Origin of the sequence: Streptosporangium sp. NPDC049644, from assembly GCF_040675205.1 — a bacterium.
Classification (GTDB): domain Bacteria; phylum Actinomycetota; class Actinomycetes; order Streptosporangiales; family Streptosporangiaceae; genus Streptosporangium; species Streptosporangium fukuiense.
On sequence record NZ_JBFAOJ010000022.1, the window covers coordinates 1 to 57,671 of the forward strand.

The following is a 57,671-nucleotide window of genomic DNA, read 5'->3' on the forward strand; positions in this document are numbered from 1 at the left end:
TCCCCCGTCCGATACATCCGCCCACCACAACCACCGAACGGACACGCCACGAACCGCTCCGCCGTCAACCCGGCCCGCCCCAGATACCCCCGCGCCAGCTGCGCCCCGGCCAGGTACAGCTCCCCCTCCACCCCGGCCGGAACCGGCCGCAGCCACGAATCCAGCACATGGAGGCGGGTGTTCCAGACGGGGTGACCGATCGGCACGGAGGTGGTCTCGGTGCCGGGACGGTGCTCCCAGAAGGTGACGTCGACCGCGGCCTCGGTCGGGCCGTAGAGGTTGTGCACCGGCACCCCCAGCCGGGCCGCCGCCTCGTCGGCGAGCGCGGGCGGCAGTGCCTCACCGCTGCAGATGAGAAATCGAAGAGCCGCCCCCGTTCCGGACGTCTCCGGCGAACCAGAAGGGGGAACCGCCTCCAGGAAGGCGGCCAGCATGGAGGGGACGAAGTGCAGGACCGTGATGCGTTCGGAGTCGATGAGCCCGGCGAGGTAGGACGGGTCCCGGTGCCCGTCCGGCCTGGCGACGACCAGGGCGGCGCCGGTCTGAAGCGGCCAGAAGAACTCCCAGACCGACACGTCGAATCCGGCCGGCGTCTTCTGCAGAACGCGGTCCGCCGGACCCAGCCGATATTCGGACTGGGCCCAGAGCAGGCGGTTGACGATCGCACCGTGGGTGACCACGACCCCCTTGGGCCGCCCCGTCGAACCGGAGGTGTAGATCACGTACGCCGGACTCTCCGGCACGAGCGGCAGGCCGAGATCGGAAGCCGGATACCCGGAGGCGTCGGCACGGCCCAGCCAGTCACCGTCGATCACCAGAACCGGCCGGGAGTCGTCCAGCATCGACGCGATCCGCGCCGCCGGAAGCCCCGGATCGACCGGCAGGTAGGCGGCGCCCGCCTTGATCACGGCGTACATGGCGACCAGCAGGTCCGGTGACCTGGGCAGCATCAGCGCCACCACTCGTTCGGCTCCCACCCCGTGCTCGGCCACCAGCAGACGGGCCAGCCGGTTGGCTCGCGCGTTGAACGCCGCGTAGCTCAGCTCGTCCCCCTCGAACACCAGCGCCGTCGCGTCCGGCGTCCGCGCGACCTGGGCCTCGAACAGCGCGGCCAGCGTGGTACGGGGCACGTCCGCGGCCGTGTCGTCCCAGTGGTCCGGCACGGGCTCGCCCGAGGAGAGCCCGTCGAGACGGCCGACGGCGGTGTCCGGCTCGGCGACCAGTTCGCCCAGCAGCCCCAGGAAGCGGTCGAGCAGAGCCGCGGCCCCCGCCTCGGTGAACACGTCGGGCCGGTACTGCAGCCGGAACCGGAGCACGTCCCCCGGCACGACCAGCAGCGTGATCGGATAGTGCGTCGCGTCGGCCACGTCCGCCGAGGTCAGGTCGAGGTCGCCGATCGCCGTACGGGAGTCGACGGGGTAGTTCTCCATCACCAGCAGCGCGTCGAACAGTGGGCCGCGCCGGATCTCGGCAAGGCCGACGTGGTGGTGCGGCAGCAGTTCCGCCTGCTCGTCGCGGAGCCTGCGCAGCAGGTCACCCACGGTTTCCGCAGGGTCGAGCCGGACCCGGACCGGCAGGGTGTTGATGAACAGGCCGACCATGCGCTCGACCCCGGGCAACTCGGGCGGGCGGCCGGAGACCGTACCGCCGAAGACGACGTCCCGGCGGCCGGTCAGCCGGCCGAGCAGCAGGCCGAAGGCGGCCTGCATGACGGTGCTGAGCGTGCTGGAGCGCGTGCGGGCGAGAGCGGTGAGCGCCCTGGTCCGGCCGTCGTCGAGCTCGGCGGTGACCCTGGCGGGCGCGACCGGCTCGGCCGGGGCGTGCGGGGCGACGAGGGTGGGCTCGTCGAAACCGTCCAGCGCGTGCTCCCAGGCCCGCCGCGTGGACTCGCCGTCCTGACCGGCCAGCCAGGCCAGGTAGTTCTCGTACGGCGGCGCGGGGGCGGGCTCCTCGCCCGAGTACAGCGCGAACAGCTCGGCTGCCAGCAGCGGTGTCGACCAGCCGTCCAGCAGGATGTGATGGTTGGTGAGGATCAGCCGGTGCCTGCCGGGTCCGAGCCGTACCAGCGCGAAACGGAGCAGCGGCGGCCGGGACAGGTCGAACCGCCGGGCCCGCTCCTCGGCGGCCACCGTCTCGGCGTCGATCCCCGCCACCTCCCGCCACGGCACCTCCACCCGCCGGTGCACCAGCTGCACCGGATCGCCACGCAGCTCGAAGGAGACACGGAGGTTGGGGTGTCCGCGGACCAGGCGTTCCGCGGCGGCCCTGAGCCGTGGCGCATCGAGGGGGCCGCTCAGGTCCAGGGTCAGCTGGGCGGTGTAGACGTCCACCTCCAGCAGGGAGTGGAAGAACAGGCCGTGCTGGAGCGGGGCGAGCGGCCAGACGTCCTGGAGGCCGGGGCCGAGCTCGTCGAGGTCGTCCTGGGTGAGGGGTACCGCGACGTCGGAGGGGGTGAGGCCGCCTCCGACATGCCGGGAGATACCGGTCAGAGCCTCCGACCAGGCGGTGGCCAGCTCGGCGATCCGGTTGTCGGCGTGGCGGGTGGGATCCCAGGTCCAGGTGACGCGGAGGACGTCGCCGAGGGCGATCGCGTCGATCTGAATGCCGTGCCTGAGCGGGGCGGCGGCGTCCTGGCCGCCGGACAGCCCGCCGGCCACGGGCTCCCAGTCCAGCCCGGAGGAGGTGATCCGGCCTAGATAGTTGAAACCGATCTCCGGCTGGGGCAGTGCGGCGAGTGCGGGTGCGGTGTCGGGGTTGAGGTGGCGCAGCAGGCCATAGCCCAGCGGGTCGGGAAGAGCGCGGAGCTGCTCCTTCACCCGCTTGACCGCCTGGCCCGCGGCCTGGCCGCCGTTCTTGAGATCGGCCCAGTCGACGGGGCCCGCGTCGATCCTGACGGGGTGCACGGCGGTGAACCAGCCCACGGTCGCGGACAGGTCCACGCCAGGGAGGATCTGCTGCCTGCCGTGCCCTTCCAGGTCGACGAGCACGGAACGCCGCCCGCTCCACCTCGCGACCGCCGCCGCGAGCCCGGCGAGCAGCACGTCGTCGGCGTTCCCGTGGAAGGCACCCGGCACGCTGCCCAGCAGCGGCCCCGCCACATCGGCGGGGAGCTCCACGACCGTCTCCCGCCGCTCCCCCCAGGTCCCCCGCTCGCGTACCGGCGCGGCGGGGGAGAGAGCCTCCCGGGATAGGGCCCGCGCCGGTGAGGTCGGCGGAGACGGCGTGAGGAGCGCGGTCCAGGCGGGGAGGTCGGCCACCCGGGCCGGGTTCACGGCCTCGGCCTGGAGCAGGCGCGCCCAGGTGCGGAAGGAGGTGGTGGGCTCGGGCAGGCGTACCTCGGTGCCCGCTCTCCCGGCGCTCCAGGCCGCGAGGAGGTCGGGCAGCAGGATCCGCCAGGACACCCCGTCGACGGCCAGGTGGTGGATGACCAGCAGAAGCCGTCCGGACCGCTCGCGGCCCGCGTCGAACCACACGACCCGCACCATCCGTCCGGTGACGGGATCGAGCTCACCCCGGACCCGCTCGGCGTACCCGGCCACCGTCTCGTCCGCCTCGTCCGGAACGTTCGAGACCTCCACCCGGCGCACGCAGTCCGCTGCCAGGACCGCTCCAGCCGGGGCGATCTCCAGCTCCCACGCCCCGGCACCCGTCGAAGGCGTGGACGTCCGGAGCCGCAGCGCGTCGTGGTGGTCCAGCACGATCTGGACGGCGGCCGTCAGCTCGTCGAGGCCGAGATCCGGGGGTACCCGGAGCACCACGCTCTGGCTGAATCCTTCGATCGGCCCTTCGCCCTCGGCGAGCCAGGCGACGATCGGGGTGAGGTCGACGGCTCCCGTGCCGTCACCCGCCGGGCCGTTCGGATCCGTGCCGTCCGCGGGCTCCGCCGCGGCGTGGGCGACGAGGGCGAGGGCCTCGGGGGTCTGGTGCTGGAAGACCTGCTTCGGGGTGAGCGCGAGCCCGGCCTCCCGTGCTCGGGAGACGAACCGGATGGCGAGGATGCTGTCGCCGCCCAGGTCGAAGAACCCGTCGTCGGCCCCGGCCCTGGGCAGGCCGAGGACCTCGGCGAACAGCCCGGCCAGCAGGCGTTCGCGGTCGGTCGCCGGCTCCCGGCCCGAGGTCTCCCCCGCTGGTTCCGGCAGGGCACGCCGGTCGAGCTTGCCGTTGGTGGTCAGCGGCATCTCGTCCAGCGTCACGATCGCGGCGGGCACCATGTATTCGGGCAGGGAGCGCCGCAGGTGCCCGCGCAGTTCCTCCGCGCCCGCGTCGCCGACCACGTACCCGACCAGCCGCAGGTCTCCTCCCGGCTCGGGCCCCCGGTCCCGGCGGGCCAGCACGGCCGCCTGCTCGACGCCGGGATGCGCGGCCAGTACCGCCTCGATCTCGCCCAGCTCGATCCGGAAACCCCGCACCTTCACCTGCTGGTCGGCGCGGTCGACGTAGTGGAGTTGCCCGTCGGCCCCCCAGCGGACCAGGTCGCCGGTGCGGTACATCCGCCCGCCGGGCACAAAGGGGTCGGCGACGAACCGCTCGGCGGTCAACCCCGGCCGGTCCAGGTATCCGCGTGCCAGGCTGGGCCCCGAGACGTACAGCTCCCCGGTGGATCCCGGCGGGACCGGGCGCAGTCCGGCGTCCAGCACGTGCAGGCGGGCGTCGTAGACCGGGCGGCCGATCGGGGTCTCGCCGGGGAGGGTCAGCGGGTCGCTGCAGGTGACGACGACCGTGGTCTCCGTCGGCCCGTAAACGTTGATCATCCGGCGCCCGGCGGACCAGCGGCGGACCAGCTCGGGGCGGCACGCCTCGCCGCCCACCAGCAGGGTCCGCAGCCCGGGGAGTGGTCTGACCGGGACCGTCGCCAGCGCTGCGGGGGTGATGAACGCGTGCGTGACGCGTGCCTCGGCGAGGAACCGGCCGAGCGGCTCACCGCCGTACACCCCGGCGGGCACCGGCACGAGCGCCGCACCCGCCGACAGGGCCATCAGCCATTCGAGCACCGCCCCGTCGAACCCGATCGAGGCGAACTGCAGGACCCGGCTGTCCTCGGTCACCGCGTATCTGTCGATCTCGGTGCGCGCGTACGCGGGCAGGCCCGCGTGGGTGACCACCACCCCCTTGGGGCGGCCGGTGGATCCGGAGGTGTAGACGACGTAGGCCGGGTGTTCCGGCAGCAGCCCGGTCACCGGGTCGGTGGCGGGCAGGCCGTCGCCGGTCCAGGTGTCCATCTGGACGACCTCGATGCCGGGCGGCGCGTGGAACCCGGCGTCGGCGCGGGTCACCACGGCCGAGGGGGCGGCGTCGGCGAGCATCGTCGCCAGGCGCTCCGGCGGATGGCCGGGATCGAGGGGGAGGTAGGCGGCGCCGGACTTGAGGATGCCGAGGAACGCGACGGTCATGTCGAGGGAGCGGGGCACCGACAGGCCCACATAGCGGTCGGGTCCGGCGCCGAGGGCGATGAGGTGGTGGGCCAGCCGGTTGGCCCGCGCGTTCAGCTCGGCATAGGTGATCTCGGTGTCCCCCGCGACGACGGCGACGGCACCGGGAGCGCGCCGCACCCGGTCCTCGAACAGGGAGACGGCCGTACCCGGCGGCACCTCGCGCGGTGCGGCGCCCCAGTCGGCCAGGAGCGTGTGCTCGGCCTCGTCGAGGAGTTCCACGGCGCCGACGCGAATGCCGGGGCCCGCCTGGGCGACGCGGGTGAGGAAGCGCAGGAAACGGCCGTGGTGGTCGGCCAGCAGGGCCTCGCCGTACAGGTCGGGGTGGCCGTCGAAGTCGATGCGGACCCCGCGCCCGTCGGAGCCGTCGTAGAGGTTGATCGACAGGTCCTCGACCGGCCCGGTGCAGAGCGGGTGCGCGACGGCGGGGTGACCGGCGAACTTCAGGTCGTAGTCGAACCGCATGATGTTGACCACCGGGCCGAACAGCCGGTCGCCCACCGTGCCGCGAAGTTCGCGGCGCAGGTCCTCGTACCGGTAGCGCTGGTGCACCAGCAGCCGTCCGACCTCCCGGGTGACCTGGGCGGACAGCTCGCCGAAGGTCGTCTGCGGGGAGACCGTCAGGCGGAGCGGGAGCACGTTGGAGAGCATCCCCGGCGTTCGCCGGGCGGCGGGCGTGGTCCTGGCGGTGACGGCCAGCCCGAGGACCACCTCGGGGGCTCCGGTGAGGCGCCCCACGAAGGCCGCGATCGCCGCGATCATGAACCCGGAGACGGCCGTGCCGTGGGAGAGCGCGGCCTCGGTGAGCGCGGCGGCGTCGTGCTCACCGAGCGTGGCGCTCCGCCGGTTGAACCGCGAGGTGGCGATGGTGCCGGGAGAGAGCGCGGGGACCGCGCTCAGATCGGCGAGTCTGCCGTGCCAGTGGCGGCGGTCGGCCTGGAAGTGGTCGGAGGCGCGGTAGGCGGCGTCCTCCTCCAGCAAGGTGGCCAGCGACTGGAAACCACCGGGGCCGGGATCGCGGCCGTCGACCAGTGCGGTGTAGACCTCGGCGAGACGCTGGGCGATCATCGGCCCGCTGTAGCCGTCCATGACCACGTGGTGGCAGCGCAGGTACCACAGGTGGCGGCCGGGCGCGATCCGGATCAGGGCGGTTGCCACGAGCGCGTCCTCGCGGAACGGCGAGCGCAGGTCCTCCCGCATCCACTCCAGAGCGGCCCGCTCCGCGCCGAGTCCCCCGTCGCCCGGCTCTCCCCCGGCGAGGTCGAGGAACGGGCACGGCACCTCGCGCTCCTCGACGATCTGACCGACCCGGCCCGCCTCCTCGGTCTCGCCGCCGATGATCCGTACGTGAACGGCGTCGACCTCCCCGGCCGCGAGTCGCACGGCCGTGGCGAAGACCTCCGGATCGACCGGGCCGCAGATCTCTATGTACTGGGCAATGTAGAGCGGTTCGCCAGGGATAATCCGCTGGGCGTCCCATATTCCACTCTGCGCTGCAGACAATGGCAGGAGGGAATTCTTGCTGAACACCGTCGCCACGCTTTCCATCTGGGCCGGAAAATGCCTGACGGGCGCTTATTAGCACCTCGAAGGGACAGAAACGCATTGTGTGCGCCGATCCATCCCCACGTTTATTACCGGCAAGTAAATCACAGGTGTGATCTGCCTCGCAATAACGCCTTTTATCATTTGCCGCTAAACTCGCCTCCTACTTTTTCGCTCTTTCTCAAGGCGACCTTGCCGGATCCGAGCACCACGCGGGGGCGCACGAGCCGCCGGGGCCTGAGCATGACCCGTGGTCTGACCGCCACCGGGAGCCGGTAGGGGCGCGGTCCGCGCCGCCACCAGCGGGTGCCCCTGGACAGGCGGCTCGGCCACCAGACGGCGTCGCCGACGTCCAGGGTGAGCGCGGTCACCAGTACGGAACGGACGATCATCGTGTCGAGCAGCACCCCCACGGCCACCGCGAAGGCGATCTGGACCGTCTGCGTCAGCGGAAGCACCACCAGCACCGCGAAGGTGCCGGCGAGCACGACCCCCGCCGAGGTGATCACACCGCCGGTCGCGCCCAGGCCGAGGATCGCGCTGTGCGCCGTGCTGTAGCGGTGCGCCTCCTCCCGGACCCGGTGCATGAGGAAGATGTTGTAGTCGACACCCAGCGCCACCAGCAGGACGAAGACCAGCAGGACGAACCCCTGGTCCACCCCGGCGAAACCGAAGAGGTGCGCGAACGCCAGCGAGCTGATTCCCAGCGTGGCCAGGAACGACAGCACCACGGTGGCCAGCAGCAGCATGGGCGCGATGAGCGAGCGCAGCAGCACCGCGAGCACCGCGAAGACCACGAGCAGCACCAGCGGGATGATCACCACCCGATCCCGCTGCGCGCCGCGCTCCAGGTCGGCGATGAGCGCCACGTTGCCACCCACGTTGACGTCCGGGGCGGCGACCGCCCGCAGCCGGTCGCGCAGGGCGAGCACCTCGTGCTGCTCGGCCTCCTCCCCGTCGCCCCCGCGTACCGTCACGTTGAGCAGGATGTCGCCGTTGCCCGCGGCGCCCAGCGAGATCGCGGTGACCTCCGGTCGCTGCGCGGTGTCCACGATCACGTCCCTGACGTACTGCTCGGTGGTGACCACCTGGACCGGGTCGGCCTCGCCCGAGGGGAAGTGCCGCTCGGCGGCCTCCTGCCCGACCACCGAGTCCGGCCTGGAGAGGAAGACGTCGGCGTTGCCCAGCCCGCCCGCCCGGTAGGAGGCCAGCCCGGACGCGCACAGGCAGAGCCCGAGGACCGTGACGACCCACACCAGACGGGGGTTCGCATGGATCCTCCTGCCCAGGGCGCCCCATCTGCCGTGGTCGGCGGGGTGTTCCTCGGCGTCCGGGTCGTGGTGCGGGACGAGCGGCCAGAAGACCCAGCGCCCGAAGACGACCATGACCGCGGGCAGCAGGGTCATCATGGCGAGCATCGCGCTGGTCACCCCGACCGCGGAGACCGGCCCGAGGCCCCTGGTGGAGTTGAGCTCGGCCACCACCAGGCAGAGCAGCGCGGCGACCACCGTCGCCGCGCTCGCCACCACCGCCGGCCCGGCCCTGCGCAGCGCGACCGCCATCGCCTCGTGCCGGTCGGCGTGCCTGCGCAACTCCTCGCGGTAGCGGGCGATGACCAGCAGCGCGTAGTCGGTGCCCGCGCCGATCACCAGGACCATGAGCAGCGAGACCGCCACGCTGCTGACCGTGATCGCGCCTGCGGCGGCGAGCAGGTAGTTCACCCCCATCGCGACGGCCAGCCCGACCAGCACCGTTCCCAGTGGGAAGAGCCAGAGGACCACGCTGCGGTAGGTGATCAGGAGCACCACCACGGCCACGCCCATCGCGGCCAGCAGCAGGTCGCTGTCCACCGTCGAGAACACGGCCAGCGCGTCGGCCTGGAATCCGACCATGCCGGTGATGTACGCGGCCAGTCCCGCGGGGCGGCCCTCGTCCACCACCCGGCGGATCCGGTCGACGATCTCGGCGGTCTCCCTGCCGCCCTGGTCCCTGACGATCACCACGACCTGGACCGCCTCGCCGTCCCCGGACCGCTGCGTGGCGATCAACTTGATCGTCTTGGTCAGCCTGGGCGCCCGGAACTTCTGCTCGACCCTCCGCAGTTGCTCGGGCAGCCGTCCTCGGGCGTCCCGGTACGGCGCGAGTTCCCTGTCGAACTCCGCACGCCCGAAGGTCCTGCCGCCGGTGGGGGTGGGCATCTCGGCCACCACCCCGGGGACCCCGGCCAGTGCCTTGACGTCCCTGGCGATCTCGGCGTCGTCGGCCTCGCCGAGACCGCCCGGCCGCTCGTAGACGATCGTCGCCGGGGAGAGGTTCTCCCCCTGCATGCCGAGGATGCGCCTGACCGCCTGCGCGGAGTCCGCGCTGGCGGGGAGGTACCCGGCGACGTCGTCCTGCTGCACCGACTCCAGCCGCCCGGCGAGGGAGGCGGCCACGACGACGACGCCCAGCCAGACGAGCAGCACCACCCACTTCGTGCGCCGCCCGCACAGCAGCCCGGCCAGCGACGCCCCGTTCATCGGCCCGTGCTCAGCCGTCCCAGCAGGTGGTCGGCCATGGCCGCGACCGTCGGGTGTTCCCAGGCCATGGTCGGCTCGATCTCCAGCCCGTACTCGGCCTCGATGTCCCCGCAGAGGCTGAGCGAGTAGACGGAGTCCATGCCGTACTGGGCGACCGGCACCAGCGGGTCGATCTCCTCCGGCGGGCGCATGACGTAGGAGGCCACCCGCGCCCTCAGCCAGCCGCGGATGATGTCCAGGTCTGCGGCGATCCCAGCGTCGGCGGACATGCTCACACTCCTTCTGATCGGACGCGCGCGGCGACGGCCGCCGTGAGCTCGGCGTGGACAACGGGCAGCGATCCGTTCAGCAGCAGGTCACGGGTGCGCGAGCGCTGGATCTTGCCGCTGGTGGTCTTGCCCACTCCGCCGCGCCTGACCAGCACGACGCTCATCGACGGCAGCCCGAAGGACCTGGCGAGCTCACCCTGCACACCACGGGCCAGCTCTTCCGCGGGGGCGTCGAGGCCCCGTTCGCGAATCTCCTGGACGAGCACCACGTGCTCACCCCCGGCACGTACGCCGAAGGCCGCCCCGGCCCCCAGCGACGGGTGCGCCTGCCGGGCTGCCTCCTCCAGGTCCTGGGGATAGAGGTTGCGCCCGTTGACGATGACGACGTCCTTGATGCGGCCGGTGACGTACAGCTCGCCGTCCAGCAGGAAGCCCAGGTCCCCGGTCCGCAGGAACGGCCCCTCGCCCGCGGCGGTGCGCCCGCGGAAGGCGTCGCGGGTCGCCTCCTCGCGCTGCCAGTACCCCCGCGCGACGCTCTCCCCCCGTACCCAGAGCTCTCCGACCCGCCCGTGCGGCAGTTCGGTTCCGGTGCCGGGATCGACGACGTGCACGGACATGCTGATCGGCCGCCCGCAGCCGACCAGTTCCACGCCTTCTCCCGGGTTGTCCATCGGAACCGCCTCGTGCCGCTCCAGCGCCGCGACGTCGAACCCGCGGACCGTCGGCCCGTGCCCCAGCGGGGTGGCGGTGATCACCAGGGTCGCCTCGGCCATACCGTACGCCGGGGCCCACGCCTTCTCACTGAAGCCCGCGGCTCCGAAGCGGCGCACCATCGCGCGCAGCGTGCCGGTACGCACCGGCTCGGCCCCGTTGAGCGCGAAGCGCAGGCTGGACAGGTCGAGCCCGGCAACCTGGGCGTCGGTGACCCGGGCCGCGCACCACTCGTAGGCGAAGTTCGGCGCGACGGTGTATCCGGCCCGGTATCGGCTGATCATCTCCAGCCAGAGCGCGGGGCGCATGACGAAGGCGATCGGCGAGGCGAAGTAGAGGTCGCCGCCCGCGTAGATCGGCTGGAGCAGCATGCCGACCAGGCCCATGTCGTGGTAGTGCGGCAGCCAGCCCACCCCGACGCCCACCTTGGGCGAGCCGATCGCCCGCCAGATCTCCCCCTCGTTGTGGAGCAGGTTGGCGTGGGTGATCATGACGCCTCTGGGCTCGCTGGTGGAACCGGAGGTGTACTGCATGTAGGCGAGGGTGTCGGGCCCCATCCGGGGCATCGTCCAGTCCCCGGGGTCGGGAAGGTCGAGAGCGTCGGTGGCCACGCACTCGACGGTGCCGTCCAGGCCGACATCGCGCAGCCAGGCGTCGAGCATGTCCAGATTGGCCGAGTCGGTGAGCACCAGCCGCACGTCGGCGTCCTTGATGATCCCCTCGGCGCGTTCCAGCGCACGGGGATCGGTCTGCGGCAGCGGCGAGGGCACCGCGACCACCCGGGAGTACAGGCACCCCAGGAACGCCGCCAGGAACTCCAGACCGGCCGGGTGGAGCAGCAGCACCGTCTGGTCCGTCATCCGCCGCCCCGTCAGATGGGCGCCGATCGACCTGGCCCGTGCGTCGAGCTCGGCGAAGGTCAGACGGTCCTGCTCGACGAGCTCGCCCCTGCGGTCCTCCACGAAGGTGTAGGACCGTTCGTGCCCGTGCCGGTCCACCTGCGCGCGCACCCACTGCACAAAGGACATCTGGTCATCTCCCATGATGGCAAGAGACCCCAACATAGGAGGAAAGATCAGCCGGTCCCAGGCCTGGGCCGCACAAGCTCTCACCCGGTTTTACGCCGAAAGTTAGTACTTTCCCCCTCCCCGTTTCCGCCCCACGAGCCCGTGTACAGAGGCACGCGCGGGGGCATGGACGGAGCTGAATCTTGCCGAGTTAGGCGTACCTTGCTTAATATATGAGCAGATGTTCAGGTGTTGACAGAATGGATCTTACGATGGGTCACGGGCATGGCCACGGGCACCGCGCCGACGCCGACCGCCGCTACCTCGCGGCGGCGCTCGCCCTGCTGCTCGCCTTCATGGCGGCCGAGGTCGTCATCGGCATCGCCGCCAACTCCATCGCGCTGATCTCCGACGCCGGGCACATGCTCACCGACGCCGGCGCCATCGCGCTCGCGCTGGTGGCGATGAGGATGGCGGCCCGCCCGGCCCGCGGCGCCTACACCTTCGGCTGGAAGCGGGCCGAGATCCTCTCCGCAGCCGTCAACGGGCTGACGTTCGTGGCGCTCGTCGCCTACTTCGTCTACGAGAGCGTGCGGCGGCTCATCGAACCGCCCGAGGTCGCCGGAGCCCTGGTTTTCGGCACCGCCCTGGCCGGGATCGCGGTCAACGCCGTCGCCGCGTGGCTCATCGCCAGGGCCGACCGGAGCAGCCTCAACGTGGAGGGCGCGTTCCAGCACATCCTCAACGACCTGTACGCGTTCGTGGCCACCGCGATCGCCGGCGCGGTCGTCTGGCTCACCGGCTGGGGCCGGGCCGACGCGATCGCCGCCCTGGTCGTCGCGGCCCTGATGGCCAAGGCGGCCTACGGCCTGCTGCGCGACGCCGGACGCATCCTGTTCGAGGCCGCGCCCGACGGGGTGAACCCGACCGAGGTGAGCGCCGCGATCATCGCCCACGCGAGCGTGACGGGTGTCGAGGACCTGCACGTGTGGACGGTGACCAGCGGCTTCCCCGCACTCTCCGCGCACGTGACCGTCATGCCCGGCGGCGACTGCCACCGGGTCCGCCGCGAGCTGGCCGAGCTGCTGCACCAGCGCTTCCACATCGACCACACCACACTGCAGGTCGACCACGTCCCCGGCACGGCATGCCACATGATCACCGGCTGAGGCAGGCCTCGAAGACCGCGGTGAGCCGGGCGATCACCGCCTCACGGTCGGGGACGTCGCTCGGCTCGGGGCCGTAGAGCTGGCGCATCGTACCGTTCCCGGTGATGAGCGCGGTGGCGATCCTCGCCCGGAAGGCCGCGTCGGGACCGGAGAGCCTTGCCGACAGGGGCTCCAGGATCGCCGAGCTGACCCGGTCCCGGATGAGATCGTGGATCTCCGGGCAGTTGGACGACCGGATGAGCGCGGCCATCACCGGACTCGTCTGGTCTGAGCGGAGCCGCTCGGCGATGTACTCGGCCAGGCGCCGGGGGAGCTCCTCCTCGGGGAAGTCCAGGACGCCGGGGAAGCGTCCCTGCATCGCGAGCACCTCGGCGAACAGCTCTCGCTTGCTGCCGAAGTAACGGTTGATCAGCGCTATGTTGGCATCCGCCTCGGCGGCGATCAGCCGCATCGTCACCTGGTCGTAGCCAAGGTCGGCGAACAGCCGGCGGGCGGCGTCGAGGATGCGCCGCCTGGTGCCCTCCCTGTCGCGCTGCCGTGTCTCATCCACCTACGCGATCCTTCCAGATTTGACGAGTAAACAAGCGTCTACTAACTTAATGTGTACTCTACATGCATTGGGGGACGGTTCATGCCGACCGAACAACAGATCCGGGCCGAGGCCGCACCGGGTTTCACCCACAAACAGGTGCTGGAGATCCTGGCCGGACTGATGCTCGCCATGCTGACGTCGATGATCTCGACGTCCGTGGTGGGAACCGCGTTGCCGACGATCGTCGGCACGCTCGGCGGCCAGGACCAGCTCGCATGGGTGGCCAGCGCGACCCTGCTGACCATGACCGCCTCCACTCCGATCTGGGGCAAGGTCTCCGACCTCTACGGCCGCAAGCTCATGTTCCAGGTCGCCCTGGTCGTCTTCGCGGTGTCCTCCGTAGCAGCCGGGTTCTCCCAGGACATGGGCCAGCTCATCGCCGCCAGAGCGGTGCAGGGCATCGGTGCCGGCGGGCTCGCCGCGCTCCCGCAGATCATCCTCGGCGACGTGGTGGAGCCCCGCGAGCGCGGCCGCTACTCCGGCTACATCGGCGCGGTCTTCGGCGTCTCGACGGTGGCCGGCCCGCTGCTCGGCGGGTTCATCGTGGACAACATGTCCTGGCGCTGGACGTTCTGGATCTGCGTGCCGCTGGCCGTGGTCGCGTTCGTCGTCATCCAGAAGGTGCTGAAGCTGCCCTTCACCCGCCGCGACACCAAGGTCGACTGGTGGGGCGCGACCTTCATCACCGGCGGCACCACCGCGCTGATGCTGCTGCTCTCCCTCGGCGGCAAGGAGTTCGGCTGGAACTCCGGGTGGACCTACGGCCTGGGCGCGCTCAGCCTGGTGATGTTCGGCCTGGCCGTCGTCGCCGAGCGTAGGGCGGCCGACCCGATCCTGCCCCCGCACCTGTTCCGCAACCGCACCTTCGTACTCACCTCCGTCGCCTCCCTGCTGGTCGGCGCGGCGATGTTCGGCGCGCTGATGTTCCTGCCCCAGTACCTGCAGATCGTCAAGGGCATGAGCCCCACCGGCTCCGGCCTGATGACCCTTCCCCTGGTGCTCGCCCTGCTCGTCTCCTCGATCGCGGTCGGCAGGTTCGTCAGCAGGACCGGCCGGTGGAAGATCTTCCCCGTGGTGGGCATGCTGCTGGTCGGACTCGGCCTGTTCCTCCTGTCGCGCCTGCACGTCGACAGCTCGCTGCTGCTCGTCGGCGTCGACAACGCGGTGCTCGGCGTCGGGCTCGGCGCCACCATGCAGATCCTGATCCTGGCCGCACAGAACGCGGTGTCCAGGGCGGACCTCGCCTCGACGACCTCCGGCGTGTCGTTCTTCCGCTCCCTGGGCAGCGCGGTGGGTGTCGCCGCCTTCGGCGCGATCCTGGCCAACCGCCTCACCGCGGAGCTGATCTCCCTGGCGAAGGCCGCGAAGCTGCCGCTGAACGGTGGCGCGACCCCCAACCTCGGCTCCCCCGAGGTCATCCACCAGCTCCCCGCACCGGTCCTGGAGATCATCCTGGAGGCCTTCACCCGGGCGATGAGCGCGGTCTTCCTGGTCGGCGTCCCGATCGCCGTCCTCGCCGCGGTGACCGCCCTGATGATCAAGGAGATCCCGCTGCGCTCGGCCCGGTCCGCCGCCCCGGCCACCGCCGCCGATCCGGCCGCCCCGCCGGTCACCGTCGGCGGGTAGCGAACCTCCCCGCACACCGCCCGGGGCCGGCCCACTCTCCGCCGGCCCCGGGCTCCGGTGCGCGGGAGGGCAGGATGCGATCCCGCCGCCGCCCGGGAGTGACGGCGGTCAGAGCGTCCACTTCTGGTTGGCCCAGCCGTTGCAGTTCCACAGCTGCACCTTGGTGCCGTTCGAGCCGATGGTGCCCAGGTCCGCGTCCAGGCAGCGCCCGTTGTACATGCTGTAGATCGTGTGGCTCGTCGCGTCGTAGATCCACTTCTGGTTGGCCCAGCCGTTGCAGTCCCAGAGCTGCACCTTGGTGCCGTTCGCGTTGACGGTCCCCAGGTCCGCGTCCAGACAGCGGCCGTTCTCCCTGCTGTGGATCGTGTGGCTGGACACGTCATAGCTCCACGACTGGTTGTCCCAGCCGTTGCATCCCCATAGCTGCACCTTGGTGCCGTTCGGGCCGATGGTGCCCAGATCGGCGTCCAGGCAGCGCCAGTTCTGGTGGCTGCGGATGGGCCCCCAGGCGGCGGACACCGAACTCGAGGCGGTCACCGCGCCGGGGACGAACCCCGCACAACCGAGCGCGACCGCCGCCGCCGACGCCAGCACCCTGAATCTCCGTCGCATCGTCGATGCTCTCCTTCCTGCCGGTCACGGGAATGGAGAGCGACGTGCACCATCGGAAGACCCCCGCCCCCGATGACCACTCTCCGCAGCAGAACGTACACGCAGGGAGATCGGTTTCAGGGCGGCGACACGGCGGTCGGCGTTTCGCGGGACGCGGCCACCCGGTGGCCTCCCCCCGGGGGAGGCCACCGGGGAACTCACCCGGAGGCCGTCGCGCGCTCGGCCGCGGTGATCGCGTTGCGGAACAGCATCGCGACGGTGGTGGGCCCGACCCCGCCGACCCTGGGGGTGATGGCCCCGGCCACCTGGGCGCAGGACTCGTCGACGTCGGGCAGCAGGCGCCTGCCCTCGTAGCGCACGCCGCCGCCGATGACCACGGCACCGGGCTTGACGTGCTCGGGCTGGATGATGCCCGGCACACCCGCGGCGGCGACGAGGACGTCGGCGCGGCGCGTGTAGCGGGGCCAGTCGCTCACCCCGGTGTGCACGACGGTGACGGCGGCGTTCGCCGTCGGGCGCTTCTGCGCGAGAAGGATCGACAGGGGCCGCCCGAGCGTGGCCCCGCGCCCGAGGATGACCACCTCCCGACCGGCGACCGGGATGTCGTAGTAGGCCAGCAGCGCCTCGATCCCCGCGGGCGTGCACGGCAGCGGGCCGGGGAGCTCCAGCGCCAGCCGCCCGATGTTGAGCGGGTGCATGCCGTCGACGTCCTTGTCGGGATCCATGACCTGCAGGGCCCGGTCGTAGTCGAGGTGTTTGGGGACGGGATGCTGCACGAGCAGCCCGTGCACCGCCGGGTCGTCGTTGAACGCGGTGATGACCGCGTGCAGGTCCGCCTGGGTGGCGCTCGCGGGCAGGTGCTCGTGCGGCGAGGCGAAACCGAGCTCGGCGGCCTGCCGCTGCTTGATCCGGATGTATCCGGCGCTGGCGTCGTCGTCTCCGACGAGGACCGTCGCCAGGCTCGGGGTGACGCCCCCGCGGGTCAGCGCGGCCGCCCGCGCGGCCACGTCGTCGAGGATGCTCTGCGCGACCGGGCCGCCGGGAAGCAGCCGGGCGGACGGCGCGCTCCCGGACTCCGAGCCGTCTGAGCCGTTTCGAACGGGCTGGGACATACGTGTCCTCTCGGCGTGGGCGCCCAGGCGGTCGACTCCCACGACGAGCTCCCCGATGGTTGATGCCATCCCCTTGCCGCCAGTCGCGTCATCCCCCAGGATGCCCGATCGGCACCCTGAAGGTCGAACCGCCCCCACCCGTCAGGAGGGGGTGCCGAGCCGGGCCAGGCGGCTCACCGCCTCGTCGATGACCTCGTCCCGCTTGCAGAAGGCGAAGCGGACGAAGTGGCTGCCACGCTCGGGGCGGGCGTAGAAGACCTGGGTGGGGACGGCGACCACGCCCGCCAGTGACGGCAGCTCCCGGGCCAGGGCGAGGCCGTCGGTGAAGCCGAGCGGGCGGATGTCGGTCTGCACGAAGTAGGTGCCCGCGGGGCGGTAGACCTCGAAGCCCGCCGCGGCCAGCCCCGCCGCCAGCCGGTCGCGCTTGGACTCCAGGTCGGCCCGGAGCCGGGAGACCCAGTCCAGCTCGTGGCGGAGGCCGTGGGCGACGGCGAGCTGCCAGGGCGCGGCGGCGGTGAAGGTGAGGAACTGCTTGACGGTCTGCACGGCCCTGACCAGCTCGGCCGGCCCGCAGATCCAGCCGGTCTTCCAGCCGGTGACCGAGAAGGTCTTGCCCGCCGAGGAGATCATCACGGTCCGCTCGCGCATGCCCGGCAGGGTGGCCAGCGGGACGTGCTCGACGCCGTCGAAGGTCAGGTGCTCGTAGACCTCGTCGGTGACGGCGACCAGATCGCGCTCCTGGCAGAGCAGGGCGATCTCCTCCAGCTCGGCCCGGGTGAGGACCGTGCCGGTGGGATTGTGCGGAGAGTTGACCAGGATGACGCGGGTGCGCGGTCCGGCCGCGGCGCGCAGCTCGGCGGGGTCGAAGGTGAAGCGGCCCCCGACGGGGCGCAGGGTGACCGGGCGGAGCACCGCTCCGGCGAGGGCGACGGAGGCCGCGTAGGAGTCGTAGTACGGTTCGAACGCGATCACCTCGTCCCCCGGCTCGCAGAGCGCCAGGATCGCCGCCGCGACGGCCTCGGTGGCGCCGACGGTGACGAGGATCTCGCCGTCGGGATCATAGGAGAGGCCGTAGTGATCCTTGCGGTGCTCGCAGACGGCCTGGCGCAGCTCGGGCACACCCGGCCCCGGCGGGTACTGGTTGGCGCCCTCGCGGATCGCCGACACCGCACGCTCCAGCATCGCCGCGGGCCCGTCGGTGTCGGGAAAGCCCTGCCCCAGATTGATCGAACCCGTCCGCAGGGCCAGCGCCGACATCTCGGCGAAGATGGTCGTGCCGAACTCGCGCATCCGTGTCACCAGAGGATCGTCCACGCGCCCCAGCGTAATCGGCGCCCCGGATCACTCGTCCACGACCGATCGCGTCGCCCCGCATGCCGCCGAGGTCGCCGGTGCGCGAGACCACACCGGCCACCCGTCCGCGCCGCAGCTGTTACGGTCTTTCGTGGCGCGAGGAGGGGGCTTGGCGGTGCTGGTCGTCCATGGGGCCTGGGTCGGTGACAGGCTGGCGCTGTGGGGGGAGGACCCGGGTGCTTCCGCGGGGATCGCCTCCCGGGCGAGGGCCAAGGCCCGTCCGCATCCGTTCGCGGCCCCGGCGGCGGGCATGGCGGACGGGGTGTCGCTCTGGGGAGAGACCCCGGCGGCGTCCGTGGGCGAGGCCGTCGCCGACGAGCTCGTCCTGCTGCTGCCCGGCTCCGCACGGAGCCCGCTGCCCTCCGCCGAGTCCGGGATCGAGATCGGCGCGCGGCAGCCGAGGATCGGCTCCTGGCGGGTGCCCGCCCTGCTGATCGAGCCCGGCGCGGCACTGAGCCTGCTCGACGCCGTGGACGAGATGACCCGTCTCCCGGCGGGAGCGTACGAACCCGACGAGCTCCCCGACGGAGCGGACCGGGCGCCGATCCCGGGCGCGTCCCTGCGCTACCTCGCCGTCGTCGCGGCGTACGCCCGCGACCTGATCCGCCGGGGCCGGGTGCTGCCACAGCTCGTCGCCGAGGACGCGGGCCACGCGGCCCGGTGGCGTCCCGTGCTGACCGGCCCCTACGCGACCCGCTTCCGTGAGCTGGCCGCCGCGATGCCGCCCGTCTGCCGGGCCGTCGCCGAGGAGCGCCCCTCGGCCCACGTGCTGATCGAGGCCGTGGCCTGCCTGGCCGACGCCGCGGTGCGGCGGGCGATCCCCGACCGCCTGCTCGGCGGGCACCGGCCGGGACCGCGCGCTCCTCTCCCGGACCGCTGGATGGTCGCCCTCACCGGTGCGGACGCCGCGCTTCCCGGGCTGACCCGGGCCTCGGCGGAGAAGCTGGCCGAGCCGCTCCGGGAGTGGTTCGACTCCGCGCACCGGCTCGACGGGCCGGTCAGGGTGTGCTTCCGGCTGACCGAGCCCGAGGGCGGTCCCGAGCCCGAGCCCGCCCGCGACCTCGTCGCGGAGTACGGCGGCCGTCCGGCGCCGCCGCCGGACGGCTCCCGCTGGCGGCTGGAGTTCGCCCTCCAGTCGTCGGACGACCCGAGCCTCTACCTCCCCGCACCGCTCATCTGGGCCGGCGAGACCGCCCCCGGCCTGCCGGGACGCCCCGACGAGGCGCTGCTCGCCGGGCTCGGCCGGGCGGCACGTCTTTACCCCAGGGTGGGAGACGCGCTGCGCGGCCGCCGCCCCGCCGAGCTGGTCCTCGACACGGCGGGCGCGTTCGCCTTCCTCCGCCAGGCCGCCCCGCTCCTGCAGGCCGCCGGGTTCGGCGTGCAACTGCCCGCCTGGGCCGGCACCACGAGGCTCGGCCTCAAGCTCACCGCCCGCTCGCAGCCGACCGGTCCCGGCGCGGCGGCCGACCGGGATTTCGGGCTGCGGCAGCTGGTGGACTTCCGGATGGACCTGGCGATCGGCGACGAGACGATCAGCGAGGAGGAACTGGCCGAGCTGGCCAGGCTCAAGGTGCCGCTGGTCCGGGTGCGGGGCCGCTGGGTCGAGCTGGACGACCGGCAGCTCACCGCCGCGCTCAGAGCCGTCGAGCGGCGCCGGTCGGGTGAGATGACCGTCGGCGAGGTGATCCAGGAGGTCATCCACGGCGGCGACGACGAGTTGCCGGTCGTCACGGTGGACGCCGACGGCCTCCTCGGCGACCTGCTGTCCGGCGAGGCCGACCGCCGCCTCGTGCCGATCACGACTCCGGCCGACTTCCAGGGTGTGCTCAGGCCGTACCAGGAGCGCGGGCTGTCCTGGCTCAGCTTCATGTCCGAGATCGGGCTCGGCGGCATCCTCGCCGACGACATGGGCCTGGGAAAGACCGCGCAGACCCTCTCCCTGCTGCTCAACGAGCGCGCGACGGGTGTGCGGCCGGGGCCGACCCTGCTGGTCTGCCCGATGTCGCTGCTCAGCAACTGGCAGAAGGAGGCCGCCAGGTTCGCCCCCTCGCTGGAGGTCTACCTGCACCACGGCACCGCCCGGCTGCGCGGGGCGGAACTCGCCCTGCGGCTGGAGCGGGCGGACCTGGTCCTCACCACGTACGGCACCGCCCTGCGGGACCGTGAGACGCTGGCCGGCCTCTCCTGGGCCAGGGTCGTCTGCGACGAGGCGCAGGCCATCAAGAACAGCGCCGCCAGGCAGGCACAGGCCGTACGGGCGCTGCCGGCCAGGAGCAGGTTCGCGCTGACCGGCACGCCGGTCGAGAACCACCTGGCCGAGCTCTGGTCCCTGATGGAGTTCTGCAACCCCGGCCTGCTCGGTTCGGCCAGGGCGTTCCGGGAGCGCTACCAGGAGCCGATCGAGCGGAACGGCGACGCCACCGCGACCGCCGCGCTCCGGCGTGCCACCGGGCCGTTCGTACTCCGGCGCCTCAAGACCGACAAGACCATCATCTCCGACCTGCCGGACAAGATGGAGATGAAGGTCTGGTGCACCCTGACCCCCGAACAGGCCACCCTCTACCAGGCGGTGGTCACCGACATGATGGACAGGATCGCCGGCAGCGAGGGCATCGAGCGGCGCGGCAACGTGCTCGCGACCATGCTGAAGCTCAAGCAGGTCTGCAACCACCCGGCGCACCTGCTCAAGGACAACTCGCGGCTGTCCGGCCGGTCGGGGAAGCTGGCCCGGCTGGAGGAACTGGCGGAGGAGATCGTCGGCGAGGGTGACAAGGCTCTGGTCTTCACCCAGTACGCCGAGTTCGGCACGCTGCTCCAGCCGTACCTCTCGGCGCATCTGGACCGTCCGGTGCTCTGGCTGCACGGCGGGCTGCCGAAGAGACAGCGGGACGCGCTGGTGGAGCGGTTCCAGGACGACGACGAGCCGATGCTCTTCCTGCTCTCGCTCAAGGCGGCGGGCACCGGGCTCAACCTGACCGCGGCCAACCATGTCATCCATGTGGACCGGTGGTGGAATCCCGCCGTGGAGAACCAGGCGACCGACCGGGCGTTCCGAATCGGCCAGACCAGGAACGTGCAGGTCAGGAAGTTCATCTGCGTCGGCACCCTGGAGGAGAGGATCGACGAGATGATCGAGCGCAAGCAGGCGCTCGCCGAGAGCGTCGTCGGCACCGGCGAGGACTGGATCACCGGCCTGTCCACCGACCGGCTGCACGAGCTGTTCCGCCTCGGGCCGGAGGCCGTCTCATGAGTGAGCGAACCAGCGGACATGGCCTTGAGCGGCGAACCGACGGAGGCCGCCGCACAGGCGAGCGGATCGACGGATACGACCTTCCCCGGCGGCGAACCCACGGGCATTTTCCGATACGGGTCCACCAGGAGGCGTCATGAGCAGGAGCGGCTGGTTCGAGCCGTCCGTGCCGATCCGGGTCGAGGGCGGCATCCGGGTCCGCAGCAAGCGGGGCTCGATCGGCGAGCGGTGGTGGTCGCGCCGGTTCATCGACGTCCTCGAAGGCGTCTGCGACCCGGGCAGGCTCGGCCGGGGCCGCTCGTACGCCCGCTCCGGCCAGGTCCTCGACACGGAACTCGGGCCGGGGCTGGTCACGGCCCGGGTCCAGGGGTCTCGGCGCACCCCGTACCTGGTCGAGATCCGGATCACCTCCTACCGGGCGGACCAGTGGCGTGAGCTCACCGACGCGCTGGCCGCCCAGGCCCTCTACCGGGCCAAGCTGCTCGCCGGTGAGACGCCGCCGGAGATCGAGGACGTCTTCCGCGCCTGCCGCCTGCCGCTCTTCCCCGGCGCCGACGGCCTGGACATGACCTGCTCGTGTCCCGACCGGGGCTTCCCCTGCAAACATCTGTCCGCCGTGCTGTACGTGCTGGCCGAGAGGTTCGACGACGACCCGTTCCTGGTGCTGGCCTGGCGGGGCATCGCCAGGGACGCCCTGCTCGACGCCCTCCGCGAGGCGGGCGGCACCGCGACCGGCTCCGGCGAGCGCGGACCCGGGCTGTTCGACGTGGACGACGCGCCGTTCGCCGACCGGCTGGCCTCCTTCTACGAGCCGAGCGTCTCCGCGGCCCGGCTCCGCGACCGTACCGGTCTCCCCGCTCCTCCGCCCGACCTGCTGCTGCGCACCCTCGACCCGCCACAGGTCAAGGCCCGGCACATCCCGATCCTGGACCTCCTCCGCCCCGCCTACCGGACCTTCGCCGACGGCGACGACAGCTGACCCGGCGCCGGTCACCGGTCGCCCCACCGCTGACGGGCGGGAGAATTCTGCGGCACTTTCCCGAGGCGGGACGGAGGCCGGGCGCGCCCGGCCGGTGGGGCGTCGCCGATCGGCGACGGTGGTGAACCCGCCTCAACCGGTTACCGCGAAGCTCCGCAGCACCTCGGCGATCTCGTCGACCTCGGTGAGCTTGCCGGACGCGACGGCGATGACGAAGTCGTAGGCCTCGTCCTCGTCGGCGGGTTCGATCATGACGCCGTTCTTGGCACAGAAGACATACATCGTGAGCCAAGCCGCCCGCTTGTTTCCATCGACGAATGGATGGCTGGAAATGACCGAATGCAACAACGCCGCAGCCTTGGTGAATAAATCTGGATAGGCGTCCTGTCCGAACACCGATGTCCGAGGACGGAACAGTGCCGCCTCCAGAAGACCCAGGTCACGCACCTGGATCGGCGCGCCGACAGCCTTTCGTGCGATCCGGAGCCCCTGCTCCAAGGTGATGAATAGCGTCACTCGCCAAGCCTTCTCAGGAGATCGGCAAAACGCTCGGCCCCTCTCGCAGCGAGATCATCGGTGAGATCGTCATCGGCGACTCTGGCGAGATAGTCGTCGATGGCGTGCAATGCGACTTGCTGCATGCTCCGCCCCTCCCTCTCCGCGCGTCGCCGGAGAGCCTCGGTCTGTTCGTCAGAGAGTCGCAATGTCATAGCCATGCCTCCCACTGTACGGCGAACCTGGTATCACCGCGATACCATAACCGAGAGGATAAGAGTCGTTACCCAGAGTGGCAAATCGTTTTACCGGACGGCCCCCGGCAAGGACCTCGCCTCCCCGGCCCAGCCGGTCAGCGGGCCGGGGTCATCCGGAAAGAGCCGCACCTCCGGAGGACCCCGAGATGATGTCCCGGTACCAGCGGTAGCTGGCCTTGGGGGTGCGGGCCTGGGTGGCGTAGTCGACGTGCACCAGGCCGAAACGGGCGGCGTAGCCCCTGGCCCATTCGAAGTTGTCGAGCAGCGACCAGCAGAAGTAGCCGCGCACGTCCACTCCCTCGGCGATGGCGGCCCCGGTGGCGGCCAGGTGCTCGCGCAGGTAGGCGATGCGACCGGTGTCGTCGAGGTCGCCGTAGTCGCCGTAGCCGTTCTCGGTGACGAAGACCGGCGGCAGTCCGCTGAAGCGGGCGGCGAGCCCGGTGAGGGTGTCCCACAGGCCACGCGGCTCGATCCGCCAGCCGAGCCCGCTGGTCCCCGGCCCGTCCGGCATGACCGTGCGCACGCCGATGTCGTAGGCGGAGCGGAGCGCCGGATCGGGCTGGACGTACGGGGCCGCGGCCGCGTGAATCGGGTAGTAGTAGTTCACCCCGAGGAAGTCCAGCGGCGCCGAGATGAGCTCCAGATCACCGTCACGGCGGAAGGAGAAGTCGCTGATCTCCCCGTAGACCTCGGCCATGTCCGCCGGGTAGGCGCCGCCCAGCAACGGCTCGGTGAACTGCCGGTTGACCATCAGGTCCATCCGGCGGGCCGCCGCGGCGTCCTCGGCCGACGGGCTCGCGGGCACGCCGGGCGACATGTTGAGCGTGACGCCGACCTGCTCACCGGGCCTGGCGTTCTCCCGCAGTCGGGCGCATGCCAGGCCGTGCCCGACGAGCAGGTGGTGCGCCGAGGCCAGGGCTCCGTGCCCCTCATGGGCACCGGGCGCGTGGCGGCCCTCGGCGTACCCGGTGATCGAGGAGCAGTATGGCTCGTTCAGCGTGGTCCAGTACGGCACCCCGTCCAGGGCCTCGTGCACCGTGGCGGCGTAGTCGGCGAAACGCTCGGCGGTGTCGCGCACCCGCCACCCGCCGCGTTCCTCCAGCGCCTGGGGCAGGTCCCAGTGGTAGAGCGTGACGAACGGCGTGATGTCCCGCTCGCGAAGCCCGTCGATCAGGCGGCGGTAGAAGTCGAGACCGCGCCGCTCGACGCGGCCGCCCCCGTCGGGGAACACCCTCGGCCAGGCCACCGAGAGTCGGTAGGCGCCAACGCCGAGGCCGGCGAGGAGCTCCACGTCCTCGGGCCAGCGACGGTAGTGGTCACAGGCGGGGTCGCCCGACTCCCCCGCCGCCACCGCCCCCGGGACACGGCAGAAGACGTCCCAGATCGACGGGCCCCGGCCGTCGGCGTCGACGGCCCCCTCGATCTGGTACGCGGAGGTGGCCACTCCCCAGACGAAACCGGCGGGGAAGGCCCCGGCTCCGGGGACGCGCTCTTCGGTCGTCGTCATCCCTTGATCGCCCCTGACATGATGCCTCCGATGATCTGCCGGCCGAGGAGCGCGAACACGACCACCATGGGGATGGTCGCGATCACGGCACCGGTCAGCACTAGTGCGAAGTCGGTCGTGTAGCCGCTGGCCAGGCTGGAGAGCGCGACCTGGACCGTCGGGTTCTCCGGGGTCAGCACCACCAGTGGCCAGAAGAAGTCGTTCCAGGCCTGCATGAAGGTGAACAGCCCCAGTACCGCCGCGGCGGGCCGGGCGGCGGGCAGCACCACGTGCCAGAACAGCCGGATCGTGGTGCAGCCGTCCATCCGACCGGCCTCCAGCAGCTCGTCGGGCACCGCGCCGGAGAGGTACTGCGTCATGAAGAACACGCCGAACGCCGTCACCAGGCCGGGGACGATCACCGCCTCGATTCGCCCGGTCCAGCCCAGCTCGCCCATGAGGATGTAGAGCGGGATGATGCCGAGCTGGTGCGGGACCGTCGTGGTGGCGATCGCCGCCACCAGTAGGCCGCCGCGTCCCCGGAAGCGGAGCTTGGCGAAGGCGAACCCCGCCAGCGTGGAGAAGAGGACCACCGAGACGGTGACGGTGCCCGACACCAGGAAGGAGTTGAACAGGGCCTGCCCGAAGGCCGTGGTGTCGAAGACCCTGGCGATGTTGTCGAACAGGTGGCCGCCCGGCACCAGCACGGGGGGCACCTTGGCGATCGCGTCGTTGCTCTGCGAGGCCACGACGAGCGACCAGTAGACCGGGAACAGCGAGCCGAGCAGGAACGCGACGAGCGCCGCGTAGGTCCAGAACCCCGCCGAGCGCGGCGGCCTGGCACGGCGCGGTCCGGGCGGGCGCGGGGCGTCCGCCCGGGGCGGGGAGGGAGAGGTGATGGTCGCCATGGGTCAGCCGCTCTTGATCCGTCGGGTGATGGAGAAGTTGACGAGCGCCATGACCACGATGATCAGGCAGAGCGTCCAGGCGACCGCCGAGGCGTAGCCGAACTCGTAGAGGCCGAAGCCCTGCTCGTAGAGGTAGAGCCCGACCGTCTGGAACTGCCGGTCGGAACCGCCCGTCGGGTTGCCGGTCCCTGCCTGGAAGAGCAGCGGCTCGGCGATGATCTGGAAACCGCCGATGGTGGAGACGACGCCGGTGAAGATGATCGTCGGCCGGAGCATCGGGATGGTGATCCGCCAGAACTGGGTCCACTGGCCGGCCCCGTCGATGGTGGCGGCCTCGTAGAGGTGGTTGGGAACCGCCTGCATGGCCGCCAGGTAGATGAGGGCGTTGTACCCGGTCCACCGCCAGATGACGATCAGCGAGATCGCGATGTGCGAGCTGAGCGTTCCGGCCTGCCAGTCGACGGGGCTGAACCCGAACAGGCCCAGCGCCCAGTTGACCGCGCCGAAGTCACGGCCGAAGAGCTGGGCGAAGATGATGGTGACCGCGACGATCGAGGTGACGTTGGGGAGCAGCACTCCCATCCGGAAGAACGTCCTGGCGCGCAGGCTGCGGTTGAGCATGTGCGCGACGACCAGGGCCACCAGCAACTGCGGGATCGTCGACAGTAGCCAGATGCTGACCGTGTTGAACAGCGCGTTCCAGAAGTACCCGTCCTGGATCAGCGCGACGTAGTTCTCCGCCCCCACCCACTGCCTGGTCGACTCCAGCAGGTTCCAGTCCGTCATCGAGACGTAGGCGGTGTAGAGCAGCGGGAAGGCACCGAACACGCCGAACAGCAGGAAGAAGGGCGCGATGTAGAGGTACGGCGAGCCCTTGACATCGAGCGTGTAGGCGAGGCGGCGCCGTGGCCGCCCGGCGACGGGGGAAGGCCGTGGCCGCGTGGCGGCGGAGGTCATCGGTGGTCTCGTTCCAGTCGCAGGGACTCGGGGGTCTCGTCACGGGCGGGCGGCCCTGGCGGCCTCCCCTACTCGAGGGGAGAGCCGCTCCGGGGGAAGGCGTGCGCCCTGGGAGGGAAGCGCCGGCGAGCCCTGACCGCCCGCCGGCGTCCCGGCTCATTTGTTGATGCGCTCGACATCGGTGAGCATCTGCTGCCAGGCCTGGTCGCCGTTCTGCTTGCCCTCCTCGACGCGGTTGATCGCGTCCCGGATGGCGGTCTGGATGTCGCCGGCGCGCGGGCCCTGGTACTGCGGCTTCAGGTTGAGTGCCGCGGTGGTGAAGATCTTGCCGATCGGAGCGTCGTTGAAGAACTCGTGCTTCAGCCCGGTGACCTCAGGCTTCTCGTAGGTCTCCACCGTGGACGGCAGGATGCCGTGCTTGCCGAACACCTTGATCTGCTGCTCGGGCGCGGTGAGCCAGGCGATCAGCTCGACGGCCTCCTTGGCGTGCTCGCCCTGGGCCGGGACGGTCAGGTAGGAGCCGCCCCAGTTTCCGCCGCCGCCGGGGATCGCGGCCACGTCCCACTTGCCGGCGAACTCCTTGGCCTGGTCCTGGATCTTGGCGAGCATCCAGGCGGGGCAGGCGATCGTGGCGAACTGGCTCTTGGCGAATCCGGTGTTCCACGCCGGGGAGCTGCCGACGAGCTTGGCCGACTGGCCGTCGGCCACGGCCCGCAGCACCTGGTCGTAGGCCTCGCGCACCTCGGGATTGCTCGCGACCACGACGTTGTCGGAGGTGTCGTAGTAACCGACGGCGGCCTGGCCGACGATCGCGTTGAAGATCTGCGCGGCCCCGTCGAAGAACGCGGCGCCCTCCGGCTTGGTCGCGGTGTACTTCTTGCCCGCCTCCAAGTACGAGGCCCAGTCGGGCCAGAGCTTGGAGACCTCGTCACGGTCGGTGGGCAGGCCGGCCTTCTCGAACAGATCGCGACGGTAGCACATGGCCAGGCCGCCGACGTCGGTGCCGTAGCCGATCTGCGCGCCGGTCTTGGCGACGGACGCCTCCCACTTCCACGGCAGCCAGCGGGCCTTGAGCTGCTCGGCGCCGTGCTGGTTGAGGTCGACGAAGTGCTGGGGTTGCTCGCGGAACCGGGCGATGAAGCCGGTGTCGATCCCCTCGATGTCGGCTGCGCCCTGCCCGGTGGCCAGGTGCGCGGCGAGATTGCGGTGGTGGTCGTTATAGGCGGAGGTACGCTCCACGATCTTGATGTTCGGGTGGGCGGCCTCGTATTCGGTATAGAGCTCCTTGAAACCCATGTTGCCGAAGAGGTTGAGGGTCAACGTGATCTTCTCGTCGCCCGAGGCGGCCGTGGAGGGGTCACCTTGCTGGGAAGCGCAGCCGGCGGCGAGCACTCCGGCGGCCGCGATCGCCGCGATGACGCGCAACTTTTCCGAGAACACAGGGATTCCTTCTTCCTGACAGGAGCGGGGAAGGTCCCAGAGATGCGAGGCGTACGCGACCGCGGGCAACGAGCGGTGACCAGATTTCACATAACGTGAAACCTCTCTGTCAAGTCACGGAAACATAACTCGAAACGATTTCCAGCGACGACCTGGAAATCGGAACGATCCGGGGATTACGAATTCGGGAAAGGGTTGACGGGGTCGGGGTCGGGGGTTACCTTCCCCTGTAACCGGTTACATGAAACCGGTTACAGAGGTGCGATACCGTACGGTCGTGGCAACGATCAGAGACCTGGCCCGCCAGTGCGGCGTGTCGGTGGCGACAGTCTCCCGCGTGTTCAACAACCCCGAGGTGGTGACCCAGGAAACCCGTGACAACATCCTGCGCGTCGCCGCGCGCATCGGCTACCTGCCGAACGAGTCCGCGCGGACCCTCGCCACGAAGAAGTCGTACATGGTCGGCCTCATCTGGGACACCGACCATCGGCGCCCCGGCTGGCGCCACCCCTTTCTCCAGGAAATACTCATCGGCCTGAAAACCGCGCTGAGCGCGCGGGGATATCACCTTCTGATGCTCGCCACGAGCGACGAGGAGGACGGCCATCTCCGCGCCGCGAGAAGACACAATCTCGACGGCGTGGTGTTCATCGACAACGGCACCCGAGACCCCGCCCTCATCCGGCTCGCGGAGTCCGACGTGCCCTGTATCTCACTGGACCGCCCGGCCACCGGCCCCCGGACGACGTACGTCATCTCCGACAACGCGGGGGGCGCGCGCCTCGCGGTGAACCATCTGCACGAGCAGGGCAGGCGGGCCATCGCGACGATCGCCGGTCCCGGCCGCACCCGCCCCGGCACCGAGCGGCTCACCGGATACCGTGACGCGCTCGCCGCGCTCGGCCTGCCCGCGCGCGAGGAGTACGTCGTCGAGGGCGACTTCTACCTGGCGGGGGGGTACTCGGCGATGCGGCGCCTGCTCGCGCTCGACGAGTGCCCCGACGCCGTCTTCGCCGCCGGCGACGAGATGGCGATCGGCGCCATCCGCGCCATCACCGAGGCCGGGCTCAAGGTCCCCGAGGACATCGCGGTGGTCGGCTTCGACGACATCGAACCGGCGGCGCTGCTCCAGCCCGGCCTGACCACCGTCGCTCAGGACAAGGCCGGGTTCGGCGCGGCCGCCGCCACCGCCCTGATCTCCATGATCGACGCCCCTGCCGCCGCGTCGCCCGCACCCAGTGTGCTGCCCACCACCCTGGTCGTCCGGGGCACGACGGCCCCGCGTCCGTGACTCCGGGCACCCGGGCGGGGTCACGGATGGGGTCATCTATGCATAGTTGATTATGGGGTGATACGTCTATTTCCTGTGACCCGACGATTCCACGAGCTCGACGCGCTCCGCGGCTTCGCGGTGTGCGGGATCATGCTGGTCAACACCTGGCAGCACACCCGCGACCACCTGAAGAACCCGGGCCAGAACGCGGTCGACTGGGCGATCGACAATCTGCTGCAGAGCAGGTTCTACCCGATCTTCTCCTTCCTGTTCGGGCTGAGCTTCGTCCTCTTCCTCCGCTCGGCGGCCGAGCGGACCGAGAGCCCCCGGGCCGTGCTGCTGCGCAGGCTGGCGGTGCTCGCGGCCCTGGGCGCGCTCCACCAGATCGTCAACCCCGGCGAGGTGCTCCTGCCGTACGCGATCTTCGGGGCGCTGGTCCTGCTGCCCGCCTCGTTCTTCCCGCAGCCCGCGGTGGTGCTGCTGGGCGTCGCCCTCACCGCCTGGGCGGTACACCAGGGCGGCGGGGTGATCCTCATCCCCGGGCTGTTCGTGCTGGGCATGGCCATGATGGAGCGACCGCCGCCCGAGTGGCTGCTGCCGTTCGCGTTCGCGGCGAGCGTGGTGCTGGGTGTGGCGCTCACCTGGCTCTGGGTACGCATCGCGGGCGATCCCGTCCTCTTCGACCGGGCCGTCTACCCGGCCGCCGGGCTCGCCGCCGCCACGGCCTACTGCACCGGGCTGCTGCTTCTGCTGCGGACCCGGCTGCGTGACCCGCTGCTGGCGGCCCTGGCGCCGCTCGGCCGGATGGCGCTGACCAACTACCTGATGAGCACACCGGTCATCCTGCTCTTCCTGCCACTGCTCACCTCCGATGCGACCCGGCTGGCCGGTGTGGCGCTCTCGGTCGCCGTCCTGGCGCTTCAGGTGCTGTTCAGCCGGGCGTGGCTGGCCAGATTCAGGTACGGACCACTGGAATGGGCGTGGCGGAGCCTCACGTGGATGGAACGAGTGCCGAACCGACGGATAGGGTCACACCCGTGACGCGCATCGCCCTCTGCCAGATCCCGGTCTCGGAAGACCCCGCCGCCAACCTCGACCGTGCCCGCACGGCCCTCGGCGAGGCCGCCGCGGGCGGCGCCGAGCTGGCGATCCTCCCGGAGGCCACGCTCACCCGGTACGGCAGGAGAATCACCGACCTCGCCCAGCCGCTGGACGGACCGTTCGTCACCGGGCTGGCCGAAGCCGCACGGGAGCACGGTCTTTCGGTGATCGCGGGGGTGTTCGAGCCCGGTGATCACCGGGTCCACAACACCGCGGTCGCCATCGGCCCCACCGGCTCGATCGAGGCGGCCTACCGGAAGATCCACCTCTTCGACTCCTTCGGCGCCCGCGAGTCCGAGCTGGTCGCGCCGGGCGACACGCCGGTCGTGGTGGAGCTGGCCGGGCTCCGGGTGGGCCTGGTCACCTGCTACGACATCCGTTTCCCCGAACTGACCCGGGCCCTGGTGGACGCCGGGGCCGAACTGTTCGCGGTGATCGCCGCGTGGGGTTCCGGGCCGATGAAGGAGGAGCACTGGACCACCCTCGTCAGGGCCCGGGCGATCGAGAACACCACCTGGGTCGCGGCCGTGGGTCAGGCCCCTAATCCGGAGGCCCGCGACAACTTCGGGATCGGCCGGAGCATGCTGGTCGATCCAATGGGGGTGGTACGTACCGATATGGGCCCCGGACCCGGCGTACAGATATGCGAATTCGACTCCCAGATCACGATTGCCACCCGGAATGCCCTGCCGTGCCTGGAACACCGGCGACTCCGGGCCGGTGGATCGTAAAATGCCGACCGTGAGTGATCCACCTGGGCGTAGAACGCAGATGCAGAAGGTCATACCGCCTCGGCTGCTCGTGCCCTATCTGGCCGGCAGACGCACCGTGATCTCCGGGTACGTGTACCGGGTTCAGGACTGCGCGCGGCTGACCACCCCCGCTCAGCTCTTCGCCGGTCTCGACCTGGGGTTCGACGGCTCGGAACTGACCGCCACCGTCCCGGAGATCTATCTGATGCGCTGGTACGCCCGCGACATGGACGCCTACGTCGTGCCATACGGCCCGCACATGGGCGGTGACTGGAACGATTCACCGCCCTTCGCCGGGAACGGCTTCACCACCTCGCGGGATCACGTCGTGCCGCAGTTCCACACCACGCCCATGCCGATCCCCGCCGGGGCCGAGATCATCCACGTGACCGACGGCGAGGAGCGCCTCTTCGGCCGCTACGACGGCCTGAGCTGGCGGCCCGCCTCATGAGCGCCGAGATCGAGCCGGTCGCCTCGGGGTTCGCCGCCCACTACTCCGGCCGGACGTACGCCGCCGCCCTCGGTCCGGGTGCCACCGAGGTGGTGCTGTTCAACGAGGAGGCCCAGAAGGGCTTCGAGGCGGCCTCCGGCTACTGGCGGCTGGTCGTCGCGCGCGAGGACCTCGACTGGCTGGTGCTGGTCCGCACCGTCGGGGCGTTCGGCGGCGAGCCCTGCCTGGTCCTCGACGTCTCCGAGGAGAACGGCGAGGAGAGCCTGCACATCGCCTACACCGGGCACAGCGGGATGAAGGCCGAGGCCCTGGGCTACTGGATGGTCGACCACGGGGCGTACGAGGTGGTCGTCCCCCGCGACGAGGTCTTCTCCGTACGGATCGAGCGCCTGCCGGTCTCGCTCACCCCGGCGATCTCGGAGCCGTGACCTCCCCGCGCGCCTGACGCCCGCCTGAGGGCTCCCAGGTGACTGTCAGGCCCGGAGGCCCGCCGCCGCCCGCTCAGCCCACGCCGAGCCGGCGGTAGCGGGAGAGCCTGGCTGCGAGGCGGTCCGCGGGGGGCTGCCCCAGCAGGGTCGCGATCTCGTACTCCAGTGCCCGCGAGACCCGGCGGCAGAACGCCTCCGGCTCGTAGGCGGCGTCGGGGAACTCCGGGATGATCCGGTCGACGAGGCCGTCCCGGCGCAGGTCCGTGGATCTCACCCCCTGGGCCTCGGCGATCTCCGGGGCGAAGTCGACACTCCGGTACAGCAGCGCCGACGCCCCCTCCGGGGAGAGCGGCGACAGCCAGCCGTGCTGGGCGCAGAGCACCCGGTCGGCGGGGAGCAGCGCGAGGGCGGCGCCGCCCGCGCCCTCCCCCAGCAGCAGGCAGACGGTCGGGGCGTCGAGCATCACCAGGTCGGCCACGGAGTGGGCGATCTCGGCTGCCAGGCCGCCCTCCTCCGCCGCCCTGGAGAGCGCGGCCCCGGCGGTGTCGATCACGGTGACCAGCGGCAACCCCAGCTCGGAGGCCAGGCGCATCCCCCTCCTGGCGACCCGGAGCCCGGCCGGGCCGAGCGGGGCGTCGATCCGCTGGCCCCGCCGGTCCTGGCCGAGCACGACCGCGGGGACCTCTCCGAACCTGGCCAGGGCGAGGATCAGCCCGGGGTCGTGCTCGCCCACACCGGTGCCGTTGAGCGGGGTGGCCTCGGCGGCTCCGAGCTTGAGCAGCGCCCGCACACCGGGGCGGTCGTCGCGGCGGGAGCGGCTGATCGCGTCCCACGCCTGGACCACCGGGATCCACTCGTCCGGCTCGGGACCCGGATCCAGCCCCTCACGGGGGGCGCACAGCACGGCGAGCACCCGCGTGGCGACCCGCCGGGCGTCCTCAGCCGACACCACGGCGTCGACCAGACCGTGGGCGAAGAGGTTCTCGGCGACCTGGACACCCTCGGGAAACGGGTAGCCGTGCAGCGCCTCGAACACCCTCGGCCCCAGAAACCCGATCAGCGCGCCCGGCTCGGCCGCGGTGACGTGCCCCAGCGAGCCCCAGGAGGCGAAGACCCCACCGGTGGTGGGATGGCGCAGGTAGACGACGTACGGCAGGCCCGCGGCGCGGTGCGCGGCCACGGCGGCGGTGACCTTCACCATCTGGACGAAGGCCACCGCGCCCTCCTGCATCCGGGTGCCGCCCGAGGCGGGGGCCGCCAGCAGCGGGAGCCGCTCGGCGGTGGCCCGCTCGATCGCGGCGGTGAGCCGTTCGGCGGCGGCCACCCCGATCGAGCCGGCCAGGAAGGAGAACTCGCACGCGACGATCGCCACCCGGCGCCCGTCGAGCAGGCCCTCCCCGGAGACCACCGCCTCGTCGTATCCCGTCCTGGCCCGGATCGCGGCCAGTTCCTCGGCGTACCCCGAGCCGGGCAGGGAGGGATCGGCGGGCGGCTCGTCCCACGAGAGCCAGGTCCCGGGGTCCAGGAAGGTGTCGATCAGGGTCCGCGCGTCGGGTCGCGCCTGGCTCATATCCGCGCTCCGCGAGGGATCCGCCTGCCTGTCAACGCTCACGCTCCCTCAGCCAGGCGAGGACCTCGTCGTTGTGCTCGCCGAGGGCGGGCGGGGCGGTATGGCGCATGGGAAGGTCGCCGTCGAAGCGGAGCGGCGGCCCCGGCAGCTCGATGGTGCCGAGCACGGGGTGGTCGACCTCGACGACCAGCCCCTGGGAACGGGTCTGCTCCCAGGCGTAGACCTCGTCGATGGACCTGATCGCCCCGGCGGGTACCCCGGCCTCGCCGAGCGCGGCCAGCCAGTGCGCCCTGTCGTGCTTGGTGAGCCTCCGCTCCATGTCCGCGATCAGCTCATCCCGATGCGCAAATCTTTCCCTGTTCGTGGCATATTTCGCGATATCTGGATCTATCTCCAGCAGGGCGGCGACCTTGCGCCACTGCGCGTCGTTCGCCACCGCGATCTGGATCATCCCGTCGGCGCAGTGGAAGGCCCCGTACGGGGCGATGGAGGCGTGCTGGTTACCGTTGGCGACGGGCACCTGGCCGCCGACGGTCCAGGCCGTGCCGTGGTAGGAGTGCACCCCGGTCACCGCGGCCAGCAGCGAGGTCCGCACGACCTTGCCCCGCCCGGTCCGCTCCCGCTCGTACAGCGCGGCCAGCACGCCGTAGGCGCCGTGGATGCCGCCGAGCAGGTCCGCGATCGAGGCGCCCACCCGGTACGGCTCGTCGGCCGACGGGCCGGTCAGGCTCATCAGCCCGGCCTCGCCCTGCGCGATCTGGTCGTACCCAGGCCTGCCGCCCTCCGGGCCGTCATGGCCGAAGCCGGTGATCGACAGGATGACCAGGCGGGGGTTGAGCTCGTGCAGCCGCTCGACGGGGAAGCCCAGCCGGTCCAGCACGCCGGTGCGGAAGTTCTCCACCAGCACGTCGCTCTGCCGCACCAGGCGCTCGATCAGCGCCTTGCCCTCGGCGGACTTGAGATCGAGGGCGATCGACTGCTTATTCCGGTTGGCCGCCAGGAAATACGTTGAAATATCACCTTCAGGACCTACGAAGGGCGGGCCCCAGCCCCGGGACTCGTCACCTCCCCCGGGATGCTCCACCTTGATCACCCGGGCACCCAGATCGCCGAGCATCTGCGTGGCGTGCGGACCCGCGAGCGCACGAGAGAGATCGAGGACGACGATGTCGCCGAGTGCTCCCTGCAAGATCAACCTCCGATGCGTGGCGGCCGGACCCGGCCGGAGGAGCGCTTCCCCCGTGCCCGGCCCGCTTGCCGTGAGACTGGCACGATACCCGGACGAGGGAATCCCATGATCTCCCATACCGCCGTCCGGCGAGACGATCGGGGGGAGGTTATGAGGAAAACGCCGGACCGGAACGGAGCGCTACCGTGTCCGCGTCCCCCGCAGGTGGCCCACCTCGTTGAAGATCTCGGGCCTGGACCCGCGCCACACCGAGACCGAGGCGTTGCCGACCGGTGCGAACGCCTCGACGGAGGCGATCGGGATGTCCTCGATCACGTGCTTGAGCATCAGCACGACGGAGTCGTGCGCGACGATGAGAACCCGGCGCCCGGCATCCCCGGCACGCAGTTCCCCGTGCACCTCACGTACCCGGTCTGCGACATCCTGGAAGCTTTCCCCCTCCGGCGGCCGGAAACCACCGTACAGACGAGCCACCAGGTTCTCCGATTCACCGGGAAACCTCTCCCTGAGGGTCCATGCCTACAGGAAAACGCCTTCTCCTCCCCTGCGCAAGACCGGCTGATCCCGCGAACCGGCCGCCCGGCCCACAGGCCGCGGCGACGGTCCGACGGAGCCGGAACATTCGAGAACCCACCGCGCCCCGTCCCCGGGCGAAGGTCGGCTCCGAAGAATCCCGCGATGCCCGGCGGCGGACGAGCGGACATGAGACGAGCCGGGGCCCGCACCCCGAAAGGTGCGGGCCCCGGCCCTCGCCGTGCTGGTGCTACGTCAGACCGGAACGATGTTCTCGGCCTGCGGGCCCTTCTGGCCCTGCGTGACGTCGAAGGAGACCTTCTGGCCCTCCTGCAGCTCACGGTAGCCCTGGGCGGCGATGTTGGAGTAGTGAGCGAAGACGTCGGCGCCGCCGCCGTCCTGCTCGATGAAGCCGAAGCCCTTTTCCGAGTTGAACCACTTCACGGTTCCCGTAGCCATAACTTTCTCCTTCGATAGGGGGCAGAGCCGGAACCCGCACCGCGCGGACCCCGCGTCGCCGCGATGAGCCCATCCGGAGATGACCGGGAAAACAAAAATGCACCTGAAGGTCATCCGTCAGGTGCACACAGAGTTTCATGGGTACCACAACCGCAACTGCTTCCAGATTAGCACCTCCGCGGCCCGGCACACCAACTCGTCGCTCCCCCTCCTCCGGCGGGCTGCCGGAGGAGGGGGAGCGATCGCCGGTACGGGCCGGCCATGGTCCTCAGGGCCGTCGTAGCAGGGTGTCTCTCATCTCCCGATCGACCCGATACGGACCGTGAGGCGAGGGGTGACAGCCCGGCCTCACCTCTGCCGGGGCTCCCGGTGCGGGCGGTACCCGAGGAGGGCACCCGCTCGGCTACACCAGGTCCACCTCCGCGTACGGCAGGCCGCCGGACAGGGACGGGAAGCCGGGGCCCCGGTCGAAGAAGGGCGCGTCGGCGACCAGGACGCGGAGTTCCGCGCGGCGGATCCCGGTGGCCTCGGTGTCCACCTGGGGGTCGTCCTGCGAGCCGGACAGGATGACCCCGTAGTCGTCGCGGGCGCCGTCCGGCGAGACCTTGCCGTCGCGGACGTCGGCGGCCACCAGGGCGGGGTCGCGGTCCAGCGGAGAACCCCAGCCGCCACCGCCGGTGGTGCGGACCCGGATGATCTCGCCGGCGCGGACCGGCGAGTCGTCCACCAGGCCCTCCATCTCCCTCCCGTCGATCTCCACGACGAAGGGTTTCCCGGCCCGGCCGCCGTTCACCCCCCAGCACGACAGGATCGAGCGGTCGGCGATGGACATGAACGAGGCGTCGCGGAGCATCCGCAGGTGCTTGTCGTAGCCGAGACCGCCCCGGTAGAGGCCGGGGCCGCCGGAGTCGCGGGCCAGGCCGAGCCGCTCGACCCGGAAGGGCCAGCGGGACTCGGCGAACTCGACCGGGATGTTGCGCGAGTCGGGCACCACGTGGATGGTGTCCTCCCCGTCCGCGTACCACCGGCCGCCCGAGCCGCCGCCGAGGACCTCGCGCATCAGGTACGGGGTGCCGTCCAGGCCGTCGCCGTAGACGCCGGTGTAGCGGATGGTCTCCTGGTCGGCGGGCATCCGGCCGCCGGTCGCCTTGGCCAGCACCCCGGCCAGCACCCCCAGCAGGCGCAGGATCACGAAGGTACGGGCGTTGGTGGGGGCCGGGAAGATGGGGGTGAGCAGGGTGCCCTTCTGGGGGAATCGCATCTCGATGAGGGGCACGACGCCCTCGTTGACGTCCAGTTCGGCCATCCGCTCGGGGGTGTCGGCCAGGTTGCGCAGGATCGGCGCCAGCCACTTCTTCAGGAACACCCCGTCGGCGTAGTCGCCCGCGTGGTTGATCGGCCCCTTGGCCTGCGGTGAGGTGCCGGTGAAGTCGATCACCAGCGGCACCGGCGCGGAGTGGTCGACGGTGAGGGTCATCCGCTGGGTGTGCAGGCGGGGGGAGTCCACACCGTCGTGCTCGGCGTAGTCCTCCCACACGTGGGTGCCCTCGGGGATCTTGGCCAGCAGTTCCCTGCGGAACGTCTCGGTGGTGTTGGAGATGATCGCGTCGAAGCACGCCTCGACCGCCTCGCGCCCGTACCGGTCGAACAGCTCGCCCAGCCGCCGCGCGCCCATCAGGCAGGCCGAGCACTCGGCGTCCAGGTCTCCGGCCAGCGAGTCGGGCATCCGCGAGTTGCGGGTCATGATGGTGAGCGCCGCCCGGTTGGGCACGCCCTCGTCCCAGAGCTTGATCGGCGGGACCATCAGCCCCTCCTCGAACACGCTGCGCGCGTTGCTCGGCATCGAGCCGGGCACGCCCCCGCCGATGTCGTCGTGGTGACCGAACGCCTGCACGAAGGCGACGACCTCCCCGCCGTGGAAGACCGGGACCGTCACGCACAGGTCGGGCAGGTGCCCGATGCCCCCCTCGGACAGGTAGACGTCGTTGTGGAAGAACACGTCGCCGGGCTTCATCTCGGCGATCGGGAAGTCCCTGACGATCGGCTGGACCAGCGCCGAGTAGGACCTGCCGGTCAGCTTGCGCAGCCGTACATCGTGGATGCCCGCGCGGAAGTCGTGCGCGTCGCGGATCATGGGCGAGCGGGCGGTGCGCGCGATGGCCGTCTCGACCTCCATCTCCACGGACGCGAGCGTCCCCTCGACGATCTCCACCAGCACCGGGTCGGCGGCGCTCGTCGATTCAGCCGTTGTCCGCCGCACGGCGCACCTCCAGGTTTCCGAACTCGTCCATGGTCGCGGTGAAGCCGGGGTGGACCGGCAACGTGGAGCCGTACTCCTCGATGACCGCGGGACCGCTGATCTCCGCTCCGGCCGCCAGGTCGGCGCGGCGGTGGATCGGGGTGCCGCCCCACTCGTCGTAACAGACCTCGCGGAAGGTGACCGGCTCGGGCCGGCTCGTACCGTGCGGCCGGCGTCCGATGGCGGGGCGGGTGATCGGGCCGATGCCGGAGACCCGGAGGTTGACCCACTCGACGCCGTGCCGGGGGTCGTCGCGGTAGCCGTACCCGTAGAGCTTGTGGTGCTCGGTGTGGAAGCGGTCCAGCACCTCGGCCTGCCACGCCTCGTCCAGCGGTCCGGCCGGGGCCGTCACCCTGACCTCGTAGGCCTGGCCGAAGTAGCGCAGGTCGGCGCTGCGCGCGTAGACGTGCGCCTCTGCCGCGAAGCCCTCGCGGTCCAGGGCGGAGGCCGCCTGCCCCTCCAGCTCACCGAAGATCTCCGAGGCGGCCGCGAGCGAGAGGTCGCGGGTGACGAAGGTGCGCACGTAGTCGTTCTTGACGTCCACGGTGAGCAGCCCGAACGCCGAGACGTTGCCCGGGTCGGGCGGGACGATCACCGAGGGCAGGCCGAGGATGTCGATGAGCCGGCAGACCAGCAGCGGTCCTGAGCCGCCGAAGGCGACCATGGGGAAGTCGCGCACGTCCAGGCCGCGCTTGACGGTGATCTGGCGGATGGCGTTCGACTGGTTGAACGCGCTGATCTCCAGGATGCCCGCCGCGGTCCGTTCGGGAGTCAGTCCGATCTTGCCCGCGAGCGCCTCGATCCCCTGCCGGGCGGCGTCGGCGTCGAGCGGGATCTCCCCGCCGAGCAGGTGTGCCGGAACCCGGCCGAGGAAGACGTGCGCGTCGGTGACGGTGACCTCGGTGCCGCCCCGGCCGTAGCAGAGCGGTCCCGGGTCGGCCCCCGCGGACTTGGGCCCGACCTTCAGCGTGCCCTCCGGCGAGATCCACGCGACGGAGCCGCCGCCCGCGCCGACGGTCACGATGTCGATCATCGGGATCTTGCAGGGGTAGCGGCCGATGCTGCCCTCGGTGGTCAGCGACGGCTCCCCGTCGACGACCACCGCGACGTCGGTCGAGGTGCCGCCGCCGTCCAGGGTGATCACCGAGGGGTGCCCGGCGGTGGCGGCGATCAGCGCGGCGCCGAGCGCGCCCGCGGCCGGTCCGGAGAGCACCGTGGTGATCGGCTGGTGCACCACCTCGGCCGCGGAGAGTACGCCGCCGTTGCTCTTCATGACGGAGAACGGCAGGCCCTCGCCCGTACCCGCGGCGCTCGTCTCCAGACGCTGGGCCAGGTTGGCGATATAGCGGCGCATCGTCGGTTTGACCGCGGCGTCGACCAGCGTGGTGACCGAGCGCTCGTACTCGCGGTACTCGCGCAGCACGTCGCACGAGATCGAGACGACGGCATCCGGGTGCTCCCGTTCCAGGACCTCCCGCATGCGCACCTCGTGGGCGGGATTGGCGTACGAGTGCAGGAAGCAGACGCCGATCGCGGTGATGCCGCGGTCACGGAACCACCGGGCCACCTCGACGGCCTGCTCCTCGTCGAACGGCCGCACCTCGGCCCCGGTGTGGTCCAGGCGCCCGCCGACGGTCCTGACCCGGTGCACCGGGACGATGCGGGGCGGCTTCACCCAGAAGTAGGAGTTGCCGTAGCCGTCGGGCACGCTCTGACGGGCGATCTCCAGGATGAACTCGAAGCCCTCGGTGGTGACGAAGCCCAGGTCGGCGATACGGTCCTCAAGGAGCTGGTTGGTGGCGACCGTGGTGCCGTGCACCACCGCCGACACGGCTTCCAGGGTCACCTCCTCGGCCCCGGCCGCCTTTCTGAGGACCTTCCGTACCCCCTCCATGAACCCGTCGGCGGGGTTGGCGGGGGTGGAGGGAGTCTTGGTCGTGGTGATCTCACCGGTCTGCTCGTCCACCGCGACCACGTCTGTGAACGTGCCCCCGGTGTCGACCCCGATACGGACGCTGCGCATGCCCCCGTGTCTACCCAGTCCCGGCGAATCCGCAAATCGGCGGACCCTGCCGAAGCTACGGCCGATCCTTGGGCAGTGTTGGCGGGAGCGGAGGGGCGAGTACCGGCGGACGGCCGTGGCCGCAGGGGCCGGACCCGGCCGCGGAGACGCGAAAGGCCGGCCCCGCCGGAGGGTGTCCGGAGGCCGGCCCGCCGCGGATCCGCGGTGCCCGTCCTAGCGGCGCCGGGGACCCATGGTGGTGTTGATCACCGAGTCGGCGTCATGCGCGTGGACCTTGGCGGCGAGGCGGATGGCGATCTCGTTCGTACGGCGCAGCTCGGCCTCGACCCTGTCCTTGCCGGACTGGCCGATCTGCACGCCGAAGTAGGCGCCGATGATCGCGCCCGAGACGCCGACGAGCCCGGCGAACGGCGCGGTCGTGTCGCCCCCGCGAAGCGTGATCACCGCGAAGCCGATCAGGATGACCACGAGCCCCACGATGACGACATAGAACCCGTACCGCCAGCGAGCCGCCTCGGCCTGGGCGGCGACGGCCTCGTCCTCGCTCATCATCGCCGCGAGCGCCACCGGTATCTCCGCGGTCTCCGCGGAGGGACCGGAGGTCAGGGTGGCCGGGGTCTTGCCGAGGGGTGGAGCGGTCTTGTTGGTGGTCGTCACTGGTTCTCCCACTTTCCGATATGCCAAAGGGAATCTCCCACGCTTTTCACGGTCAAGCCAAGTCAAGCCCAGTCAGGCTATGTCAGCCAGGGACCACCCACTTCTACCAGCACATCTCCCCTCCAAACCCCTCGCTCGCAGACCGCCACCTCTCAGGCGGACGCCCAAGGATGGACCGTTACAAAACACGAAAATCACGATCTGCGTTCGGAGGCCTCTCCTCCCACCAGGCGACGCAGGCGGGCCTCAAGACGGCGATCGAGGGCGGCCTGCTCCGACCCGTCGGCCGACAGGGCTCTCCCACCGGGCGAGCCCCGTCGCCCCCGGCACCTCGGGGATCGCACGGCCAACGAAATCGACAAACCGGTCACCAGGGGTGGAGATCGCCGACCACGTCAGGTACTAGGCTGGCGCCCCGTGACCGAAACGTCTGCCCTCTCCGCCGTTCCCACCGTCTCCCGGGACGGAGTGCTGCGCTTCTACTTCGGCCCGATGGACTGCGGCAAGTCCACACTGGCCCTGCAGATGAACTACAACCACGGCCGCCAGGGCAGGCGCGGCCTGGTGCTCACCAAACACGACCGCTCGGGCAGCGCGCAGGTCACCAGCCGGATCGGCCTGGGCAGCGAGGCCGTCGAGGTCGACGACGACCTGGATCTGGTGGCCCTGGTCCGCGCGCACCAGCCCATCGACTACGTCATCTGCGACGAGGCGTGCTTCTACACGGTCGCCCAGATCGAGCAGCTCGCCGACCTCACCGACGACTACGGCATCGACGTCTACGCCTTCGGCCTGGCCTCGGACTTCCGCTCGCGGATGTTCCCCGCCGCCCAGCGACTCTTCGAGCTGGCCGACGAGATCAACCGCCTCCAGGTCGAGGTGCTGTGCTGGTGCGGGCGCCCCGGGCGCCTGAACGCCCGGGTGGTCGGCGGCAACATGACCCGTACCGGCGAGCAGGTGGTCATCGGCGACACCGGCGCCGCTCCGATCCGCTACCAGGTCCTGTGCCGCCGCCACCACCGCTCCGGCGAGCTCGGCTGACCTCCCGCGCGAGCCCGGCACCGTCAGACGGCACCGTCAGACGGCGCAGTAACCCTCGTCGTCGCAGGCGTCCCCGCCGGACTGGGCGGCCTTGACCGCCCTGGCGGCCGGTGACCGCCCAGTACGCTCGGCGACCTCTTCCAGAGCGGCGAGCAGGGTGTCCTCGGGCTGGGCGCCGGAGACGGCGAACTGGCCCTCGAACAGGAAGAGCGGCACCGAACTGACGCCGATGGCACGGGCCCGGGCCAGTTCCTCCCGCACCGCCGCCACGCCGTCCGCACCGTCGAGGTCGGCCCGTACGCCGAGCTCGCCGGCCAGCCTGGCGAGCACCTCGCGCGAGCCGACGTCGAGACCGTCGGTGAAGTGGGCCCGGAAGAGCACGTACAGCGCCTCCTCCCCCTTGCCCTGCTCTCCGGCGAGCCGGATGAGGCGGTGCGCGTCGAAGGTGTTGGCCTGGATCGCGTGGTCGAAGTCCAGCACCAGCCCGTCCTCCGCGGCGACCCCGCCCACTCTCCCGAACATCTGCGCGGCCCGCTCGGCCCCGCCGAACTTCTTCGCGGCCCAGGTGAGCGTGAGCTCGCCGTTGGACTTCGCGTCCGGCATGAGCTGGAACGGCCTGAACTCGACCTCCACCTCCCCGCCCTTGGCCCGGTAGCGCTCGACGGCGCGGGCGAAGCGGGCATGGCCGATGTAGCACCAGGGACAGACGATGTCTGAGTAGATTTCAACCTTCACGTACCGCTGCAACCGGTGCGGAGGGCCGCTCATTCCGCGATGTCGCCCGCGGCCGCGGCACCCGGTGGGGCGGAACCGGTCAGTACGGCAGCCGCCTGCCCGCCGGAGTCCGCAGGTCCAGGGTGAGCCGGGCAGCGGAACGTGACCGCTTGCGGAGGTGGATCCGGCGCGTCGTCACCCGACCTACTCGGTCCGCCGGTCGCCGGTCGGCCGCCACGCCCTGGGCGCCGGGACCGGGACGGAAAAGAGCCGCCGGGGCGCCGTCCCCCGGCAAGGGGACTCCTCGGCGGCCACGGGGAAGCCTGGAGCGGTGAACGCTCTCATGCCGCCCCAACGCAGTGGCTGTGATGGGCGGGAATGCCGCGATGGGCGGGAATGCTACGTCCGTCGGGCATAAGCTCCCCGGTGTCCTCGAAGACCACCACGCCGTTGCAGAGCAGCCCCCACCCCTGCTCCGGGTGGGAGACCACGAGACGCGCCGCCTCATGGTCAAAAGCGTCCGCGGACGGACAGGGGGGTATGTGCTGGCACACGATCTTGCTCCGATCTTGATTGGCTGAGGGAAGGGCTCCCCGCTCGGAGGGAGACGGCGCGGACGACCTTCCCGGCCGGCCTCGCACCGGCCTCACGGAATCTCGTCCTCGCATCCACGCCGGCACTTCGTACGTTCCAACGCGACCAGGTTCCGGTGGGTGGCCCCACCGGCGTCACCGCGTCCATCTGTCCGATGACCCGCCCATGACGCGGGATCTCCTACCGGCGTTCCCTGAGCAAACAAGGTGTTAATTTGTCATCTTTTTGTGTTAATTAATCTTTGTCTACACCCGGGCCCGTCGGCCGTCGATAGAGACAAGGCCCTGTCCTGGTAGAGCATTCTTTGCGATGCCGGGTTCCCCTGGCAGCAGGCGGAACCGGCCGGCCGTGACCGTGACCGCGGGGCGGTGGCCGGACGCGACCGGCGCCGGGAGGACGTCAGGGAGCGTAGACGACGGACCAGGGGCGAGGCTCGGGCGACGGTGCCCCCCCGAGGGCCGGCGGCGGCGTTCCGGCGGTGCCGTGCTGGGCGAGGATCTCGGCGGTCAGCACGGCGAAGCGGGCGGCCGCCGGGTGGGCCGACCGTTCCGGCCAGGCGACGCAGACGCCCCGCTGGAGAGGGTCTCCGGCCAGGGGGCGCCAGATCACCCGCGGCTCCCTGCGCGCCATCGCCTCCTGCTCGAACGCCACCCCGTGGCCCGCCAGCACCAGCCCCAGCAGGAACTCCGGGTTGCGCGCGTGCCTGAGCCTCACCGGGGAGAAACCCTTCGTACGGCAGACGTCGAGCAGGTGGTCGTACCAGGCCGGGGAGGTCTCGCGGGGGAAGACGACGAGGTCGTGCCCGGCGAGGTCGGCCAGCTCGATCTCCCACGGCCGCGCCCCTGGCCGCCGCCGCGGCTCCGGTTGTGGTTCCGGTTGTGGTTCCGACCGTGCCGGCGCCGAGAGGGAGGCCAGGGGGGAGGTACGTGGCAGCACCACGCCCAGCGGGATCCTCACGACCGGGCCGTACAGCAGACCGGGGGTGTCGACGGGGTGGTGCACGAGGCCCGCGTCGAGCTGGGCGGAGGCCAGGCGGCGGAGCTGTTCCGGGACCGTGAGCTCATGGAGCTCCAGGTGTAGCCCCGGAGTGTCCTCGGTGACGCGCCGCAGCAGGGCCTGGAGCGTCACAGCCGGGATCTCCGGGGGTACCCCGACGCGGAGGGTTCCCAGCTCGCCCTCACCGGCCTGGCGCATCATCGTCCGCAGGCGCTCCTCGCCCGCGAGGAACCGCCTGGCCTCGCCGACGAGAAGCCGGCCCGCCGCCGTGAGCTCGATCTGGCGGCGCGAGCGGTCGAACAACTCGGCGCCGAGCTCGCGCTCCAGCCGCTGGATCGACTGGCTGAGCGGCGGCTGGGCGATGCCGAGCACCTCCGCGGCATGGCCGAAGTGCAGCTCTTCGGCGACGACGAGGAAATGTCGCAGATGCCGGGAAAGGTCCACGGCGCCACGATAGGCGATCCTGCACTCGCGCCTTCACCCCCGAGACCTTCCCGGGGGCGGTGAGGCAACCGGCCGCCACACGTCACGGGCCGCTGCCGGGTCTGGATAGCGTTGCGGGTGTGTCGACAGAGGAACGGATAGCGGAGATCTTCGCGGCGGCCGGCCTGGATGGCCATCTGCACGCGCTGGACATCACCGGGGGGCGTGAGGTCGGGATACGCGCCGACGAGCAGGTGGTGATCGCCTCGATCTTCAAGGTGCTGCTGGTCCTGGAGTTTGCCCGCCAGGCCGCGGCCGGCCAGCTCGACCCGGCCGAGCGCGTGCTGGTGACGGCCGGGGACAGGCTCGGCGGCTGGGGGACCGCCGGATGCGCGGACGACGTGGAGATGTCACTCCGCGACCTGGCCCACTTCGCCATGTCCGTCAGCGACAACACCGCCGCCGACCTGCTGATGCGCCGGGTGGGCCTGGACACCGTCCAGATGCTGGCCGCGGAGCTGGGGCTGGGGCGCACGCGGGTGATCGGCGGACCCAGGCAGGTGCTGGAGTCGATGCTCGCGGATGTGGGCGCGCGGGACGACGCCGAGTTCGCGCGGATCTTCCCTACCCTGCCCGCCGAGCGGGTCTGGGCGCTGCGGGTCTTCGACCCCGGTCACACGACCTCGAGCACCGCACGTGAGATGACCCGGCTGCTCGGGCTGATCTGGCGTGACGAGGCGGGGCCCCCGCAGGCGTGCGCGGCGGTGCGCGACTACATGGCGCGGCAGATCTCCTGGACGCGGATCGCCTCGGGGTTCCCCCCGGAGGTGCGGGTGGCCGCCAAGACGGGGACGCTGCCCGGCCTGCACATGGAGGCGGGGGTCGCCGAGTATCCCCGTGGCGGGAAGTACGCGGTGGCGGTGTTCGCCAGGACCGAGCAACTGCACGCGACCCGGCGCATCGACGTCGACCTGGCGATCGGCCAGGCCGCCCGGGTCGCCGTCGACGCGCTGCGCGCCGGCCCCGGATGAGTCCCGTTCCCTCGGCGTGAGAGCCCCCGCGGCCTCCGGTCCGCGGCGTCTCTCCGGCGCCGCTGACCCCGGTGAACTGCTCTGATACGTGTTCACCTATGGAAGGCGACGCCCCCGGATCTTGGACGCGGGCGGCCGGGCGATGGTTGGGTCCCATCGAACCGCCCGGACGGCGGTCTCCGGTTCACACCCAGGGAGAGACGTGTCCAGATTCGACAGAAGAGATTTCCTGCGGACCGCGACGGCGGGTGCGGTGCTGGCACCGATGGCCGGGCTCCTGCTGTCCTCGGCCGGCGCCGAGGCCGCCCCCGCGACGCCGCTGCCGGGCAGCGCGAAGGGCGGGGCGAAGGCCGCGGCGACGTTCCGCTGGCTCGGCAACTCGGGCTGGCGGGTGGACGTGGGCTCCTCGACGTTCCTCGTCGACCCGTACGTGACGCGGTTCGACACCGGTCTGTCCTCGGGGGCCTTCAATCCCGTCACCCCGCTGACCGTCGACACCAAGACGATCCGCAGGCACGTGGGCACCCCGAAGACGATCCTGGTGACGCACTCGCACTGGGACCACTTCAACGACGTCCCGTACATCGCCACATCGACCGAGGCCCGGGTGGTCGGCACCACCACGACCTGCAACCTGGCTCTGGCGTTCGGCGTGAAGGACGGCCTGCTCAGCCCGGTGAAGGGCGGGGAGGTGCTGGACTTCGGCGACCACGTCGTCGAGGTGGTGGAGTCGCTGCACAGCCGCAACGCCAACTACTCCATGCTCTTTCCCGGAGAGCTGGCGAGCAGGCCGAAGAGGAGGCCGAAGAACATCTCCGAGTTGCCCGAGGGTGACACCCTGGCCTTCCAGGTGACCGTCAAGGGCGGCCCGTCCGTGTTCTTCATGGGCGGCAGCGACTTCGTCGAGCGCAACCTCGCCGGTCTCGCCCCGGATGTCGCGATGATTCCCACCACCTCGTCGTCCTCCACCTACGACTACGTGCCGCGTCTGCTGCGGGCGCTGAGCAACCCCCGCGTGGTCGTCCCGGTGCACTGGGACAACTTCGAAGTGGCGCTGAAGAACCCGCCGCAGGCCGACGAGAAGTCGAAGAAGAGCCTCGCGGAGTTCGTCGCGACGGTGCGCAGGGTCAGCCCCGGGACAAGGGTGGTGACCCCGGAGTACCTGACGCCGTACACGTTCGGCTGAGGTCCGCGCCGGACCGGAACACCGCGCGGAGCCACGGGGGCCGCCGCGCGGGCCGCCGGAGGGTCCTCTGCCCGCCGTTCGAGCCGAGGTCCGGGCGGCCCCGGCTCCCGGCTCCTCTCAGGAAGGGCCTGGTGGTGCGGTGGAGTCGCGGATCACGAGCCGGCAGGGCATGGTGTGGATGCCGGGGGCGACCTTCCCGTCGATGGCGGCGAACAGGTGTTGCGCGGCCGTGTGCCCCAGCCGTTCCAGGTTCGGGTCGACGCTGGTGAGCAGCGGGCGGGTCTCGGCCGACAGCACCTCCCAGTTGTCGTAGCCGATCACCGCGATGTCCGCGGGCAGGCGCCGGCCGCGCTCCCTGGCCGTTTCCATGAAGCCCGCGGCGATCTGGTCACTACCGCAGAACACCGCGTCGAGGTCGGGCTGCGCCATCAGCAGCATCTCGGCCGCCTGCCGCCCCCACCGCTGGGACCAGGCACCGAAGAGGGTCTCGCCCGCCTGTTCGAGACCGGCCTCGGCGAGCCCCCGCCGCACCCCCTCGGCCCTGTCGATCGCGGCCTTGTAGTCCGTGGGACCGGTGACATGGGCGATCCTGCGCCGTCCGGTGGCCAGCAGGTGCCGGACGGCGAGCATCGCGCCGCCCACGTCGTCGGGCACGAAGGAGACATCGTCGGCGTCGTCGGAGGGACCGTAGGCGTACACCACGGGAACCGGCAGGTCACGGCTGATGGAGGGGCGCGGGTTGGTGCTCTCCCCCACCACGATCAGGCCGTCGACCCGCCGGGACAGGAGCATGCGGACGTGGTGCTGCTCGCGGATGACGTCGCCACGGGCGTCGCAGAGCATCACCGCCATCTCCCCCGCGCCGAAGGCGTTCTCCGCGCCGAGGAGGACGGGGATCCCGAATCTCCCGGCGCTGTCGCTGGTCAACAGGCCGACCGTACGGCTCTGCCCGGTCAGCAGGTTCTTGGCGAGCGCGTTCGGCCGGAAGGAGAGCTGTTCGGCCGCCTCGAGCACGCGCTGCCGGGTGTCGGCCCTGACGTTGTCCTTCCCGTTGAGCGCCTTGGACACGGTGGCGATCGACACGCCGGCCAGCGAGGCCACGTCACTGATGGTCACCGCACGTGACCGCCTGCCAGCCATCTGACGAAATCCTTTTCCTTTTGCCCTGTCAGCAGGATCGGCCATCACGATGGTGGCCACCCAGAGGGTAGCCCTCGGCCTCACCCAATGGCAAGGTCAGCCTCCTGTCAGCAGGGGATTGACAGGACCAGATGTTTCTTTTACGTTTCCGAAAACCTTTTAGTTCTATTTCGCGCGTCGCGGGGGATGCCGGAAGAGGAGAAGAGCATGCAGCCACGCGCCGGGATGGCCGTCATCGCATTGTTAGCGTTAACAACAGTGGCGGCCTGCGGTGGGAGCGAGAGAACCGCCGCTCCCGCCGATGAGGCCACCACGATCACCATGTGGACGCGCGCCGCGACGCAGGCGCAGAGCGAGCGACTGGTCAAGGCGTACAACGCGAGCCACAAGAACCAGGTGAAGCTGACGGTCATCCCGACGGACAACTACCAGCCGCGCATCGCGGCCGCGGCCGGGGCGAAGCAGCTGCCCGACGTGTTCGCGGCGGATGTGATCTTCGTCCCCAACTACACCTCGCAGGGCCTGTACCTGGACATCAGCGACCGTATCGCCGCACTGCCCTACAAGGACAAGCTCGCCCCCTCGCACATCAGGCTGGGCACGCTGGACGGCCGCTCGTACACGCTCCCGCACACCCTGGACCTGTCCGTCTGGTTCTGGAACAAGGACCTGTACGAGAAGGCCGGGCTGGACCCCGAGAAGGGGCCCACGACCCTGAAGGAGTTCGCCGAGCAGGCCACGACCGTCGACGAGAAGCTCGGCAAGGACGGCAAGGTGCACGGCACCTTCTTCGGCGGCAACTGCGGCGGCTGCTACGTGTTCACCTTCTGGCCGTCGGTGTGGGCCTCGGGCGCCCAGGTCATGGACGCCGAGGGCACGACCTCGCTCAACGACCAGGCCGCCATGACGGACGTGTTCAAGGTCTACCGCGACCTCTACGCCAAGGGCGTCACCGGCCCTACCGCCAAGGAGGAGCAGGGACCGACCTGGACCGGTTTCTTCCCCAAGGGGGAGATCGGCGTGATGCCGATGCCCTCGACCACGCTCGGCTCGATGCCGAAGGAGATGAGGATCGGCGTGGCGCCCATCGCCGGCCCCGACGGCGGGGAGTCCACCTTCGTCGGCGGCGACTCGGTCGGCATCTCGTCGACCAGCGAGAACGCCGACGCCGCCTGGGACTTCCTGTCCTGGACGGTCTCCGACGAGGCACAGGTCGAGGTCATGGCCAAGAACAAGGACATCCCGGCCCGCACCGACCTGGCCGACAACAAGTACTCCGCCCAGGACCCGAGGGTGGTGCTGATGAACTCCATGGTCGCCAAGGGACAGACACCGTACGCGCTGCGGTTCGGGCAGACCTTCAACGACCCGCAGGGGCCGTGGCTGCGCCTGGCCAGGGAGGCCGTGTTCGGTGACGCGGGCAAGGTCGCCCAGCTCAACGCCGAGATCACCAAGTCGCTGCAGCAATGACGGTGACACTTACCAGGCGCGACGGGAAGGCGGTGCGGGGGGTCGTCCCGGCACCGCCTCCCTGGTGGCGGACCCGGCGGGCGCAGGGCTGGGTCTACGCGGCCCCGACCGCCCTGATCGTCGGCGTGCTGTTCCTGGCACCGCTGGCACTGGTCGTCTGGATGTCGCTGAACCGCTGGCCGCTGCTCGGCCAGGCCACGTTCAACGCGCCGGACAACTACCTCAAGATCGCCGAAAATCCCCTCTTCCTCGACGCGGTGGGCTTCACGCTGAAGTACACGGCCATCACGACCGTGCTGCTGTCGGCCGTGGCGCTCGGCCTGGCCCTGCTGGTGCAGGAGCGCAGGCCCGGTGTCGGTTTCTTCCGTACCGCGTTCTTCCTGCCGGGCGCGGTCGGCTTCGCCGCGGCGGCGCTGCTCTTCTACGGCATGCTCAACAACGACTTCGGGCCGATCGACCCGATCCTGCGTGCCCTGGGCCTCACCGACGAGCCGGTGAAGTGGACCGGGACCCCGAACACGGCGCTGTTCTCCACGATCGCGCTGGTGCTGTGGCGGTTCGCCGGATTCAACATGCTCATCCTGCTCACCGGGCTGCAGTCGATCCCGGTCGAGGTCTACGAGGCGGCCAGGAGCGACGGCGCGAGCCGCCGGCAGATCTTCACCAGGATCACGTTGCCACTGCTCCGTCCCACGCTCGCGCTGATGCTCGTCCTCAGCGTCACCGGCTCCCTGCTCGCCTTCGACCAGTTCTTCATCTTCACCAACGGCGGCCCGGACAACAGCACGGTCTCCATGGTCATGGTCGTCTACCGCGACGCGTTCTTCCGCTTCGACCTGGGCGGCGCCGCGGCGCTGTCCGTCGTGCTGCTGGTCGCCCTGGTCGCGCTCAACGCCCTGCAGATGCGGGTGCTCGGGAGGTCGAAGTGAGAAGACCGGTGAGAACGCCCTACTACACCACGATGTCGGCCCTGGCGGTGCTCTTCCTGTTCCCCCTGCTGTGGAGCGGCTGGTCCTCCTTCGACGGCGGGGTCGGGAACTACCTGGAGATGGCCCGCTTCGGCGAGGGGGTCGGCACCTACCTGACCAACAGCGTGCTGGTCTCGGCGATGACCGTCGCCGGCACGCTGGGAGTCTCCGCCCTGGGCGGCTACGCCTTCGCCCGTTTCGACTTCCCCGGCAGGAACCTGCTCTTCCTCGCCACGCTGGCGATCCTGATGGTGCCGTACGCGACCATCCTGATCCCGCTCTACGTCCTGCTCGGCTACCTCGGGCTGCAGAACTCGCTGGTCGGGCTCGCGCTCGTCTTCGTGATGTTCCAGCTGCCGTTCGCGCTGTTCATGATGCGCAACGCCTTCGAGGCGATCCCGCGCGAGCTGGAGGAGGCCGCCCTCGTCGACGGCTGCGGCACGTTCCGCGCCTTCGCCCGCATCCTGCTGCGCGCGGTGCGGCCCGCCCTGGTCACGGTCGGCCTGTTCGCCTTCCTGGCCTCGTGGAACGACTTCTTCGCCCCGCTCATCCTGCTCAACGACGGTGCGAGCTTCACCCTGCCGGTGGCCGTGGTCAGCATGACACAGCGCACGTTCGGCGCCGTCGACTACGGCATGTTGCAGGCCGGCGTCATGGTCATGGCCGTGCCCTGCCTGATCCTCTTCATCCTCCTCCAGCGCCACTACGTGCGCGGATTCATGTCAGGAGCCCTGCGTGGTTAGTCCCGTCATGCCCTCGGCGGGGGTACTGTCCCCGCTCGGTCTCGAGGCCGTACGGCTCGCCCCGGGTTTCTGGGGTGACCGGGTGGCGCTCAACCGCGAGGTCATCATCACCCACTGCCAGGAGTGGATGGAGCGGGTCGGCTGGATCGGCAACTTCCGCGGCGTGACTCCCCGGCGGGGCCGGGAGTTCTCCGACTCGGAGATCTACAAGCTGCTGGAGGCGATGGCCTGGTCGGACCACCCCGCCCTGGACGAGCTGGCCGCGACCGTGGCGCGGGCGCAGGAGGAGGACGGCTACCTCAACACCCGCTGGAGCGGGCGGCGCTACACCGACTTCGAGTGGGGCCACGAGCTGTACTGCTACGGCCACCTGATCCAGGCGGGCGTCGCCAGGCTCCGCGCGCACGGCGAGGACACGCTGACCGAGGTGGTCCGCCGGGCCGCCGACCACGTCTGCGCCCGCTTCATGGACACCGAGGAGACCTGCGGTCATCCCGTGGTGGAGACGGCACTGGTCGAGCTGTACCGCGTCACCGGGACCGAGCGCTATCTGGAGATGGCCCGGCGGTTCGTCGAGCGGCGCGGCCGGCCCGCCCTCGGCGAGATCCAGTTCCATCCCGCGTACTTCCAGGACGATCTGCCCGTACGGCGGGCGCGGGTGTTCCGCGGGCACGCCGTACGCGCCCTCTATCTCGCCTGCGGCGCGGTGGACGTGGCCGTCGAGACCGGTGACACGGAGCTGCTCCAGGCGGTCCGGGCACAGTGGGAGCGCACTGTCGCCCGGCGTGTCCACCTGACCGGCGGGATGGGCTCGCACCACTCCGACGAGGCCTTCGGCGAGGACTTCGAGCTGCCGGCCGACCGCGCCTACTCCGAGACCTGCGCGGGCATCGCCTCGATCATGTTGTCGCACCGGCTGCTGCTGGCCACCGGCGACGCGCGCTACGCCGACCTGGCCGAGCGGACCATGTACAACGTGCTCGCCACGGCGGTGGCGCTGGACGGGCGCTCGTTCTTCTACGCCAACCCGCTGCAGGTACGGGTTCCGGCCGAGCCGTGCGAGGGGGTCAACCACGGCGCCGAGGGCGGCCTGCGCTCGCCCTGGTTCGACGTGTCGTGCTGCCCCAACAACATCGCCCGCACCCTCGCCTCGCTCCCCGCCTACCTGGCCGCGGCGGACGGCGACGCCCTGCGCATCCACCACTACACGCCCGGTGAGATCCGCCACGACGGTCTCGCGCTCCGGATCGAGACGGACTACCCCTGGTCGGGCACGGTTACCGCGCACGTCGTCGAGGGCCGGGCCGGCCGGATCTCGCTGCGCGTACCACCCTGGGCCGAGGGCGCGACCCTGACCTACGGCGGCGTGTCGCATCCGGCCGAACCCGGCTACGCCACGGCCGAGGCCGACTGGCGGCCGGGAGACCGGATCCGGCTCGACCTGCCGGTGCGGCCCCGCTGGACCTTCCCCGACCGGCGGGTGGACGCGGTGCGCGGGTGCGCCGCCGTCGAACGCGGCCCGCTCGTCTACTGCGCCGAGTCCGCCGCCGACGAGCCGCCGCTGGCGCGGGTCACGGCGGAACCCCTCGCGCCGGTCGAGCGGCACGTCGACGGAGCCGTCGAGCTGGACGTCCCGGCCGCGCTGACGCCGCCGGAGGACGACGCCTGGCCCTACCGGAGCGATCGGCGGGCGACGACCGGACGGGAGATCCCGCTGCGGCTGATCCCCTACCACCGCTGGGGCAACCGGGGTCCGGTCAGCATGCGCGTGTGGTTGCCGCTGGCCTGACCCGCGCCGTTCCGCACCGCCCCGGCGCCCACCGGTGTCGCCGGCGCGGTGCGGACCGTGCCGGCGACACCGGTGGGCGCCGCTCCGGATCAGGACGCGCGGGCGGGTCGTGGCCATCCGGCCCGGCTGTGATCTCTTCGAGACGGGCGGCCGGTGAGCAGCACTCCGTACCGGGTGCCTCAGCGCCGGCCGAGGGTGTCGATCGCACCGATCATGATGTCCCAGAAGCGGTCCCGGTCGAGTACGGTTCCGACGTCCGCGTTGGGCTCCCAGTCCATCCGGCCGTGCAGGTCGGCCACGGTGGCGCCCCGGGTGTGCACGCCGTCCAGCTCGACCCGCAGGCCCACGCGGACACGCGTGAGGACCGCGGGGTCGATCAGGTAGGCGAGGGTGATCGGATCGTGCAGCGGTGGCGCCTCGAATCCCCAGGTCTGGTGGTAGCTGGAGCCGAAGAAGGTGAGAAGTTCCACGCAGACACGGGCCAGCGGGGTGTCGAGCGCGGCGATGCGGTCGAGGACGTCCGCGGTGACGAGCGCCTGGTGGCTGACGTTGAGACCCACCCAGGTGGTCGGGACGCCGCTGCCGAGCACCTCCGCCGCCGCCTCCGGGTCGGCGTAGATGTTGAACTCGGCGTAGGGCGTGTGGTTGCCGCGTTCGGTGGAGCCACCCATGATCACGATCTCGCGAATCCGATCGCGGTCACCGGGGTGACGGCGCAACAGCGTGGCGATGTTGGTCAACGGCCCGATGGCCACGACCGTCACCGGCTCGTCGGCGGCGGCGAGCGTGTCGTGGATGAGCTCGACACCGTGGCGCGGATCGAGGGGCACGTCGGGCTCGCCGAAGGCCGGGCCGTCCAGCCCGCTCTCGCCGTGCACGTAGTCGCCGATCTCCAGCGGACCGGCGAGCGGCCGGTCGCAACCGGCCGCGACCGGCACCCCGGCGGCCCCCGCCAGGCTGAGCATCCGCCGCGCGTTGAGAGCGGTCTTCGCCACGGTCTGGTTGCCGGCGACGGTGGCGACCGCGCGCAGGTCGATCGCCGGGTCGGCCACCGCCAGCAGGATGGCCAGGGCGTCGTCGTGACCCGGATCGCAGTCGAGGATCACCGGGATCGGCATGTCAGATCTCCTTCGCCAGCCAGCGCACGGCCCGGGTGAAGAGAGTGCGGTAACCGTCCCAGGTGACGAACTCCTCGGGGCACCAGTGCGGGGCGATGTCGGAGGCCCAGGCGAGGGTGCGGCCCGCCCCCGCCTGCCGTACGGCGAGCAGCGGGTCGGCCCCGACGGTGGCGAGCAGCCGGGCGTCCTCTGGGACCTCGAAGCGGTTGTAGCCGAGCAGGTCGGGCCAGTCGGCGGGCAGCCCGTCCACGATGGGATGGGCCGGATCGACGACGACGCCCGGAAGACCCTGCGGGGCCTCCACCCGGTCGTCGTAGGGGGAGATCCGGGCCGGGAGCACCCGCTCCACGGGGGTGCCGCGGAAGGCCGCCTTCGCCTCGATGCCCTGGAAACTGAGGTAGCCGCCGGCCATCGCCAGGCCGCCGCCCTGCTCCACCCAGCTCTCCAGCACGTCGAGCCGGTTCACCGACTTCCTGCTGTGCAGCCAGGTGTCGGGGTGCAGCAGGATGCTGTTGGCGCCGATGTCGGAGAGCACGACGACGTCGTAGGCCGCCAGCTCGTCGAGCGTCCCGGGGAACAGCTTGGGCACGTCGTGCGCGGGCAGGTGGTCGACCTCGATGCCGTCCGCGACCAGTGCGTCGCGCAGTGGCTCGAAGCCGGTGTGGTACGTCGTGGTGGTGAACGAGTCGAAACCCTTGTAGTGGGTCGACTCGCTCACCCACGTCTCACCGGCGACCAGCACGCGGGTCATGATTTCTCCTTCAGGGTTTCTTCGCGGTGGTGAAGAGCTCGCACGGGTTGGCGACGAGCAACTGGGTGGTGTCCTCGGAGGTCAGCCCGTGGCGGTGCAGGCGCGGCACGAAGTGCGTGAGGATGTGCGCGTAGCCGGTTCCACCGTTCCTGACCAGCATGGTCTTGAGGAACACGTCCTGGGAGAGCAGCAGCCTGCCGCCCAGGCCGGACCGGACCAGCCAGGCGACGGCGGCCGCGTTCTCCTCGTCGCACGGCGACTGGCCCTCCCCGGGGTAGAGGTAGTCCATGCCGCACATGTCGTATCCGAGGTAGGCCCCCCGGGCTGCGAGGGACACCTGGTAGTCGCGCTCGTGCAGGCTGGGGTTCATGTGTGACAGCACGGTGGCGCCGAGGAGGCCGCCCTCCTCGGCGACGACGTCGAGCACCCGGTGGCCGTACCGCACCCACCCTGGCAGGTGCACCGAAAGCGGCACTCCGGTGCGGGCCTGGGCCCGGGCGGCGCCACGGAGCACCTTCTCCTCGGCCGGGGTGAAGTCCGGGGAGATCCCGATCTCACCGATCACCCCGGCACGCACTCCCCCGGTCCCGTCGAGCAGATCTCGCTCGATCTCGTCGGCGACGTCGGCGGCGCTCATGCCGCGAACCCGGGCCGGGTGGGTGCGTTCCAGGTAGAAGCCGCAGCCCATCACGATGTTCAGACCGGTGGCGCGGGCGATGCGGGCCAGCTCCGCCGGCGCGCGGCCGATGCCCTCCGGGGTGACGTCCAGCACGGTGCGGCCCCCACGGGCCGCGAACCGGGCCACCTCCTCGATCGCCACTCCGGTGTCGTCGAGGGACACGTTGTCGCGGGAGAGGTAGGGATCCGACCGCAGCCGGCCGAGGAACTCCATCCGCACCGGCGAGCCGGCGATCAGCTCACCTTCCGCGTCGCCCTCGGGGGCGGGGTGCCAGGCGCTGGCGCCGTCGTTACGCAGGTGCTCGTGGCAGAGCGTGATGCCGAGTTCGGCGACGGGCACCTCACCGAGCACCGTGGAGACGGTGACCGCCTCGGACACACCGGTCATTTCCGTACCGCTCCGAACTTCGCCCACACCTTGTTGTTCGCGAAGATGGCCAGCAGCAGGATGCCGCCCTGCACGATCTGCACGTAGAACGGCGAGACGTGCAGCAGTACCAGGCCGTTGGCGATGACGCCGAGGGTGAGGGCGCCGAAGATGGTGCCGAGCATGCTGGCCCTGCCACCGAACAGACTGGTCCCGCCGAGCACGACGGCCGTGATGACCTCCAGCTCGAAACCGGTGCCCGCGTTCGACGACCCGGAGCTGAGCCGGGTGGCGATCAGCACTCCGGCGAGCGCGGCGGCCAGACCGGCCAGCACGTAGACGGTGAGCCCGATCCTGCGGGTGTTCACACCGGTACGGCGCAGCGACTCGCCGTTGGAACCGAGACCGATCACGTAGCGGCCGAACGGCGTGCGGGTGAGGACCAGCCAGCCGAGCAGTGCGACCACCACGGCGATGATGGCCGGCACCGGCACTCCGGCGATGCGGCCCTGGCCGAGCTGGACGATCCACAACTCGCCGTCGATCGGGGTCGAGTAGCCCTCGGTGGCGCGCAGGGCGGTGCCCCGGAGGATCGAGAGCATGGCCAGGGTGACGATGAAGGCCGGGACGCCCTGGTAGGAGGAGAACCAGCCGTTGACGAATCCGATCGCCGCGCCGAGCGCGAGGATCGCGATGAGCGCGAGGCTGGGGTCCCAGCCCTGCTGCAGGACGATGGCCAGCAACGATCCGGACAGCGCGACCGTCGAGCCGACCGACAGGTCGATGCCGGAGGTACTGATCACGAAGGTCATCGCGACCGCGACGATCAGGGTCGGGGAGATCTGCCGGATCAGGTTGAGCAGGTTGCCGACGGTGGCGAAGCGGTCGGCGGAGAACGAGAAGAAGATCAGCAGCAGGACCAGCACCGCCCCGATGGCGATGGTCTGGGCGTGGCTGCCGATGTGAGCGGTGAGGCGGGCCGACCGGGTGGTGACCACCCTCTCACTGGCGACGGTCATGACCGCGCTCCCTCGGGCTGGTCGTGGGCGACGATCTCCGACACGAGCCGCTCCAGGCTGGTGCTGCGGGCGTCGAGGTCGGCGCGGAGCGTCCCCTCGTACATCACGCAGAGCCGGTCGCAGACTCGGAACAGGTCCTGGAGGCGATGGGTGATCAGGATCACCGAGACCCCCTGGGCGGAGACGGTCTTGATCAGTTCCAGCACGGTCTCGACCTCGGCCACGGCGAGCGCGGCCGTGGGCTCGTCGAGGATGAGCAGTTTGGGGCCGAAGGTGACCGCGCGGGCGATGGCGACCGCCTGCCGCTGGCCGCCGGAGAGCCCTCCGACCGGGATGTCGGTGAGGGGGATCCGAATGTTGAGCGCGTCGAGTTGGCGGCGCGCGTCCCGGTGCATCCGCTGGATGTCCAGCAGCAGGCCACCGGCCCGGCGCGGTTCGCGGCCGAGGAACAGGTTGCCCGCCACGTCGATGTCGTCGCAGAGCGCGAGGTCCTGGTAGACCATCTCGATCCCCAGCTCACGGGCGTCACGGGGAGTGGCGAAGGACACCTCGCGACCGTCGAAGACGATCTGCCCGGAGTCCGGCACCACGGTGCCCGCGAGCACCTTCATCAGGGTGGACTTGCCGGCGGCGTTGTCGCCGACCAGTCCCACCACCTCACCCGCGCCGACCCGCAGGTTGGCCCCGCGCAGCGCGTCGACCATCCCGTAGCGTTTGCGGATGTCGCGCATGACCACACGGTCCGTGCCGGTCGCCTCGTATTCGCTCATAGGGGTCTCTCCGCCGCTCACTTGAACGTGGAGCGGTACTTGTCGACGTTTTCCTTGGTCACGATCGTGACGGGCACATCGATGGTCTTCTTGGCCTGCGCGCCTCCGACCAGTGCCTTGATCTCCTTGACCGCCTCGTAGCCCTCGGTCCTGGGGTCCTGCTGCACGACTCCGGCGACGAAGCCGGCGTCGATGCCGTCGATCGCCTCCTTGGTGAGGTCCCAGCCGAAGACCTTGACCCGGTCGTTCGCGTTCTGCGACTTCACCGCGGCCACCGTGCCGAGCAGCGCGGGCTCTCCGGTGGCGTACACGGCGGTGAGGTCCGAGCGCGAGGTGAGCAGGTTCTCGGCGGCGGCCAGGGCGGCCTCCTGCTTGTTCTGCCCGTCCACGGTCTGGACGATCTTGGCGCCGGCCGCCTCGACGGTCGAGTTGAAACCGTCCT

At 70.9% G+C, this 57,671-nt stretch carries 46 protein-coding genes and 1 pseudogene (1 of these 47 running past the window's edge); 16 read left to right on the forward strand and 31 right to left on the reverse strand.

Annotated features, from left to right (window positions below; translation table 11 throughout):
- The 4 genes from AB0J58_RS15250 to AB0J58_RS15265 all read right to left on the reverse strand — a co-directional run.
- Window positions 1-6,932, reverse strand: a 6,932-nt coding sequence (locus AB0J58_RS15250) for an amino acid adenylation domain-containing protein (RefSeq protein ID WP_364215376.1), incomplete at its 3' end; no start/stop codon positions are given.
- 182 nt (window positions 6,933-7,114) lie between these two features.
- A complete protein-coding gene (locus AB0J58_RS15255) occupies window positions 7,115-9,493 on the reverse strand; it encodes an MMPL family transporter (RefSeq protein WP_364215379.1) in 2,379 nt (792 codons plus the stop codon).
- Window positions 9,490-9,762 (reverse strand): acyl carrier protein, encoded by a 273-nt coding sequence (locus AB0J58_RS15260; RefSeq protein WP_343967263.1) that lies wholly within the window; start codon window positions 9,760-9,762, stop codon window positions 9,490-9,492. The genes AB0J58_RS15255 and AB0J58_RS15260 overlap by 4 nt, the downstream gene beginning before the upstream one ends.
- Before the next feature lie 2 nt (window positions 9,763-9,764).
- A complete protein-coding gene (locus AB0J58_RS15265) occupies window positions 9,765-11,501 on the reverse strand; it encodes a fatty acyl-AMP ligase (protein ID WP_364215382.1) in 1,737 nt (578 codons plus the stop codon).
- A gap of 251 nt (window positions 11,502-11,752) precedes the next feature.
- On the opposite strand from AB0J58_RS15265, the gene AB0J58_RS15270 reads away from it, so the two are divergent.
- Window positions 11,753-12,649 (forward strand): cation diffusion facilitator family transporter, encoded by an 897-nt coding sequence (locus tag AB0J58_RS15270; protein WP_364153361.1) that lies wholly within the window; start codon window positions 11,753-11,755, stop codon window positions 12,647-12,649.
- Here the strand turns inward: AB0J58_RS15270 and AB0J58_RS15275 are convergent.
- The gene (locus AB0J58_RS15275) at window positions 12,639-13,199 is read right to left on the reverse strand and encodes a TetR family transcriptional regulator (protein WP_364215385.1); all 561 of its coding nucleotides are present in this window, start codon (window positions 13,197-13,199) and stop codon (window positions 12,639-12,641) included. The two genes, AB0J58_RS15270 and AB0J58_RS15275, sit on opposite strands and share 11 nt — an antisense overlap.
- Before the next feature lie 81 nt (window positions 13,200-13,280).
- Between AB0J58_RS15275 and AB0J58_RS15280 the strand changes: the two genes are divergently transcribed.
- Window positions 13,281-14,867: an MDR family MFS transporter gene (locus tag AB0J58_RS15280; protein WP_364215388.1), complete on the forward strand. Its 1,587-nt coding sequence runs from the start codon at window positions 13,281-13,283 to the stop codon at window positions 14,865-14,867.
- Window positions 14,868-14,975: 108 nt separating this feature from the next.
- On the opposite strand, the gene AB0J58_RS15285 is transcribed toward AB0J58_RS15280, so the two are convergent.
- The 3 genes from AB0J58_RS15285 to AB0J58_RS15295 all read right to left on the reverse strand — a co-directional run bounded on the left by AB0J58_RS15285 (window position 14,976) and on the right by AB0J58_RS15295 (window position 17,905).
- Window positions 14,976-15,479: an RICIN domain-containing protein gene (locus AB0J58_RS15285; protein WP_364215391.1), complete on the reverse strand. Its 504-nt coding sequence runs from the start codon at window positions 15,477-15,479 to the stop codon at window positions 14,976-14,978.
- 197 nt (window positions 15,480-15,676) lie between these two features.
- On the reverse strand, window positions 15,677-16,660 hold the full coding sequence (locus AB0J58_RS15290; RefSeq protein WP_364215394.1) for a tetrahydrofolate dehydrogenase/cyclohydrolase catalytic domain-containing protein: 984 nt from the start codon (window positions 16,658-16,660) through the stop codon (window positions 15,677-15,679).
- 72 nt (window positions 16,661-16,732) lie between these two features.
- Entirely contained in the window at window positions 16,733-17,905 is a 1,173-nt protein-coding gene (locus AB0J58_RS15295; protein ID WP_364215397.1) for a pyridoxal phosphate-dependent aminotransferase, read from the reverse strand.
- Window positions 17,906-18,059: 154 nt separating this feature from the next.
- On the opposite strand from AB0J58_RS15295, the gene AB0J58_RS15300 reads away from it, so the two are divergent.
- Both AB0J58_RS15300 and AB0J58_RS15305 read left to right on the forward strand, forming a co-directional pair.
- Window positions 18,060-21,194: an SNF2-related protein gene (locus AB0J58_RS15300; RefSeq protein ID WP_364215602.1), complete on the forward strand. Its 3,135-nt coding sequence runs from the start codon at window positions 18,060-18,062 to the stop codon at window positions 21,192-21,194.
- A 136-nt stretch (window positions 21,195-21,330) separates the two neighbouring features.
- Window positions 21,331-22,173: an SWIM zinc finger family protein gene (locus tag AB0J58_RS15305; protein WP_364215400.1), complete on the forward strand. Its 843-nt coding sequence runs from the start codon at window positions 21,331-21,333 to the stop codon at window positions 22,171-22,173.
- A gap of 132 nt (window positions 22,174-22,305) precedes the next feature.
- On the opposite strand, the gene AB0J58_RS15310 is transcribed toward AB0J58_RS15305, so the two are convergent.
- From AB0J58_RS15310 to AB0J58_RS15335, 6 genes are all read right to left on the reverse strand, one after another.
- Window positions 22,306-22,689 carry a type II toxin-antitoxin system death-on-curing family toxin gene (locus AB0J58_RS15310; RefSeq protein ID WP_364215403.1) on the reverse strand — a complete coding sequence of 128 codons (384 nt, stop codon included), beginning with the start codon at window positions 22,687-22,689 and terminating at the stop codon, window positions 22,306-22,308.
- Complete coding sequence (locus AB0J58_RS15315; RefSeq protein WP_364215406.1) at window positions 22,686-22,814, reverse strand: hypothetical protein; 129 nt, start codon at window positions 22,812-22,814, stop codon at window positions 22,686-22,688. Before AB0J58_RS15315 ends, AB0J58_RS15310 begins: the two co-directional genes overlap by 4 nt.
- A gap of 220 nt (window positions 22,815-23,034) precedes the next feature.
- A complete protein-coding gene (locus AB0J58_RS15320) occupies window positions 23,035-24,432 on the reverse strand; it encodes a GH1 family beta-glucosidase (protein WP_364215409.1) in 1,398 nt (465 codons plus the stop codon).
- The gene (locus AB0J58_RS15325) at window positions 24,429-25,319 is read right to left on the reverse strand and encodes a carbohydrate ABC transporter permease (RefSeq protein ID WP_364215412.1); all 891 of its coding nucleotides are present in this window, start codon (window positions 25,317-25,319) and stop codon (window positions 24,429-24,431) included. The genes AB0J58_RS15320 and AB0J58_RS15325 overlap by 4 nt, the downstream gene beginning before the upstream one ends.
- Before the next feature lie 3 nt (window positions 25,320-25,322).
- Window positions 25,323-26,276: a sugar ABC transporter permease gene (locus tag AB0J58_RS15330; protein ID WP_364215415.1), complete on the reverse strand. Its 954-nt coding sequence runs from the start codon at window positions 26,274-26,276 to the stop codon at window positions 25,323-25,325.
- 156 nt (window positions 26,277-26,432) lie between these two features.
- Window positions 26,433-27,716 carry an ABC transporter substrate-binding protein gene (locus tag AB0J58_RS15335; RefSeq protein ID WP_364215418.1) on the reverse strand — a complete coding sequence of 428 codons (1,284 nt, stop codon included), beginning with the start codon at window positions 27,714-27,716 and terminating at the stop codon, window positions 26,433-26,435.
- A 277-nt stretch (window positions 27,717-27,993) separates the two neighbouring features.
- Here AB0J58_RS15335 and AB0J58_RS15340 point away from each other — a divergent pair, with 277 nt between their 5' ends.
- From AB0J58_RS15340 to AB0J58_RS15360, 5 genes are all read left to right on the forward strand, one after another.
- Window positions 27,994-29,007 (forward strand): LacI family DNA-binding transcriptional regulator, encoded by a 1,014-nt coding sequence (locus tag AB0J58_RS15340; RefSeq protein ID WP_364215420.1) that lies wholly within the window; start codon window positions 27,994-27,996, stop codon window positions 29,005-29,007.
- A gap of 75 nt (window positions 29,008-29,082) precedes the next feature.
- Window positions 29,083-30,030, forward strand: coding sequence for a DUF418 domain-containing protein (locus tag AB0J58_RS15345; RefSeq protein WP_364215423.1), 948 nt, complete (start codon window positions 29,083-29,085; stop codon window positions 30,028-30,030).
- Window positions 30,027-30,821 carry a carbon-nitrogen hydrolase family protein gene (locus AB0J58_RS15350; protein ID WP_364215426.1) on the forward strand — a complete coding sequence of 265 codons (795 nt, stop codon included), beginning with the start codon at window positions 30,027-30,029 and terminating at the stop codon, window positions 30,819-30,821. Before AB0J58_RS15345 ends, AB0J58_RS15350 begins: the two co-directional genes overlap by 4 nt.
- Before the next feature lie 10 nt (window positions 30,822-30,831).
- Window positions 30,832-31,293, forward strand: a complete 462-nt coding sequence (locus tag AB0J58_RS15355) for a hypothetical protein (protein WP_245651881.1) — start codon at window positions 30,832-30,834, stop codon at window positions 31,291-31,293.
- Complete coding sequence (locus AB0J58_RS15360; protein WP_364215429.1) at window positions 31,290-31,721, forward strand: hypothetical protein; 432 nt, start codon at window positions 31,290-31,292, stop codon at window positions 31,719-31,721. Before AB0J58_RS15355 ends, AB0J58_RS15360 begins: the two co-directional genes overlap by 4 nt.
- A 73-nt stretch (window positions 31,722-31,794) precedes the next feature.
- On the opposite strand, the gene AB0J58_RS15365 is transcribed toward AB0J58_RS15360, so the two are convergent.
- The 7 genes and pseudogenes from AB0J58_RS15365 to AB0J58_RS15395 form a co-directional block, all read right to left on the reverse strand.
- A complete protein-coding gene (locus AB0J58_RS15365; RefSeq protein ID WP_343967306.1) occupies window positions 31,795-33,291 on the reverse strand; it encodes a carboxyl transferase domain-containing protein in 1,497 nt (498 codons plus the stop codon).
- A gap of 31 nt (window positions 33,292-33,322) precedes the next feature.
- Entirely contained in the window at window positions 33,323-34,480 is a 1,158-nt protein-coding gene (locus AB0J58_RS15370; protein WP_364215432.1) for a CoA transferase, read from the reverse strand.
- A 180-nt stretch (window positions 34,481-34,660) separates the two neighbouring features.
- A pseudogene (locus AB0J58_RS15375) lies at window positions 34,661-34,978 on the reverse strand (histidine phosphatase family protein); the annotation flags it as partial.
- 270 nt (window positions 34,979-35,248) lie between these two features.
- A complete protein-coding gene (locus AB0J58_RS15380; protein WP_350929493.1) occupies window positions 35,249-35,452 on the reverse strand; it encodes a cold-shock protein in 204 nt (67 codons plus the stop codon).
- A gap of 403 nt (window positions 35,453-35,855) precedes the next feature.
- Window positions 35,856-37,712, reverse strand: a complete 1,857-nt coding sequence (locus AB0J58_RS15385) for a hydantoinase B/oxoprolinase family protein (RefSeq protein ID WP_364215435.1) — start codon at window positions 37,710-37,712, stop codon at window positions 35,856-35,858.
- Entirely contained in the window at window positions 37,693-39,774 is a 2,082-nt protein-coding gene (locus AB0J58_RS15390) for a hydantoinase/oxoprolinase family protein (RefSeq protein ID WP_364215438.1), read from the reverse strand. Before AB0J58_RS15390 ends, AB0J58_RS15385 begins: the two co-directional genes overlap by 20 nt.
- Window positions 39,775-39,987: 213 nt before the next feature.
- On the reverse strand, window positions 39,988-40,431 hold the full coding sequence (locus AB0J58_RS15395; protein WP_343967319.1) for a hypothetical protein: 444 nt from the start codon (window positions 40,429-40,431) through the stop codon (window positions 39,988-39,990).
- 417 nt (window positions 40,432-40,848) lie between these two features.
- Here AB0J58_RS15395 and AB0J58_RS15400 point away from each other — a divergent pair, with 417 nt between their 5' ends.
- The gene (locus AB0J58_RS15400; protein ID WP_343967323.1) at window positions 40,849-41,472 is read left to right on the forward strand and encodes a thymidine kinase; all 624 of its coding nucleotides are present in this window, start codon (window positions 40,849-40,851) and stop codon (window positions 41,470-41,472) included.
- A gap of 36 nt (window positions 41,473-41,508) precedes the next feature.
- Here the strand turns inward: AB0J58_RS15400 and AB0J58_RS15405 are convergent, their stop codons facing one another.
- From AB0J58_RS15405 to AB0J58_RS15415, 3 genes are all read right to left on the reverse strand, one after another.
- Entirely contained in the window at window positions 41,509-42,240 is a 732-nt protein-coding gene (locus tag AB0J58_RS15405; RefSeq protein ID WP_364215441.1) for a DsbA family oxidoreductase, read from the reverse strand.
- Window positions 42,241-42,527: 287 nt separating this feature from the next.
- Window positions 42,528-42,740, reverse strand: a complete 213-nt coding sequence (locus AB0J58_RS15410; protein ID WP_343967327.1) for a DUF5999 family protein — start codon at window positions 42,738-42,740, stop codon at window positions 42,528-42,530.
- Window positions 42,741-43,179: 439 nt separating this feature from the next.
- On the reverse strand, window positions 43,180-44,220 hold the full coding sequence (locus AB0J58_RS15415) for a LysR substrate-binding domain-containing protein (RefSeq protein WP_364215444.1): 1,041 nt from the start codon (window positions 44,218-44,220) through the stop codon (window positions 43,180-43,182).
- Window positions 44,221-44,339: 119 nt separating this feature from the next.
- Between AB0J58_RS15415 and AB0J58_RS15420 the strand changes: the two genes are divergently transcribed.
- A complete protein-coding gene (locus AB0J58_RS15420) occupies window positions 44,340-45,230 on the forward strand; it encodes a serine hydrolase (protein ID WP_364215447.1) in 891 nt (296 codons plus the stop codon).
- Between the two features lie 202 nt (window positions 45,231-45,432).
- Entirely contained in the window at window positions 45,433-46,416 is a 984-nt protein-coding gene (locus tag AB0J58_RS15425) for an MBL fold metallo-hydrolase (protein WP_364215450.1), read from the forward strand.
- 117 nt (window positions 46,417-46,533) lie between these two features.
- Here AB0J58_RS15425 and AB0J58_RS15430 read toward each other — a convergent pair whose 3' ends face one another.
- Window positions 46,534-47,556 (reverse strand): LacI family DNA-binding transcriptional regulator, encoded by a 1,023-nt coding sequence (locus AB0J58_RS15430; protein ID WP_364215453.1) that lies wholly within the window; start codon window positions 47,554-47,556, stop codon window positions 46,534-46,536.
- A gap of 207 nt (window positions 47,557-47,763) precedes the next feature.
- Between AB0J58_RS15430 and AB0J58_RS15435 the strand changes: the two genes are divergently transcribed.
- From AB0J58_RS15435 to AB0J58_RS15450, 4 genes are read left to right on the forward strand one after another with little or no spacing between them, the layout of a single operon-like run.
- A complete protein-coding gene (locus AB0J58_RS15435) occupies window positions 47,764-49,026 on the forward strand; it encodes a sugar ABC transporter substrate-binding protein (RefSeq protein WP_364215456.1) in 1,263 nt (420 codons plus the stop codon).
- Window positions 49,023-49,955 (forward strand): sugar ABC transporter permease, encoded by a 933-nt coding sequence (locus AB0J58_RS15440; RefSeq protein ID WP_364215459.1) that lies wholly within the window; start codon window positions 49,023-49,025, stop codon window positions 49,953-49,955. Before AB0J58_RS15435 ends, AB0J58_RS15440 begins: the two co-directional genes overlap by 4 nt.
- Complete coding sequence (locus AB0J58_RS15445; RefSeq protein ID WP_364215462.1) at window positions 49,952-50,737, forward strand: carbohydrate ABC transporter permease; 786 nt, start codon at window positions 49,952-49,954, stop codon at window positions 50,735-50,737. The genes AB0J58_RS15440 and AB0J58_RS15445 overlap by 4 nt, the downstream gene beginning before the upstream one ends.
- Window positions 50,730-52,526: a beta-L-arabinofuranosidase domain-containing protein gene (locus AB0J58_RS15450; RefSeq protein ID WP_364215465.1), complete on the forward strand. Its 1,797-nt coding sequence runs from the start codon at window positions 50,730-50,732 to the stop codon at window positions 52,524-52,526. Before AB0J58_RS15445 ends, AB0J58_RS15450 begins: the two co-directional genes overlap by 8 nt.
- A gap of 179 nt (window positions 52,527-52,705) precedes the next feature.
- On the opposite strand, the gene AB0J58_RS15455 is transcribed toward AB0J58_RS15450, so the two are convergent.
- The 6 genes in view from AB0J58_RS15455 to AB0J58_RS15480 are tightly spaced (at most 17 nt apart) and all read right to left on the reverse strand, a layout consistent with a single transcriptional unit that may run on beyond the window.
- Window positions 52,706-53,644, reverse strand: coding sequence for a nucleoside hydrolase (locus tag AB0J58_RS15455; RefSeq protein WP_364215468.1), 939 nt, complete (start codon window positions 53,642-53,644; stop codon window positions 52,706-52,708).
- 1 nt (window position 53,645) lies between these two features.
- Window positions 53,646-54,395: a glutamine amidotransferase gene (locus tag AB0J58_RS15460; protein ID WP_364215471.1), complete on the reverse strand. Its 750-nt coding sequence runs from the start codon at window positions 54,393-54,395 to the stop codon at window positions 53,646-53,648.
- A 10-nt stretch (window positions 54,396-54,405) separates the two neighbouring features.
- Window positions 54,406-55,461 carry a phosphotriesterase-related protein gene (locus tag AB0J58_RS15465; RefSeq protein WP_364215474.1) on the reverse strand — a complete coding sequence of 352 codons (1,056 nt, stop codon included), beginning with the start codon at window positions 55,459-55,461 and terminating at the stop codon, window positions 54,406-54,408.
- Window positions 55,458-56,459, reverse strand: a complete 1,002-nt coding sequence (locus AB0J58_RS15470; RefSeq protein WP_364215477.1) for an ABC transporter permease — start codon at window positions 56,457-56,459, stop codon at window positions 55,458-55,460. The genes AB0J58_RS15465 and AB0J58_RS15470 overlap by 4 nt, the downstream gene beginning before the upstream one ends.
- Window positions 56,456-57,229, reverse strand: a complete 774-nt coding sequence (locus AB0J58_RS15475) for an ATP-binding cassette domain-containing protein (protein ID WP_364215480.1) — start codon at window positions 57,227-57,229, stop codon at window positions 56,456-56,458. The genes AB0J58_RS15470 and AB0J58_RS15475 overlap by 4 nt, the downstream gene beginning before the upstream one ends.
- Before the next feature lie 17 nt (window positions 57,230-57,246).
- On the reverse strand, window positions 57,247-57,671 hold the final stretch of the coding sequence (locus AB0J58_RS15480) for a substrate-binding domain-containing protein (protein WP_364215483.1). Its footprint extends 559 nt past the window's final position; 425 of the gene's 984 nt are visible here — the last part of the coding sequence; the start codon falls outside the window, past its right edge — the gene reads right to left on this strand; the stop codon is at window positions 57,247-57,249.

What these genes read in the sequence shown, in the direction of transcription:
- AB0J58_RS15315 (WP_364215406.1), bottom strand. Translation starts at nt 22,814, where the DNA reads ATGCAGCAAGTCGCATTGCACGCCATCGACGACTATCTCGCCAGAGTC.
- AB0J58_RS15255 (WP_364215379.1), bottom strand. Translation starts at nt 9,493, where the DNA reads ATGAACGGGGCGTCGCTGGCCGGGCTGCTGTGCGGGCGGCGCACGAAG.
- AB0J58_RS15460 (WP_364215471.1), bottom strand. Translation starts at nt 54,395, where the DNA reads ATGACCCGCGTGCTGGTCGCCGGTGAGACGTGGGTGAGCGAGTCGACC.
- AB0J58_RS15360 (WP_364215429.1), top strand. Translation starts at nt 31,290, where the DNA reads ATGAGCGCCGAGATCGAGCCGGTCGCCTCGGGGTTCGCCGCCCACTAC.
- AB0J58_RS15320 (WP_364215409.1), bottom strand. Translation starts at nt 24,432, where the DNA reads ATGACGACGACCGAAGAGCGCGTCCCCGGAGCCGGGGCCTTCCCCGCC.
- AB0J58_RS15330 (WP_364215415.1), bottom strand. Translation starts at nt 26,276, where the DNA reads ATGACCTCCGCCGCCACGCGGCCACGGCCTTCCCCCGTCGCCGGGCGG.
- AB0J58_RS15440 (WP_364215459.1), top strand. Translation starts at nt 49,023, where the DNA reads ATGACGGTGACACTTACCAGGCGCGACGGGAAGGCGGTGCGGGGGGTC.
- AB0J58_RS15380 (WP_350929493.1), bottom strand. Translation starts at nt 35,452, where the DNA reads ATGGCTACGGGAACCGTGAAGTGGTTCAACTCGGAAAAGGGCTTCGGC.
- AB0J58_RS15455 (WP_364215468.1), bottom strand. Translation starts at nt 53,644, where the DNA reads ATGCCGATCCCGGTGATCCTCGACTGCGATCCGGGTCACGACGACGCC.
- AB0J58_RS15390 (WP_364215438.1), bottom strand. Translation starts at nt 39,774, where the DNA reads ATGCGCAGCGTCCGTATCGGGGTCGACACCGGGGGCACGTTCACAGAC.
- AB0J58_RS15280 (WP_364215388.1), top strand. Translation starts at nt 13,281, where the DNA reads ATGCCGACCGAACAACAGATCCGGGCCGAGGCCGCACCGGGTTTCACC.
- AB0J58_RS15265 (WP_364215382.1), bottom strand. Translation starts at nt 11,501, where the DNA reads ATGTCCTTTGTGCAGTGGGTGCGCGCGCAGGTGGACCGGCACGGGCAC.
- AB0J58_RS15435 (WP_364215456.1), top strand. Translation starts at nt 47,764, where the DNA reads ATGCAGCCACGCGCCGGGATGGCCGTCATCGCATTGTTAGCGTTAACA.
- AB0J58_RS15430 (WP_364215453.1), bottom strand. Translation starts at nt 47,556, where the DNA reads ATGGCTGGCAGGCGGTCACGTGCGGTGACCATCAGTGACGTGGCCTCG.
- AB0J58_RS15465 (WP_364215474.1), bottom strand. Translation starts at nt 55,461, where the DNA reads ATGACCGGTGTGTCCGAGGCGGTCACCGTCTCCACGGTGCTCGGTGAG.
- AB0J58_RS15305 (WP_364215400.1), top strand. Translation starts at nt 21,331, where the DNA reads ATGAGCAGGAGCGGCTGGTTCGAGCCGTCCGTGCCGATCCGGGTCGAG.
- AB0J58_RS15260 (WP_343967263.1), bottom strand. Translation starts at nt 9,762, where the DNA reads ATGTCCGCCGACGCTGGGATCGCCGCAGACCTGGACATCATCCGCGGC.
- AB0J58_RS15470 (WP_364215477.1), bottom strand. Translation starts at nt 56,459, where the DNA reads ATGACCGTCGCCAGTGAGAGGGTGGTCACCACCCGGTCGGCCCGCCTC.
- AB0J58_RS15325 (WP_364215412.1), bottom strand. Translation starts at nt 25,319, where the DNA reads ATGGCGACCATCACCTCTCCCTCCCCGCCCCGGGCGGACGCCCCGCGC.
- AB0J58_RS15365 (WP_343967306.1), bottom strand. Translation starts at nt 33,291, where the DNA reads ATGAGCCAGGCGCGACCCGACGCGCGGACCCTGATCGACACCTTCCTG.
- AB0J58_RS15405 (WP_364215441.1), bottom strand. Translation starts at nt 42,240, where the DNA reads ATGAGCGGCCCTCCGCACCGGTTGCAGCGGTACGTGAAGGTTGAAATC.
- AB0J58_RS15270 (WP_364153361.1), top strand. Translation starts at nt 11,753, where the DNA reads ATGGGTCACGGGCATGGCCACGGGCACCGCGCCGACGCCGACCGCCGC.
- AB0J58_RS15285 (WP_364215391.1), bottom strand. Translation starts at nt 15,479, where the DNA reads ATGCGACGGAGATTCAGGGTGCTGGCGTCGGCGGCGGCGGTCGCGCTC.
- AB0J58_RS15290 (WP_364215394.1), bottom strand. Translation starts at nt 16,660, where the DNA reads ATGGCATCAACCATCGGGGAGCTCGTCGTGGGAGTCGACCGCCTGGGC.
- AB0J58_RS15475 (WP_364215480.1), bottom strand. Translation starts at nt 57,229, where the DNA reads ATGAGCGAATACGAGGCGACCGGCACGGACCGTGTGGTCATGCGCGAC.